We start from the raw sequence: 56,117 nt of genomic DNA, 5'->3' as shown, positions 1-56,117 counted from the left end.
TCTCGGCATGACGGCGCCGGGATTTCCCAACCTGTTCGTGCTGTACGGCCCCAATACCAACCTGGGCCACAACTCCATCATTTTCATGCTCGAGTGCCAGGCCCGCTATGTCCTGCGGTGCATCCAGGCCTGCCGCTCGGCGCGCTTCGCCTCCATGGAGGTGCGCCCGGAGGTGGTGACGCGCTTCAACCAGGCGTTGCAGGCGGCCATTGGCCAGACCGCGTGGGCGGGCTCGTGCAGCAGTTGGTACAAGTCGGCCAGCGGCAGGGTCATCAACAACTGGTCGAGCCATGCCACCGCCTATTGGTGGAAGACGCGCAAGCCGGACTGGGGGCACTTTATGCTGCGCCATGCCGGCGAGCGGCCCTAGCATTGCCCGGCCGCCGGCACCTGCCACATCGACGACATCGACGACATCGATTGCATTGACACCCACCGTTCGAGGAAGACTTCACATGCAGCGGCTGCAAGACAAAGTGGTCATGGTCACCGGCGCCGCGTCCGGCCTGGGCGCGGCGTTTGCGCGCGCGGCGGCGCAAGCCGGTGCGCGCGTGGTGCTCGCCGACATCGACGATGCCACCGGGACAATCCTGGCGCAAGCGCTGCGGGCGCAAGACGTGCAAGCGCATTACCAAACGCTGGATGTCACCAGCGAGGCGGACTGGGAAGCCGCCATGGGCGCGGTGCGCGAACGGCACGGCAAACTGGACGTATTGGTGAACAACGCTGGCATCGCGCTGCGCGGCTCGGTGGCGGATTGCACGCTGGCCGACTGGCAGCGCACGCTCGACGTCAACCTGACCGGCGTATTCCTGGGCTGCCGCGCCGCGCTGCCGCTGATGGGTGCGGGTGGCTCCATCGTCAATGTTTCCTCGGTCTACGGCCAGGTGGGCGGCGCGCAGGTTGCCGCCTACTGCGCGGCCAAGGGCGGCGTCACGCTGCTCACGCGCTCCGCCGCCCTGCACGGCGCCACGCTCAATCCGCCGGTGCGGGTCAACTCCATCCACCCCGGCTTCGTCGACACGCCGATGGTCCAGGGCGCGCTGGACCAGCGCGATGCCGGTGGCGGCACCGCACGCGCGCGCATCGAAGCCTTCACGCCCCTTGGCCGCCTGGCTACGCCAGAGGAAATCGTCGGCGTGTTCCTGCTGCTGGCCAGCGACGAGGGCCGCTACATCACGGGCTCGCAGTTCACGGTCGATGGCGGCATCACCGCCCAGTAAGCCTGTCCACCCAGCCCGCCAAAAGAAGCCAAGGGAGTTCGACATGCAACGTCTGGAAATCGCGTCGGTGCCTATCCGAACCAGCCTGATCGAGGCCGGCAGCGGACGGCCGACTCTTCTTGTGCACGGCACCAGTTCCAGCGCGGAAACCAACTGGGCAGCGCTGCTGCCCGGGCTCGCGCAGCGCAGGCGCTGCCTGGCGCCGGACCTTGCGGGCTCTGGTGAAACCCGTGACGACGGCGCGCCACTGACGCTCGATGCGCTGGTCGGACAGGTGCGCGACTGCATGGCGCTGGCGGGAGACCAGCCCGTGGACCTGGTCGGTTATTCGCTAGGCGGCGTGGTGGCCGCCACCGCGGCCGCGCTGATGCCGGAACGCGTGCGGCGCCTGGTCTTGTTTGGCGCCTGGGCGCGCACCGATAGCCGCATGCGCCTGCTGTTTACGCTGTGGCAGTCGCTGGCGCGGTCGGACCGCCATCAACTGGCGCGCATGGTCCTGCTCAATGGCGTATCGGAGCGTTTTATCGCGTGCATGGACGACGCCACCGTGGAGGGCATGCTGCGGCGCTTCGGCGCGAGCCTGGCGCCCGGCAGCGACCGCCAGGCCGGGCTCGACGCCATCATCGACATCACGCCGCTGTTGCCCCGCATCCGCGCCGCCACGCTCGTGATCGGCATGCGCCACGACCAGATGGTGCCGCCGGCGCATTGCCAAGCGCTCGCCGCGGCGATCAGTGGTGCCAGCTACGCGGAGATCGACAGCGGGCACCTGGTGATGCTGGAACAGCCCGAGCGCCTGCTCGCACTGATCGAGCAGCACCTGGATTCTGCGACCACCAGCACAAGCGAGCGCCAAGCCAACACGTTGAACCGATCTTAAGGCTGACCGATGAACACACTTGCGTCCTACCAGCCACGCAGCGCCTGGGCCATGGCCTCGATGCTGACCTGGCTTTCGCTGATCAACTTCCTCGACAAGATCGTGCTGGGCATGGTCGCCGTGCCGCTGATGGCAGACCTGAAGCTGCCGCCGGCCGAGTTCGGCCTGATCGCCAGCAGCTTCTTCTGGCTGTTCTCGCTATCCACCGTGCTGGTCGGCTTTCTGTCCAATCGCGTGGCTGCGCGCTGGCTGCTACTGGCGATGGGCTTGTCGTGGGCTGTGCTGCAGGTCCCGCTGGCGCTGGCGGGATCGGCCATGACCATCCTGGTGTGCCGCATGCTGCTTGGCGCAGCCGAAGGGCCAGCCTTCCCGATCTCCGTGCACGCGCTGTTCAAATGGTTTCCGGACCACAAGCGCAACCTGCCAGTGGCGATGATCAACCAGGGGGCCACCGTAGGCCTGCTGCTGGCAGGACTGCTGATCCCGCTGGTGACGATCCGATGGGGCTGGCGCGCCAATTTCATGATCCTGGCCGGCATCGGCATGGCGTGGAGCGCAATGTGGCTCTGCGTGGGACGCGAGGGACCGCTCACGCAGGCAAGCGCACCACGCGCCGGCACCGCGGCCACGCCCGTGCGCCTGCCCTATCGGCGCATCTTCCGCGACCCGACCGTGCTGGCCTGCCTGGCCATTGGCTTTTGCGCATACTGGGCGCTGGCGCTGGGGCTGACCTGGCTGCCCGCCTACCTGGAAAAAGGCCTGGGCTTCGACCCGGTCACCACCGGGCGCTGGTATGCGGCCATCGTGGCCTCGGCCATGCCCGTCACGCTGATCCTTAGCTGGCTGTCGCAGCGCATGCTGCGCGCAGGTGCATCGTCGCGGCTCGCGCGTGGCGCGCTGATCTCGGTGGCCGCGCTGGCAGGCGGCGGCGTGTACCTGGCGATCGCATCGATCACGCTGGCGCCGGTGCCCAAGACCTTGCTGATTGCCGTGGCGGCATGCCTGCCGCCCGTGGCATTCGCCCTGACGCCGGCCATGCTCGCGCAGATCGTGCCGGAGAGCCAGCGCGGCAGCGTGTTGTCGATCCACACGGCGCTGATCACGCTGGCCGGCATCCTGGCGCCGGCGGTGGTGGGGCAACTGGTGCAGCGCCATGGCATGAACGGCGGCTTTGATGCGGGCTTCACGATCAACGCCCTGCTGCTGCTGGCAAGTGGCGTGATTGGCTTATGCTGGATCAATCCCGAGCGTTCCGCAAAGGCGCTCGCGGCCTCGCCGCAAGATATAGCGGCCGCGCGTTCGCCGGCCTGAGCTGCGCTCTGGGATGGCCGCCACCTGGCCGCGACGGCCGTGGCGGCCGTCGCGGCCTGTCAGGCTTACGAGTAACGGCGGCTGATGGATTCCGCCACGCACACCGGGCGCTCGCTGCCCTCGCGCTCTACCGTGACTTCCCAGTTGGACTGGGCGCCGACCAGCGCGGGCGCGTTCGGCAGGGGCTCCAGGCGCTCCACCGAGAGCAGCTTCACGCGCGCGCGCAGGCGGCTGCCGACCGGCACCGGCGCGGTAAAGCGCACGCGGTTCAGGCCATAGTTGACGCCCATCTTGACGCCCGGCATATCGAGCGCGTTGTGCATGAACGCCGGCAGCAGCGACAACGTCAGGAAGCCATGCGCCACCGGGCCGCCGAACGGCGATTCGCGGCGGGCGCGCTCCACGTCCACGTGAATCCATTGGTGATCGCCAGTGGCTTCGGCGAACTGGTTGACCTGCTGCTGGGTGATCTCGATCCAGTCGCTGACGGCCACTTCCTGGCCTTGCAGGCTTTCCAGTTCTTCGAGCGAAGCGATGGTACGCATGGTGTCTCCTTGTTGTACGTGTTGTACGTGTTGCACGTGTTGCACGTGTTGCACGTGTTGTCTGTAGTGGCCGGGATGGCCGGGATGAGGCTTGAGAAACGTCAGGCGGGCCGCCGTCCGTACATGCCCATGCCTTTGACGGTGCAGACCAGTTCGCCGCGCTGGTTGGTGGCTTCCCACTGGGTGTGGACCACGCCGCGGTCCGGCTTGGACGAGGAAGCGCGCGCATCCAGCACCACCAGCGACACGCTCAGCGTATCGCCCGCATAGACCGGCTTGAGCCAGCGGATTTCATCCACGCCAGGCGAGCCCATGCTGGCGGCCTTGGAGGTCATGTTGTCCACCAGCAGGCGCATCATGATCGAGCAGGTCATCCAGCCGCTGGAGATCAGGTTCTTGTAGATGCTTTTTTGCGCGGCTTCCTTGTCGATGTGGAAGGGCTGGGGATCATACTGGCGGGCGAAGGTGAGGATCTCCTCCTCCGTCACCAGGTGGGACCCGAGGTCGCGCTTGCTGCCGACGGCGAAATCTTCGAAATACAGGGTGGACATGAACCGCTCCGTCAACGATGAATGCGAGATGCGAGATGCGAGGCGCGAGAATCGCGGCAGAAAATACGAGATCAATTCATAACAAAAAACCGCGCCTGGGACAACCGGCGCGGTTTTTTGATTCAACCTGGATCAGACCGTTTCCAGGAAGCCCGGCTGTGTCGCAAAGCGCGACAGGTGATGATCGACATCCCCGAAGGTGGTGTTGATCAGCGTCAGGCGCTTGAACATGTGCGCCGCCGGCAGTTCGTCGGTAACGCCCATGCCGCCGTGGATCTGCACGGCCTCCTGGCCGACCGAGCGAGCCGCCTGGCCCACGCGCGCCTTGGCCGCCGAGGCAAAGCGACGGCGTTCTTCCGGGCTGGCCTCGTCGAACTTGGCGGCGGCCAGCAACGTGATGGAACGCGATTGCTCGGCGTGGATGAACATCTCCACCATGCGGTGCTGCAGCGCCTGGAAACGCGCGATCGGCACGCCGAACTGCTGGCGGGTCTTGGCGTATTCCAGCGTGGCGGCGTTGAGCGTGTCCATCACGCCGACGGCCTCCGCGCACAGCAGCACGGCGGCGTAGTCGGCCACCTGCTCGATCAGCGCAAACGCCGCGCCTTCGGTGCCCAGCAGTTCGCCCTGTGCGTCCTTGAAGGTGATATCGGCGGCGCGCAGGTTGTCGATGGTGCGGTAGTCGGTAATGCTGACGCCGGCTGCCTTCGGGTCCACCAGGAACAGCGAGATGCCATTGGTGTCGGCATCGGCGCCGCTGGTGCGGGCCGAGACGACCAGCTTGCCGGCTTGCGCGCCGTGAATGGTCACGACCTTGCGGCCATTGAGCTTGCCGCCCTTGGCCGTCACGCGCACATCGTTGAGCGCATAGCGGGCATGCGGCTCGTTGAAGGCGGTGGCCAGCTTCAGCTCGCCGCCGGCAACCTGCTCCAGCAGCGCATCCTGGCCGCCGGCCAGCTTGAGCGCGTAGGCGGCAACCACGGTGGCGAAGTACGGCTCGACCACCAGGCCGCGGCCCAGCTCCTGCATCACCACCATCATGTCGATGGGCGTGCCCGAGAAGCCGCCCTGCGCTTCCGGCACCGGCAGCGCGGTCAGGCCGAGCTCGACCAGCGCGCCCCAGGCGGCATCGCTATGGCCAGCTTCGGCCTTGATGCCCTTCTTGCGGGTCTCGAAATCGTAGTCTTTGTCGATGAAGCGGTGGACGGCGTCAGCCAGTTGCTTCTGTTCGTCGCTGAGATTGAAGTTCATATCGCGTGTCTCCTCACAGCCCCAGGATCATCTGGCTGATGATGTTCTTCTGAATTTCGTTGGACCCGCCGTAGATGGAGGTCTTGCGATAGTTGAAGTAGTAAGCGGCCAGCGGCGCGGCGTCGTCGTAGCCAGTCACCGCGTGTTCGTGCTCGCATTCCAGGTAGGCGGTGTCGAACGGCTGGGCGTAGGGGCCGACGGCCTCCACCATCAGCTCGGTCAGCATCTGCTGGATCTCGGTGCCCTTGATCTTGAGCATCGATGCCTCGGGGCCGGGGCCCTTGCCAGCGCTCTCGCTCGACACCACGCGCAGGACGGTCAGCTCCAGCGCCATCAGCTCGATCTCCAGCGCGGCAACCTTGGCGCCGAACAGCGGGTCTTCCAGCAACGGGCGGCCGTTCTTCTGCTGTTGCTTGGCCACACGCTTGAGGAAGCCCAGCTCACGCTTGGAGTTGCCCACGCGGGCGATGCCGGTGCGCTCATGGCCGAGCAGGTACTTGGCGTAGGTCCAGCCGCGGTTTTCTTCGCCGACGCGGTTTTCCACCGGCACCTGGACGTTGTCGAAGAACACTTCGTTCACTTCATGCTCTTCGTCGAGCATGATGATCGGGCGCACGGTGATGCCCGGGGTCTTCATGTCGATCAGCAGGAAGGAGATGCCCTCTTGCTTCTTGGCTTCGAAATCGGTGCGGACCAGGCAGAAGATCATGTCGGCGTGCTGGCCGAGCGTGGTCCAGGTCTTCTGGCCGTTGACGATGTAGTGCTTGCCGTCCGAGGTCAGCTCGGCGCGGGTCTTCAGCGACGCCAGGTCGGAACCCGAGCCCGGCTCTGAGTAACCCTGGCACCACCAGTCGGTGCAATCCAGGATGCGCGGGAGGTAGTACGACTTCTGCTCCTCGCTGCCGTACTTCATGATCACGGGCGCGACCATGGCCACGCCAAAGGGCAGCACGCCGGGCGCGCCGACGCGGGCATTTTCCTCGTCCCAGATATGGCGCTGCGTGGCATTCCAGCCCGTGCCGCCATACTGCACCGGCCAGTGCGGCGCGGACCAGCCACGGCCCGCCAGCAGCTTGTGCCAGCGCACCAGGTCGTTGCGGTTGGGGCGGCGGTGGTTCAGAATCTTGCTGCTGATTTCCGCCGGCAGGTTGGCCTCCAGCCAGCCGCGCACTTCGGCGCGGAAGGCATCGTCGGACGCCGAATAGTTGAGATCCATGCCCGTCTCCAGTGATGCCGGTGTGAGACCGGCAGATTGTTCTAGCTAGCGCGTCATGCGCCGGCAAGAACACTGCCTTGGGCACAGGACGCTATTCAGTGAGCCGTCTGCTTGAGCGCATCGGGCACCACGAGCTGGAAAGTATCGATGCCTTCTTCGGCAAGGGCCTGCACTTCGTCCGGCGACGCCGTGCCGCGGATCCCGCGTTCCGGCGCTTCGTCGTAGTGCATGCGCCTGGCCTCTTCGGCAAAGCGTTCGCCCACATCCTCGGTCCGCGCCAGCACCTGCTTTACCGCCTTCAGGTAAAGCGACTGCAGTGTGGCCGGCGCCACAGGGGCCTTCGCCCCGGCCGGATTGCCCGCCGGCGCGGCGGCCGCTCCCGAGAGATTCAGGCGCGGCGCGCTGGGCAGCCGGGTGATGGCATGGTCTTCGCAGACCGGACATTGGACGAGATTTCGCGAAATCTGCGATTGCGCGTCGTCCTCCGAAGCAAACCAGCCCTCGAAACGATGGTCTTGCGCGCAGCGCAGGTCGAGCACCTTCATGATGTTTCCAGCCCGTCGAAAGCTATAGTATCCGCGAAACGGAATTTTGTGAACGGTCGTGCTAATTTTTTTGCAGCCATTATGCGCGCCCTTGGCGGGGAGCCTTGTGCAAACGGGGATGAGGTATGGCTGCGATCACACGGCTAAATGGGATTTTACGCTGTTGGGAGGTGGGATGCGTTAGGGCGTCTGGTCTCTTGCGGGCGCTATTGGTTGTTGGGGTCTGGCTTGGGGTTGGGGCGGTGTTGGCTTTTGCAGCCAAGGTGCCGTACGACATCGCCCTTTTGGGTTGGTCGCTGTTTATTTGAGCGGCGATGGTTTTTGGACCCAAGGGCCATACGACATCCCCCTGCGGGGGCTGCCGGTCACTTTTCTTTGACCGGCAAAGAAAACTAACGAAAAGAAAGCCGCCCTGCCGGGAGCAGAGCAATCAGGCTGTTTTGCCTCTGTGGTTGCGTCGTACGGCCCGGAGTGTTGGCTAGCCAATCCTACCGACCCAAAGGGCATCGTTTCTGCATGCCCCAATGGTCGCGTGGTGGTGCCCCTGATCGCTTTGCTCGGTGCGCGTTCGGGCATCTGCCGTTCGCGGTGCGTAGCGCCACGATCTTGCCTGCCTCGGTGGTTTCGTGGTTTTGTCTCTGGCGGCGGGCGCCCGGCCATTTGAGGCCCTGCCGTACCGGCGCGAGCGGCACCTTGCTACCGGCCCCCCCTGGTTTCGTGATGGGCACCGTGGCCCGTCCGCGAGGGCCGCGCTTGCACCTCACCGCGCTCGTCCTCCGAGACAAAACCACGAAACCAGTCACGCCCGATACGGCGCAGCACTTCGCCCCGCGAACGGCAGATGTGGGAACGGTCACCGCGCACGAGGTCAGGGGCCGCACCACGTAACCATTGGATCATGCAGAAACGATGCCCTTTGGGTCGGTAGGATTGGCTCGCCAACACTCCGGGCCGTACGACGCAACCACTGCCCCACATAAGCCTTATTGCTCTGCTCCCGGCAGGGCGGCTTTCTTTTCGTTAGTTTTCTTTGCCGGTCAAAGAAAAGTGACCGGCAGCCCCCGCAGGGGGATGTCGTATGGCCCTTGGGTCCAAAAACCAACGCCGCACAAAGAAAACCCAACCAAGGCAACAAGCGCCAACGGTTCTGCCCTTCCCCACACCCCCCTTTATCCCGGTAACACCTGCTCCCCCGCCCCCCAAACCCCCGACACCACCTTCTCCAGCCAAAACGCCCCAATAATCGTCTTCACATCGGTAATCCGCCCCGAGCGCACCCAATCGATCACCTGCCCCGCCGGCACGATGAACGTCTCGAGGAATTCGCCTTCATCGAGCTGCGCCGGCCCGGCGGTCAGATCCCGCGCCAGGAAGATATCGATAAACTCGGTGGAATAAGAAATGACGGGATGGATGCGCGTGAGGTAATCCCAACGCCGCGCGCTGTAGCCGGTTTCCTCCCGCAACTCGCGCTCGCCGCAGCGCTGCGCGCCTTCCTGGGGATCCAGCTTGCCGGCAGGAAACTCCAGCATCACTTCGCCAACCGGATAGCGGTACTGCCGCTCCAGCAGCACGGTGCCATCGTCGAACAGCGGGATCATCATCACCGCGCCCGGATGCAGCACGTATTCCCGCCCGGCATGCTTGCCGTCGGGCAGCTTGACGATATCTTGCTTGAGAGTGAGGAATTTGCCTGTGTGCAGCGTGGCGGACGCCACGCACACTTCCTTCAGGCCTTGATCGCCGCCAGCGGCGATCTCGCTAGCGTCCAGCGTGTCAATCTTGTCGCTCATGAAAGCTCCGGGTCCGGACGCGGCCGGCCCGGGCGCCTTCGCTACCCGGCTGTCAAGCCGCGCGATGTTTGACGAGGTACTGCCAGGTGAAGCCCGGGAAGGCGAACACCAGCATCATGCAAGCGGTAATGGCGTAGAACTGCCAGCCCTGCGGGAAGGCGTTGCCCAGCCCCGCCTCCACGGCGAAGCCGGCCAGGCCTGCCACCACATACCAGGTGATCAACTCAGCCAGCCTCATCCACAGCGGCTTCCTGGCGAAATGCAGCGGAATCAGCGCGAACAGCCGCTGGTTGATGAACGGCAGGTTGGCACAGACCAATGCCAGCAAGATGACAAACCAGCCCGCCGCAGATGAACTCATATCGCTACGCCGCCGTGGTGCATCAGGACGCCAGCGTGGCGCGGATCGCCTGGTAGCACAGGTTCATCAGCGCCGCGGGGAACAGGCCCAGGGCAATGATGACCGCGCCGTTCAGCGTCAGCATCGAACGCAGCCCGAAGCTGGACTCCAGCTTGCGCTCGTCGGCCGGTGCATCGAAGTACATCAGCTTGACGATGCGCAGGTAGTAGAACGCGCCGATCAGCGAGAACAGCACGGCCACCACGGCCAGCCAGGTCATGCCGCTCTTGACCACGGCTTCGAGCACCGCCAGCTTGGCGTAGAAGCCCATGGTCGGCGGGATGCCGGCCAGCGAGAACATCATCACCAGCATCAGCAGCGCGTACCAGGGGTTCTTGCGCGACAGGCCCTTGAGGTCGTCCAGGGTCTCGGCTTCGAAATCCTTGCCGGCGCGCAGCAGCACGATGCCGAAGGTGCCCAGCGTGGTCAGCACGTAGGTCACGGCATAGAACATCGACGAACCGTAGGCGCTGGCGGCGCCGTCGGCCTTGCCGTCGGCCACGCCGGACAGCAGGCCCAGCAGCAGGAAGCCCATGTGCGAGATGGTGGAGTAAGCCAGCATCCGCTTCAGGTTGGTCTGCACGATGGCGGTCAGGTTGCCGATGGCGAGAGACGCCACGGCCAGCACCATCAGCATGACTTGCCAGTCCACCGCCAGCGGCAGCAGGCCTTCCACCAGCAGGCGCAGCGCCATGGCGAACGCAGCCAGCTTGGGCGCGCCAGCGATCAGCAGCGTCACCGCGGTCGGCGAGCCCTGGTAGATGTCCGGGATCCACATGTGGAACGGTGCGGCGCCCATCTTGAACGCAATGCCGGCCACGATGAAGACCACGCCGAAGGCCAGCATGGTGGTGTTGACGCGGCCCGATTCCACCACGCGGAACACTTCCGCGAGGTTCAGCGAGCCGGTGGCGCCGTACAGCATGGACATGCCATACAGCAGGAAGCCCGAAGCCAGTGCGCCCAGCACGAAGTACTTGATGGCGGATTCGGAGGTCACGCGGTTGTCGCGGCGCAAGGCCACCAGCGCATAGGATGCCAGCGACAGCAGCTCCAGGCCCAGGTACAGGGTCAGGAAGTTGTTACCGGTGATCATCACGATCTGCCCGCCGAGCGTAAACAGCGCGAGCATGTAGAACTCGCCGCTGAACATGTCGCGGTCGGCCAGGTAGCTACGGGTGTAGACCAGCGTGACGAACAGCGCCGCGGAAGCGAAAGCCGACAGCAGGTTAGCCATCGGGTCCACGACCACCAGGTTGGCGAATGCGTAGTGGGTCTCGCCGGCGACGCCGTTGATGCCGAACCACACGGTCAGCACCAGCGTGGTCAGCAGCGACAGCGGATAGGCCACGCTGGTGCGGTTCTTGCCACGGGCAAGGTCGATCCAGTTGACCGCGGCGATCGCGATCGCCAGGAAAATGATTGGCGCCACAGGTGCCAATGTCGAGGACGGTTGCATGTTTGTTTCTCTCCCCGATTACAGCTTCGACTGCGCCACGTGCGACAGCAGGTTCACCACGGAAGCGTGCATCACATCGGTGAAGGGTTTCGGATACAGGCCCATATACAGGGTCATGATCGCCAGCAGGCCGAGCATCAGGAACTCGCGCTTGTTCAGGTCGACCAGCTCGGCTACGTGCTTGTGCACCACGTCGCCAAAGATCACGCGCTTGACCATCCACAGCGAATAGGCGGCGCCCAGGATCAGTGCCGTGGCTGCCAGCAGGCCGATCCAGAAGTTGAACTTGACCGCGCCCAGGATGACCATGAATTCACCGACGAAACCCGAGGTAGCCGGCAGGCCGCAGTTAGCCATGGCGAAGAACACCGACAGCGCCGCGAACTTCGGCATGGTGTTCACCACACCGCCGTAATCGGCGATCTGGCGCGAGTGCACCCGGTCATACAGCACGCCGATGCAAAGGAACATGGCGCCCGAGATAAAGCCGTGGGAGATCATCTGGATGATGCCGCCCTCGATGCCGATCTCGTTGAAGATGAAGAAGCCCAGCGTGACGAAGCCCATGTGGGCGATCGACGAGTACGCCACCAGCTTCTTCATGTCGGCCTGCACCAGCGCGACCAGGCCAATGTAGATCACCGCGATCAGCGAGATGGTGATGATGAAAGCGGCCATGCTATGGCTGGCGTCTGGCGCGATCGGCAACGAGAAACGCAGGAAACCGTAGGCGCCCAGCTTCAGCATGATGGCAGCCAGCACCACCGAGCCGCCGGTCGGCGCCTCGACGTGGGCGTCAGGCAGCCAGGTATGGACGGGCCACATCGGCACCTTGACCGCGAAGGCCAGGAAGAAGGCGACAAACAGCGCGATCTGCTCGTTCATCGACAGCTTGGCCTGGTGCCATTCGAGGATCTCGAAAGTACCGGTCTTGCTGTACAGGTACAGCAGCGCAACCAGCGTCAGCAGCGAGCCGAGCAGCGTGTACAGGAAGAACTTGAAAGCCGCGTACACACGGTTCGGGCCGCCCCAGACACCGATGATGATGTACATCGGGATCAGCGTGGCTTCGAAGAACACGTAGAACAGCATGCCGTTGAGCGCGCAAAACACGCCGACCATCAGGCCCGACAAAATCAGGAACGAGGCCATGTACTCGGCCACGCGCTCGGTGATCACTTCCCAGGCGGAGATCACCACGATCACAGTGATGAAGGCGGTCAGCACCACGAACCACATCGAGATGCCGTCGACACCCAGGTGGTAGTTGATGTTGAAGCGCTCGATCCAGTTCGACTTCTCGACGAACTGCATGGCCGCCGTGGAGCGGTCGAAGTGAAACACCAGCGGCAGCGTGACAATGAAGCTGACGATGGAGCCGAACAGCGACATCCAGCGCACGTAGCAGCGACTGCGGTCGGAACCCGAGGCTAGTATCAGCAGGCCAAAAAAGATCGGCAGCCAGATAGCGAAAGACAGAACCATTTTCTTGTTTTCCTTACTTGGTGCCCACTGTGGCGAACGAGGTGCCGAACACCGTCATCGTCAGCAGTACCAGCATGCCCAGGATCATGGCGAATGCGTAATGGTAGATATAGCCGGACTGCAGGTAGCGGCTCACCGAAGCGAACCAGCCGACCACACGCGCGGCACCGTTGACCACCAGGCCATCGATCAGCCCCTGGTCACCGCCCTTCCACAGGCCGGTGCCAAGCAGACGGGCCCCGCGGGCAAACACGGCCTGGTTGATCGCGTCCATGTAGTACTTGTTGTCTAGCAGCGTGTACAGGCCCGAAAAACGTTGCTTGATGGCAGCCGGGATGTCCGGGCGCTTCATGTAGAAGAACCAGGACAGCACCACGCCCGAGATGGCCAGCCACAGCACCGGCGTGGTCAGCGAATGCAGGCCCATCGCCACCCAGCCGTGGAAGGCTTCGGTCAGCTCCGCCATCGCGTGGTGGTTCTCGCCTACGTAGATCACGTTCTTGAAGGCCACGCCATTCTTGAAGAAGTCGCCGAACAGCATCGGGCCGATCGCGATCGCGCCGATCACCACCGACGGGATGGCCAGCAGCACCAGCGGCAGCGTGACGACCCACGGCGACTCGTGCGGCTTCTCGCCCGGGGCCAGGCCGTGATGATGGTCGGCCGTTGCCTCCTCATCGTCATGGTTGCCCGCGTGATGCGCGTGGTGGTCTTCCTTGCCGAAACGCTCTTCGCCGTGGAACACCAGGAAGTACATGCGGAAGGAGTAAAACGCCGTGACGAACACGCCGGCCAGCACCGCGAAGTAAGCAAAGCCCGAGCCCGGGATATGCGACTCGGCCACGGCCTCGATAATCGAGTCCTTGGAGTAGAAACCAGCAAAGAACGGCGTGCCGATCAGGGCCAGCGAGCCCACCAGCGAGGTGATCCACGTAATCGGCATGTACTTGCGCAGGCCACCCATGTTGCGGATGTCCTGATCGTGGTGCATGCCGATGATGACCGAGCCCGCGGCAAGGAACAGCAGTGCCTTGAAGAATGCGTGGGTCATCAGGTGGAACACGGCCACCGAGTATGCCGAGGCGCCCAGGGCGACGGTCATGTAGCCCAGCTGCGACAGCGTGGAGTAAGCCACCACGCGCTTGATGTCATTCTGGATGATGCCCAGGAAGCCCATGAACAGCGCGGTAATGGCACCGATCACCAGCACGAACGACAGCGCGGTGTCCGACAGCTCGAACAGCGGCGACATGCGCGCGACCATGAAGATGCCGGCCGTCACCATGGTGGCGGCGTGGATCAGCGCGGAGATCGGGGTCGGGCCTTCCATCGAGTCAGGCAGCCACACGTGCAGCGGGAACTGCGCCGACTTGCCCATGGCGCCGATGAACAGGCAGATGCAGGCGACCGTGATCATCAGCCAGTCGGTGCCCGGGAAGATCACCGTGGCGAGCTGGTCGCGCGCGGCGAAGACTTCGGTGTAGTTCATGCTGCCGCTGTAGGCCAGCAGCAGGCCGATGCCGAGGATGAAGCCGAAGTCACCCACGCGGTTGACCAGGAACGCCTTCAGGTTGGCGAAGATGGCCGTCGGGCGGGTGTACCAGAAGCCGATCAGCAGGTACGACACCAGGCCCACAGCTTCCCAGCCGAAGAACAGCTGCAGGAAGTTGTTGCTCATCACCAGCATCAGCATCGAGAAGGTGAACAGCGATATGTAGGCGAAGAAGCGGTTGTAGCCGGGATCTTCGCTCATGTAGCCGACGGTGTAGATGTGCACCATCAGCGAGACGAAGGTCACCACCACCATCATCATCGCGGTCAGCGAGTCGACCAGGAAGCCCACTTCCATCTTCAGGTCGCCGATCTTCATCCACTCGTACACGGTGGCGTTGAAGCTCGCGCCGTTCATGACGTCCATCAGCACGATGATCGACAGCAGGCAGGAAATCGCCACACCGAGAATCGTCACGGTGTGGGCCAGCGTGCGGCCGGCGCGCGTCTCCGAGGAGAACGTGCTGAAGAACTTGGTGCCGAACAGGCCGGCGATGGCTGCACCGGCGAGCGGTGCGAGCGGAATCGCCAGTAGCAGGTTGGGGTCGAGCGTGGTTGCCATAGGACGCTTAGTGGTGTGCGGTCGGAGAACGGTCTTGATTCATAACGTAGCGGCGCGGATCAACCCTTGAGGGTGTCCATGTCGTCCACGTTGATCGTGTCCAGGTTGCGGAACAGCACGACCAGGATTGCAAGGCCGATTGCCGATTCGGCCGCAGCCACCGTGAGGATAAAGAAAACGAAAACCTGTCCTGCCAGGTCGCCTAGATAGTGCGAGAAGGCGACGAAGTTCATATTGACCGCAAGCAGCATCAGCTCGATCGCCATCAGCAGCACGATCACGTTCTTGCGGTTCAGGAAAATACCAACGATGCTGATGGCGAACAGGATCGCACCGAGCACGAGGAAATGGGCGAGAGAGAGCACAGCGTTTCTCCGGGCTTTAGTTCTTGTTAGCGGCAGCCGCGGCATCCGGGCTGGCTTGGGTGCCGGCACGGGCTTCGCTGGGCATCGAGACCAGGCGCACGCGGTCCTGGCGGCGGGTACGCAACTGCTCGCCCACGTCTTGCGACTTGTTGTCCTTGCGGCGGCGCAGCGTCAGCGCGACAGCGGCAATGATCGCCACCAGCAGGATGATGCCCGCCACTTCAAAGGCGTAGATGTAGTCGGTGTAGATCAGCTTGCCGAGCGCTGCCGTGTTGGAGTAGTCCGGGCCCTGCGTCACGTTGTTCAGCGGCACCGTGGTGCCGATGAAGTTACGCACCAGCACGGTGGCCATCTCGCCGATGATCAGCGCACCGATCACCGAGGCCAGCGGCACGTAGGTCCAGAAGTCCCGTCGCAGGTGCTCGATGTCGATATCGATCATCATCACCACGAACAGGAACAGCACCATCACGGCGCCCACGTACACCAGCACCAGCAGGATGGCGAGGAATTCGGCCTTCAGCAGCATCCAGATCGCGGCTGCCGTAAAAAACGACAGCACGAGGAACAGTGCGGAGTGCACCGGGTTCTTCGCGGTGATGACTTTCAGTGCGGAGAGCACCAGCACCAGCGCAAAGACATAGAAGATGGTGGTCGTGAGTTCCATGGTCCTCGTCGAGCCTTCCGGCACAAGCCACCCCTGGTGGCCTGCCCTTGCGGCATCCTTTTCGTTAGCCCCACACGGGGCCCGATTCACAATGCATTGGCAACGCCCGCCAGGTTCGGCGGGCACGCCCTGTAATGCGCTTATCAGCGGTACTTGGCGTCCGCAGCCTTGGCCGCGGCGATCTGCGGCTCGTAGCGGTCGCCCACTGCCAGCAGCATGTCCTTGGTGAAGTACAGGTCGCCGCGCTTCTCGCCGTGGTACTCGAGGATATGCGTCTCGACGATGGCGTCGACCGGGCAGGCTTCTTCGCAGAAGCCGCAGAAAATGCACTTGGTCAGGTCGATGTCATAGCGCGTGGTGCGGCGGGTGCCGTCGGCGCGGGCATCGGACTCGATGGTGATGGCCACAGCCGGGCAAACCGCTTCGCACAGCTTGCAGGCGATGCAGCGCTCTTCCCCGTTGGGGTAGCGGCGCAGCGCGTGCAGGCCGCGAAAACGCGGCGACATCGGCGTTTTCTCTTCGGGGAACTGGACCGTGATCTTGCGGGCGAAGAGATAACGCCCGGTCAGAGCCATGCCCTTGAAGAGTTCCTTCAGGAGCAGGCTGTTGAAGAAGTCCTTGATGGCGAGCAGCATGACGATTGCTTCCTAATGATTCCGCAGGGCGCCGCCTGTTGTGGCTGCGCCCCTGCTTTGGCCGTTCAATGCCAGATATTCCAGGGCGACCGGATCCAGATCGCCACGATGACCAGCCAGCCCACCGTCAGCGGGATGAAGATCTTCCAGCCCAGGCGCATGATCTGGTCATAGCGGTAGCGCGGGAACGAAGCACGAATCCAGATAAACACCGACAGCAGCAAAAATACCTTGATCACCAGCCAGAAGAAGCCCGGGACCGCATTGGTGATGAAGCTCTCGAACGGCGGCGCCCAGCCTCCCAGGAACATCAACGCGGTCATCGTCGAGATGACGATCATGTTGATGTACTCAGCCAGGAAGAACAGCGCGAAGCCCATGCCCGAGTACTCGATCATGTGGCCGGCAACGATTTCCGACTCGCCTTCCACCACGTCGAACGGGTGGCGGTTGGTTTCGGCCACGCCGGAGATGAAGTACACGCCGAACATGGGCAGCAGCGGCAGCCAGTTCCACGACAGTACGTTGATCCCCATGTTGGCGAAATAGCCGGTGTTCTGCGAGTTGACGATGGCCGACAGGTTCAGGCTGCCAGACACCATCAGCACGGTCACCAGGGCAAAGCCCATGGCGATTTCATACGAGACCATCTGCGCCGCGGCGCGCATGGCGCCGATGAAGGCGTACTTGGAGTTGGAGGCCCAACCGGCCAGGATCACGCCGTAGACGCCAACCGAGCTGATCGCCATCACGTAGAGCAGGCCGGCGTTGACGTTGGCCATCACCACTTCGGCCTGGAACGGAATCACCGCCCAGATCGCCACGGCGGGCATCAGCACCATCAGCGGGGCAACCAGGTACATGCCCCGGCTGACCTGCGTGGGCATCATCACTTCCTTGAGCAGCAGCTTGAGCACGTCGGCGATCGGCTGCAGCAGGCCCAGCGGCCCGACCCGGTTCGGGCCGATACGCACGTGCATCCAGCCAATCAGCTTGCGCTCCCACAGGATCAGGTAGGCCACGCACAACAGCAGCGGCACCACAATGACCACGGCGCGAATCAGGATCCACAGCGGCGTCCATGCGCCGCCGAAGAGATTCTGTCCTTGCGAGGTAATCCAATCGATCATGTTTCTTTCTCGCTCTTCTTATGCCGTGGCCGCCGGCTCGGCCGCGCCCTTCGCGGTGGCGGCCAGGTCGATGGCTTTCTCTACAGTGACGGTGCCGAACGGTGCGCCCAGCGTGGTCGCGGCAACGGTGCCGGCGGACACGCGCACGGTGCCGGCAGGCAACGCGGCTTCAAGGGCGGCCGGCAGCACCACGCTGCCCTGCCCTTGCGTCACGCGCACCGGATCGCCAGCCTGCACACCCAGCGAGGCGAACAGGTCTGCCGACAGGCCGGCTTGCATGGCGCGGCGCGCGGCTGCGGACAGTTGCAGCGAATCGGCACGGCGCACGATCGGGTCGGCGTGGTAGATCGGCACATCGGCGATGCGTTCGATTCCACCGGCCGCCTGGGCGGTGACGCGGATGGCCGCGTCGGTGCCGTTGTTCAGTTGCGGTGCGACCGGCTTGGCCAGCACTTCGTCGCGCACGCTTTCGGCGGTCTCGAAGTCGAAGCCAGGCACGTCCAGCAGGTTGCCCAGCACGCGCAGCACCTTCCAGCCCGGACGCGAATCGCCCAGCGCGCGGACGACGCCGTTGAAGCTTTGCGGCAGGCCTTCGCAGTTCACGAACGTGCCCGCGGTTTCGGTGAACGGCGTCACCGGCAGGATCACGTCAGCATATTGCAGCGCGGCGTCCGAGCGGAACGCGGACAGCACCACCACGGTGCCGGCCTGGGCCAGCGCAGCCAGCGCCTGGGTCGGGTTGGCGGCATCGAACTCGGGTTCCGTGTTCAACAGCACGTAAGCACGGCGCGGCGTGTCAAACATGGCCTGCGCATTGGCGCCGCCATTTTGCGGCAGCGCGCCGGCGATATGGCCACCGACGGTGTTCGCGGCTTCGGTCAGGAAGCCCAGCGTGGCGCCGGTTTCCGTGGCGATCCACTGTGCCAGCGCATGCAGCGCGGCGAATTGCGGATGACGCACGGCCTCGTTGCCGAGGAACACGGCGCGGCGCTCGCCCGACAGCAGCGCATCGGCCACCAGCTTGGCCTTGTCGTCGCCATCGAAGCCATCGGTGCCCGCCGGAGCGGCCACGCCCTTGGCGGCGGCAACGGCACGGGCCACGCCGGCCAGGGCTGCGGTCCAGCCGGATGGCGCCACGTCAATGCGTGCGGCCAGCGGCATCAGCAGGTCCTCGGCGCTGGCGCCGAGGACGGCCACGCGGGCTCCCTTCTTGCCAGCCTGGCGCAGACGCGCGGCCAGCAGCGGATGATCCTTGCGCAGGGCGGAACCGATCACCAGCACGCGTTGCAGCGTGGAGACGTCGGCGATCGGCAGGCCGAGCCACGGCGCGCCCTTGATGGCGGCCGAGAAATCGGTCTGGCGCTGGCGGAAGTCGACGTTGTCGCTGCCCAGGCCACGCACCAGCTTGCCCAGCAGGTGGAGTTCTTCCAGCGTGCTGTGCGGGCTGGCCAGCGCGGCGATCTGGTCTGCGCCATGGTCACGCTTGATGCTCGCGAGGCCATTGGCCACGTATTCCAGCGCGGTCTGCCAGTCGGTTTCCATCCACTCGCCGCCCTGCTTGACGAGCGGCTTGGTGAGACGGTCGGGGCTGTTGAGGCCTTCGTACGAGAAGCGGTCCTTGTCGGACAGCCAGCATTCGTTGACGGCTTCGTTGTCCAGCGGCAGCACGCGCATGACGCGCTGGTTCTTGGTCTGCACCACCAGGTTCGCGCCCAGGCCATCATGCGGCGACACCGATTTGCGGCGTGCCAGTTCCCAGGTACGTGCCGAGTAGCGGAACGGCTTGCTGGTCAGCGCGCCGACCGGGCAGAGGTCGATCATGTTGCCGGACAGTTCCGAATCCACGGTCTGGCCAACGAAGGTCGTGATCTCGGAGTGCTCGCCACGGCCCAGCATGCCCAGCTCCATCACGCCGGCCACTTCCTGGCCAAAGCGCACGCAGCGGGTGCAGTGGATGCAGCGGCTCATCTCTTCCATGGAGATCAGCGGGCCCACGTTCTTGTGGAATACGACGCGCTTTTCTTCCTTATAGCGCGACTCCGATGCGCCGTAGCCCACGGCCAGATCCTGCAGCTGGCACTCGCCGCCCTGATCGCAGATCGGGCAATCCAGCGGGTGGTTGATCAGCAGGAATTCCATCACCGACTTCTGGGCCTTGACTGCCTTCTCCGAATTGGTGAAGACCTTCATGCCAGGGGTGACCGGCGTGGCGCAGGCGGGCAGCGCCTTGGGCGCTTTCTCAACCTCAACCAGGCACATGCGGCAGTTCGCCGCGATGGACAATTTACGGTGGTAGCAGAAGTGCGGGATGTAGGTGCCCAGCTGGCGGGCGGCTTCCATCACCAGGCTGCCTTCAGCAACCTCAACCTTCTTGCCGTCGATCTCGAGTTCAACCATGTTCTGCCACGCTTAAGAGTAGGCCGGAACCATGCACTGCTTGTGTTCGACGTGATATTCGAACTCTTTCCAGTAGTGCTTGAGCATGCCGCGGACCGGCATCGCTGCCGCATCACCAAGCGCGCAGATAGTGCGGCCCATGATGTTTTCAGCGACGTTATTGAGCAGGTCCAGATCTTCCTGGCGCCCTTCTCCGTGTTCGATACGATTCACCATGCGATAGAGCCAGCCGGTGCCTTCACGGCACGGCGTGCACTGGCCGCACGATTCTTCAAAGTAGAAATACGACAGACGCAGCAGCGAGCGAACCATGCAGCGCGTCTCGTCCATCACGATCACCGCGCCCGAGCCCAGCATCGAGCCGGCCTTGGCGATCGAGTCATAGTCCATGTCGGACGCCATCATCATGTCGCCCGGCACCACCGGGGCGGACGAGCCGCCCGGGATCACTGCCTTGATGCGCTTGCCGCCGCGCATGCCGCCGGCGAGTTCCAGCAGGGTCGCGAACGGCGTGCCCAGCGGGATCTCGTAGTTGCCGGGGCGCTCGACGTCGCCGGAGATCGAGAAGATCTTGGAGCCGCCGTTGTTCGGCTTGCCCATCTTCAGGTAGTTTTCCGGCCCGATCGACAACAGGAACGGCACCGCGGCAAACGTTTCCGTGTTGTTGATGGTGGTCGGCTTGCCGTACAGGCCGAAGCTGGCCGGGAACGGCGGCTTGAAGCGCGGCTGGCCTTTCTTGCCTTCCAGCGATTCGAGCAGCGCGGTTTCCTCGCCACAGATGTAAGCGCCGTAGCCGTGGTGGGCGTGCAGCTGGAAGTCGAAGCCCGAGCCCAGGATGTTGTCACCCAGGAAACCGGCGGCACGTGCCTCTTCGAGGGCTTGCTCGAAAATCTTGTACTCGTTCCAGATCTCGCCGTGGATGTAGTTGTAGCCCACGGTGATGCCCATCGCGTACGCACCGATGGCCATGCCTTCGATCAGCGCATGCGGGTTGTAGCGGATGATGTCGCGGTCCTTGAAGGTACCGGGCTCGCCCTCGTCGGTGTTGCAGACCAGGTATTTCTGGCCGGGGAACTGACGCGGCATGAAGCTCCACTTCAGGCCGGTGGGAAAGCCCGCGCCGCCACGGCCGCGCAGGCCGGAGGCCTTGACGTCCGCGATCACCTGCTCGGGCGTGATCTTCTCGGTCAGGATGCGCTTGAGCTGCTGGTAGCCACCGCGCTTGACGTAGTCGTCGAGGTGCCAGTTGCTGCCATCGAGGCCAGCCAGGATCAGCGGCTTGATATGGCGGTCGTGCAGAGAGGTCATGTTACTTATCTCCCTTGGCTGCAGTGCTGCCGGCGGCCTTGAGCTCGTCGACGAGCGCGTCCAGCTTGGCGTCGCTCATATGGCTGCACATGCGGGTATTGTTGACGATCATCACCGGTGCGTCGCCGCAGGCACCCATGCACTCGCCTTCCTTGAGGGTGAAGGTGCCGCACGGGGTGGTTTCGTTGTAGCCGATCCCCAGCTTTTGCTTGAGGTAGTCGCCGGCACGTTCGCCGCCGGAGAGTGCGCACGGCAGGTTGGTGCAGACGGTCAGCTTGTACTTGCCGACCGGCTTGGTGTCGTACATGTTGTAGAAGGTTGCAACCTCCTCGACCCATACCGGCGGCATGTCGAGGTAGCTGGCAACAAACTGCATGACTTCCGGGGAGACCCAGCCCACTTCGCCCTGCGCCACGGCCAACGCCGCCATCACGGCCGACTGCTTCTGGTCAGCCGGATACTTGGCGATCGCGCGATCGATTTCCTTGAGAGCTTCTGCTGATAGCATGGTCGTTGCTGTAATACGCCGTGTCATTTGCGGATCTGCGCCGCCACATGGCGCGCATCCCGCAGGTTTGCAGCCGTCGCTGCCGTTGCAGCCCGCATGTCAAAGGCATGCCGGGCTCACCGCGGGTTTCCCGTGACCGGACACGATCTTCTGTGGGTCCGTGCCAGGGGCGCCCGGATCGTCGTCCGGGGCCGGCGGCTCTTGTTAGCTCGTCAACGGTCGATTTCGCCGAAGACGATGTCTTGCGTACCGATGATCGTTACCGCATCCGCAATCATGTGGCCCTTGGCCATTTCATCCAGTGCGGCCAGATGGGCAAAGCCAGGGGCACGGATCTTCAGGCGATACGGCTTGTTCGCACCGTCGGAGATGGCATAGATGCCGAACTCGCCCTTCGGGTGCTCCACTGCCGCATAAGTCTCGCCTTCGGGCACGTGAATGCCTTCGGTGAAGAGCTTGAAGTGGTGGATCAGCTCTTCCATGTTCGACTTCATGTCCACGCGCGACGGCGGCGCAACCTTATGGTTGTCGCTCATCACCGGGCCCGGATTGCGGCGCAGCCAGTCGATGCACTGCTTGATGATGTTGTTGGACTGGCGCATTTCTTCCACGCGCACCAGGTAGCGGGAGTAGCAATCGCCGCCCACGCCCACCGGCACCTGGAAGTCCATGCGGTCATACACTTCGTAGGGCTGCTTCTTGCGCAGGTCCCACTCGATGCCGGAGCCGCGCAGCATCGGGCCGGTAAAGCCCATCTGCAGTGCACGTTCGGGGCTCACCACGCCGATGCCGACCAGGCGTTGCTTCCAGATCCGGTTGTCCGTCAGCAGCGTTTCGTATTCGTCGACGTACTTCGGGAAGCGGTTGGTGAAGTCCTCGATGAAGTCCAGCAACGAGCCCGAACGCGCTTCGTTCATGGCCTTGATGGCGCGCTCGTTGTGGATCTTCGACGCCTTGTATTGCGGCATCGTGTCCGGCAGGTCGCGGTACACGCCGCCCGGACGGTAGTAGGCCGCGTGCATGCGCGCGCCCGACACCGCCTCGTACATGTCGAACATGTCTTCGCGTTCGCGGAAGGCGTACAGGAACACCGCCATCGCGCCCACGTCGAGCGCGTGCGAGCCGATCCACATCAGGTGGTTCAGCAAGCGCGTGATTTCGTCGAACATCACGCGGATGTACTGCGCGCGGATTGGCACCTCGAGACCCAGCATCTTCTCGATGGCCATCACGTAGGCATGCTCGTTGACCATCATCGACACGTAGTCGAGGCGGTCCATGTACGGCACGCTCTGGATCCAGGTCTTCTGCTCGGCCAGCTTTTCGGTGGCACGGTGCAGCAGGCCGATATGGGGGTCGGCGCGCTGGATGACTTCGCCGTCCAGCTCCAGCACAAGGCGCAGCACGCCGTGTGCCGCAGGGTGCTGCGGGCCGAAGTTAAGGGTGTAATTCTTGATGTCTGCCATTGCGCGTTCTCAGTGCTGCAAGCCGCCGTAATTCTCTTCGCGGATCACGCGGGGCGTGACCTCGCGCGGCTCGATCGTGACGGGCTGATAGATCACCCGCTTTTGCTCGGGGTCGTAGCGCATCTCGACATAGCCCGAGACCGGGAAATCCTTGCGGAACGGGTGGCCGACGAAACCGTAGTCGGTCAGCAGGCGGCGCAGGTCGTTGTGGCCTTCGAACACGATGCCGTAGAAGTCGAACGCTTCGCGCTCGAACCAGTTCGCCGAGTTCCAGACGTCGGTCAGCGAGGGCACCACGGGCACGTCGTCGTCCGGCGCGAACACGCGTACGCGCAGGCGCCAGTTATGCTTGATCGAGATCAGGTGCGTCACGGCCGCGAAACGGGGACCGTCCCAGGCGCCGTCGCCATAGGTGGAATAGTCGACGCCGCACACATCGAGCAGCTGCTCAAAATGCAGTGAGGGATCGTCGCGCAGCATCAGCGCGCTTTCCAGGTAGTCATCGGCCTTGACGATAAGGGTAATCTCGCCTAGCGCCTCCACCAGTTTCTGGATACGCTTGCCCAGTACCTTTTCGAGCGCGGCCTTCAGAGTATCGAGGTTCGACATGTCAGCCCTTGCGCGCGATGGTGTTGGTGCGACGGATCTTGTTCTGCAGCTGGATGATGCCGTAGATCAGCGCTTCCGCCGTCGGGGGGCAGCCAGGCACGTAGATATCCACCGGCACGATCCGATCGCAACCACGCACCACTGAATACGAGTAGTGATAGTAGCCACCGCCATTCGCGCAGGAACCCATCGAGATCACCCAACGCGGCTCTGCCATCTGGTCATAGACCTTGCGCAGTGCGGGGGCCATCTTGTTGCACAGCGTGCCGGCCACGATCATCACGTCCGACTGGCGCGGCGACGGGCGGAAAATCACGCCGAAGCGGTCCATGTCGTAGCGCGCGGCGCCAGCATGCATCATTTCCACAGCGCAGCACGCCAGGCCAAAGGTCATCGGCCAGAGCGACCCGGTGCGGGTCCAGTTGATCAGCTTGTCAGCGGTAGTCGTGACGAAGCCTTCATTGAGAACGCCTTCGATTGCCATATCACATCACTCCCAATCGAGCGCGCCCTTTTTCCAGATGTAGACGAAGCCCACGATGAATTCCAGCAGAAACACGCCCATGGCGAAGAAACCCGGCCAGCCGATATCCCGCAGGGCTACACCCCAGGGAAACAGGAAGGCGGTCTCGAGATCGAACAGGATAAAAAGAATAGCGATGAGGTAGTAGCGCACGTCGAACTTCATGCGCGCGTCCTCGAACGCTTCGAAGCCGCACTCGTACGGAGAGAGCTTCGCGGGATCAGGTTTGTTTGGACCGAGAATTCGGCCGATCGACATCAGTGCAATGCCGAGCACGACACCGAAGATGATGAAGATGAGGACGGGGAAGTAGGCTTCGAGATTCAAGGTACGGCCAGCCTTATCTGGAATGTTGTCAACAGCACCAGCGGTAAGCGGCGTCCTGTTGCCCACCCCAAGCGCCATTCCGTAGAAATTACGACGCCGCCTTGCGGACTGGCCGGGGCATACATCCGGGATGGTCTCCGAATGTATGCCCCGATCAAGTTGTTTGGTGCCGACGGCGAGACTCGAACTCGCACAGCTTTCGCCACTACCCCCTCAAGATAGCGTGTCTACCAATTTCACCACGTCGGCTGGGGGAGAAACAATATTGCCTCGCGCCGGGCTTTTCAGGGCCCTGGGTTTTTACACCCTTCGGAACTCTGGCTGGGATACTACTTTATCCTGGCTGGAGCCCCGTCGCTGGGGGATCGTTTCAAGCCTTGTATTCTAACCTAGGATTCTTGTTTTGTTCAATGCACAACAGCAAAAATCTTCAAGAATAAGTCACAAGGCTCGTTGATTATTTCGGTACAGCAGGCGCAGAAGGATTCGAGGCCGCGGCAGCCGATGCAGCAGCAGGCGCCGAAGCCCCCGCCACCGCCGGTGCCACCGCGGGCGCGGAGCCCATCACGCCCAGCGAAGCTGCCGGCCGGTAGTTGCCCATCAGCGTCAGGCTCAGCGTGCAGATGAAGAACAGCGTCGCCAGCACGGCGGTGGTACGCGACAGGAAGTTGGCCGAGCCGGTGGCGCCGAACAGGCTGCCCGAGGCCCCCGAGCCGAACGCCGCACCGACATCGGCGCCCTTGCCGTGCTGTAGCAGCACCAGGCCAATCACGCCAAGCGCGGACAGTACCTGCGCCACTACCAACAAAGTTTTGAAAATTGCCATTTGGTTCGATTCGCTTGCCTGATCAGACCCTATGAGCGGCCGGCATTCAGGCGTTGCCGATCGCGAGGAAATCGTCCGACTTCAGCGAGGCGCCTCCGATAAGGCCCCCGTCGATGTCGGGCATGGAAAATAGTTCTGCCGCATTGTCCGGCTTCACGCTGCCGCCGTACAACATGGCCATGCGAGCGGCCACGCCTGCGTCGCGCGCCGCCACCTGGGCGCGCAGGAAAGCGTGCACGGCCTGAGCCTGCTCGCTGCTTGCGGTCTTGCCCGTGCCGATCGCCCACACCGGCTCATAGGCCAGCACGATGCGGCCGAGCTGCTCAAGCGACAGGGTCTCGAGCACGGCGCCGAGCTGACGGCCTACCACGGCCTCGGTCTCGCCTGCCTCGCGCTGCGCCAGACTCTCGCCCACACACACCACTGGCACAATGCCGAACTCCAGCGCGCGCACCGCCTTGGCCGCTACCGCGGCATCCGTCTCGCCATGGTAGCTGCGCCGCTCCGAATGCCCCACCAGGGCATACGAAACACCGAACTCAGCCAGCATGGAGGCCGCGACTTCGCCCGTGAAGGCACCGCGCGCCTCGGCGGACACGTCCTGCGCGCCCCAGGCCACCGCGGACCCGGCCAGCAACGCCTGGCACTGCGCAAGATACGGGAACGGCGCGCATACTGCCAGGCGCGCGCTTGCGGGCGCTGCCTTGATCGCTTCCAGCAAGGTCACATTGGCAGCCAGGCTGCCGTGCATCTTCCAGTTGCCGATAACGAGCTTTTGTCTCACAGGGCGCCCCTCTCAATCAAACCGGCTATTGTAGCGCGGGCCAGGGCCCTACGCCACAGAAGGGCCCCGAAATCGGCCTGGGGCGCGAGGCGCCGGCCGCACCCGGCCGCATTCGGCCATCAGCCCGCTACCAGCAGCATTACCAGGTCAGGACGATCTTGCCGATGTGCTCGCTGGACTCCATCAGCCGATGCGCATCGGCGGCCTGGGCGGCCGGGAAGGTCTGGTGGATCACCGGCTTGATCTTGCCCGCGGCCAGCAGCGGCCACACGTGCTGGTGCAACGCCTGCGCGATCTCGCCCTTGAACGCCACCGGGCGGGGACGCAGCGTGGAGCCCGTCACGGTGATACGGCGGCGCAGGATATCGCCCAGCGGGATCTCGGCCTTGGCGCCGCCCAGCAGCGCGATGATCACAATGCGGCCATCGTCCGCGACGCAGGACAGCTCGCGCGCCAGATACGGGCCGGCCACCATGTCGAGGATGACATCTGCGCCACGGCCACCGGTCAGGGCCTTAACTTCGGCGACAAAGTCCTCGGTCTTGTAGTTGATGGCACGGTCGGCGCCCAGCTCCTCGCAGGCACGGCACTTGTCGGCGCTGCCGGCGGTGACGAAGACTTTGTGGCCCAGGGCCTTGGCGATCTGGATGGCGGTCGTGCCGATGCCGCTCGAGCCGCCCTGGATCAGCAGGGTCTCGTCCTTGCCCAGCGGGCCGCGGCCCAGGTAGCCGCGATCGAATACGTTGCTCCACACGGTGAAGAACGTCTCCGGCAATGCGGCCGCCTCGACATCCGACAGGCCCGCCGGCACCGGCAGGCATTGCGCCGCGGGGGCCACGCACAACTCGGCGTAACCGCCGCCCTGCACCAGCGCGCACACGCGATCGCCCAGCTTCAGGCCGAAGCGGTTGTCGGAGTGCGCCAGGTCACCGCCGGCCACCACGCCGGCCACTTCCAGCCCCGGCAGGTCGGACGCGCCGGGTGGCACCGGGTAGTTGCCGGTACGCTGGAATACGTCGGGACGGTTGATGCCGGCCGCGGCCACGCGGATCAGGATCTCGCCGGCCTTGGGCACCGGGTCTGGGCGTTGCGCCAGTTGCAGGACTTCGGGGGCGCCGTACTCGCGGATTTCGATGGCTTGCATTGCTGCTCCTTGCGGTTAGGGACCTCGCGCATGCGGCGGGCTCGCGCACGCAGGGCGGGGGAATCAATCTGGGCACCCGCCATGCAGCGGGCCGAACAGCCGGGCCGCATGGGGTGGGACTGGCGGGAGTGTAAACAAAAAAGCGGCTGGACATCGCCAGCCGCTTTTTCTGCTACGGGTACCGTCGTTCTACCGGCACCGTAAAACGCTTACTGCTGCTGCTGATCAGCCGAAGGCGTCGTCGGCGCTGCCGGAGCAGCCGGAGCAGCCGGAGCAGCCGGTGCCTCGCTGGTGTTGGCGATCGGGCTGATGCTGCCGCCCTCTTCGGCCAGCGCGGCCTTCAGGGACAGGCGCAGGCGGCCCTTCTCGTCAGCCTGGATCAGCTTGACGCGCACGTGTTGGCCTTCCTTGAGCCAGTCCTTGATGTCCTTGACGCGTTCGTTGACGATCTCGGAGATATGCAGCAGGCCATCCTTGCCCGGCAGGATGTTGACGATGGCGCCAAAGTCCAACAGCTTGAGCACGGTGCCGGCGTAGATCTTGCCTACTTCGGCTTCCGCGGTGATGCCTTCGATGCGGCGCTTGGCTTCGGCCATGCCTTCGGTCGAGGTCGAGGCGATGGTGATGGTGCCGTCTTCCTGGATGTCGATGGTGGTGCCGGTTTCCTTCGTCAGGGCCTGGATGGTCGAGCCGCCCTTGCCGATCACTTCGCGGATCTTGTCCGGATGAATCTTCATGGTGATCATGCGCGGTGCGTGCTCCGACAGCTCGGTGCGCGCATGGCCCATCGCGTCCTGCATCTTGCCCAGGATATGCAGGCGGCCTTCCTTGGCTTGCGCCAGCGCGACCTGCATGATTTCCTTGGTGATGCCCTGGACCTTGATGTCCATCTGCAGCGCGGTGATGCCGGTGTCGGTACCCGCGACCTTGAAGTCCATGTCGCCGAGGTGGTCCTCGTCGCCCAGGATGTCGGTCAGCACGGCGAACTTGTTGCCTTCCAGGATCAGGCCCATGGCCACGCCGGCCACGTGCGCCTTGATCGGAACGCCTGCGTCCATCAGTGCCAGGCAGCCACCGCACACCGATGCCATCGACGACGAGCCGTTGGATTCGGTGATTTCGGACACCAGGCGGATGGTGTAGGCGAATTCGTCATCCTTCGGCAGGACCGGGATCAGCGCGCGCTTGGCCAGGCGGCCGTGACCGATTTCGCGGCGCTTGGGGCTGCCCACGCGGCCGGTTTCGCCGGTGGCGAACGGAGGCATGTTGTAGTGGAGCATGAAGCGGTCGCGGTATTCGCCGGCGAGCGCGTCGATGATCTGCTCATCGCCCTTGGTGCCCAGCGTGGCAACCACCAGCGCCTGGGTTTCGCCACGGGTGAAGATGGCCGAGCCGTGAGCGCGCGGCAGCACCGACGAGCGGATCTCGATCGGGCGCACGGTGCGGGTGTCGCGGCCATCGATGCGCGGCTCGCCCGACAGCACCTGGCTGCGCACGATCTTGGCTTCGATGTCGAACAGCACGTTGCCCACTTCGACCTTGTCGGCTTCCACGCCGGCTTCGGCCAGCTTGGCCGCAACAGTGGCGTAGACTTCCTTGAGCTTTTGGCTGCGAGCCGACTTCTGGCGCAGCTGGTAGACGTCCTGCAGCAGCGGCAGGGCGATCTCGCCGACCTTGGCGATCAGCGCTTCGTTCTTCGGTGCCGCGGTCCAGTCCCACTCCGGCTTGCCGCCGTCGCGCACCAGGTCATGGATGGCATTGATGGCCGTCTGCATCTGCTCGTGGCCGTAGACCACGGCGCCCAGCATCACCTCTTCCGACAGTTGGCGGGCTTCCGATTCCACCATCAGTACGGCGCGCTCGGTACCGGCAACCACCAGGTCCAGTTCCGAAGCGGCGATCTGCGAACGGGTCGGGTTCAGCAGGTACTGGCCGTCCTTGTAGCCAACGCGCGCTGCGCCGACCGGGCCGCTGAACGGAATGCCCGACACTGCCAGGGCAGCCGAGGCGCCGATCAGGGCGGGGATGTCAGCCGGGACTTCCGGATTCAGCGACAGCACGTGGATGACCACTTGCACTTCGTTGTAGAAGCCTTCCGGGAACAGCGGGCGCAGCGGGCGGTCGATCAGGCGCGAGGTCAGCGTCTCGTTTTCCGACGGACGGCCTTCACGCTTGAAGAAGCCACCGGGGATCTTGCCGGCAGCGTAGGTCTTCTCGATGTAGTCGACGGTCAGCGGGAAGAAATCCTGGCCGGCCTTGGGCGACTTGGCAGCGACAACGGTGGCGAGCACCACGGTGTCCTCAATGTCGACGATCACGGCACCGCCAGCCTGGCGGGCAACCTCGCCGGTTTCCAGGCGCACCTTGTGCTGGCCCCACTGGAATTCCTTGACGATCTTGTTGAACATGGTCATGAGCGTTCCTTTTGTTCGTGCTTGCACGCTTGTGCAACGCCCGCGTTAGCAGCCGCGGGCGAACTGCCGGATCAGCGTCGGCCTCAGTCACAGGGAAGTGCTATGCCATTCCAGCGCGATACCTGATAGCTGGTAGCTGGTACGTGGCATCTGCCTGGGCAGATACCGCGCTGGAATGACACAAAGCCCCGCTTCCTTGCCCGACTCCGGTATGGATTAACAGTAAAAAAGCTAAAAAAAGCTAAAGAACACAGTAACTTACTCCGTTGCACGTCTTGGCGCAACGTGTGCCAGCCCCCGGGGCCATGGCACCATCAAGTAGAGCAAAAATCACTTGCAGCAATGCTGGACACCGACAGGACAGCGACCGAACAAGGGCCGGACGTGCGGCATTTCATCCGCAAAAACAAAATGCCTGCATCAGCGAGGCTGACGCAGGCATTAGTGGCTCACGCGAAGGCGTGCAGTGCATCCATTCGTGCTGCCATCCGGACGATCCTGGCTGCTTACTTACGCAGGCCGAGCTTCTCGATCAGCGAACGATAACGGTCGGCATCGTTGGCCTTGAGGTAGTCCAGCAGGCGACGACGACGGCTCACCATGCGCAGCAGACCGCGGCGGCTGTGGTGATCCTTCATGTTGGCCTTGAAGTGGGGGGTCAGTTCGTTGATGCGGGTGGTCAGCAAAGCGACCTGGACTTCGGGGCTACCCGTGTCGTTGGCGGCACGTGCGAACTGCTTGATGACTTCGGTTTTGCTGCTGATTTGGGCTTCTGCCATGGTGATTTCCTTTTCACTTGCGAACGCTACAGCACGAAATGTGCCGCATGCGTCGTGCCTTGTGCGTGTCCTACATACAGGCAACTGTCTCGCCGGACCGGTTTTTGACAACCGGCTGGCTATGACAGCGGGCGATTATAACGGAAAACGGGCTAGCGATGGCGTTTGCGGCAACGCAGGCCTGGAACCGCTAGAACCGTTCCATCTTGCAGGTCGTGGGCAACATGGTCTGCGCCGACTTTAGCTTCCTCACCGTGCGAAAGCCATATCCCGACCCCTCATTGTCAAAGCGCACATCGCCACCCTGCTTCTCCATCACCGACACGTAGAGCGGCTGCAGCACCTGGTGGTCGTCGGCGCGGATCGTCGCATCATGGAAGTCGTTGACGTAGCGCATGCCCTCCAGCGCACGCGCCACCTTGACGGCGTCGGTCGAACCCGCCTGCTCGATGGCCCGGGCGAGCATCTCCACCATCATCTGCATGCGCAGGTGAACGTAGTCGTCCTTGGGCTCAGGGTAACGGGCACGGAACGCCTGGTAGAACGCGTCGGAAGCCGTGCCGCCCACGTTGGGGTGCCACTCCGCCACCGCAAGCACGCGCCCTACCCCGGCGTCTCCCATGGCCGCCGGCGCGCCCAGCCCGTTGCCGTAGAAGGTGTAGAACTTGGCATTCAGCCCGCCCTCGCGCGCGGCCTTGATCATCAGGGTGAGGTCGTTGCCCCAGTTGCCCGTGATCACCGCATCCGCGCCGCTGGCCTTGATCTTGGCGATATACGGGGCGAAGTCCTTGATCTTGCCGATCGGGTGGAACTCATCGCCCACGATGCGCAGCTCGGGCCGTTTGGCCGCCAGCATCTCCCGTGCCGAACGCGACACCTGATGCCCGAAACTGTAGTCCTGGTCGATCAGGTAGACGCGCCGCACGCCGGCATCGGCACGAATGACTTCGGTCAGGGCCTGCATGCGCATGTCGGCGCTGGCATCGAAGCGGAAGTGCCAGAAGCTGCACCCCTCATTAGTCAGTGTGGGATCGACCGCCGAGTAATTCAGGAAGAGCACGCGGGCATCGGGCTGCCGGCTGTTATGGCGGTTGATCGCGCTGACCAGCGCGCCAGCCACCGCTGAGCTGTTGCCTTGCAGGACAAAGGGAATCCGCTTGTCCACCAGCCCGCGCAACTGGATCAGGCTCTCGTCGACATTGCCCTTGCTATCGAAGGTAACCAGCTCGAGGGGCCGCGCGCCTTCCGCGGTCTTGACGCCACCGCGCACATTGACGCGGTCGATGGCGATCCGCAGGTTGCGCACCACCGCGTCGCCCGCGTTGGCAAAGGGGCCGGACAACCCTTCGATCATGCCGAGACGGATCGGCTCCTGCGCGCCGGCGCTCGCCGCCACCGCCAGCAAACAGCCCGCCAGCCATCGTTTAGCCCACATCGAGTGATCTCCCGCCAAAGCGCTGCATGGTAAGCCAGTGGCCCAGCCTAGGCAAATCGGATCGCATTCGCGGCAAAACGGGAATTTGGGCGAGGATGGCGGCGCTTACCCTCAAACAGCCGGCACGTGCCACATGAGGCGCACACAACTTTTGCGCGCCGCTACACTCTTAGTCCATATCATCACGAATTTTAATAAGAGGACTGCCATGAACGCCTCATCGTCGCGCCGTGCCGCCCAGTGGCTCGTGCTAGCAGCAGCGGCAGCCGTCCTGCCGGCCTGCTCGGTGCTGCAACCGGTCAAAGCCGGCCAGGACATGGTGGGCGCGCCAGAAGCCGCCGTACAAGCCCAGTTCGGCATGCCAACCGATACCTACCAGCTAGCCGACGGCACACAGCGCTGGATCTACTCCAAGCAACCCTTCGGGCAACAATCCTACGCAGCAGACTTCGACAGCAGCGGCCATCTGACCATGTTCCGGCAGATGTTGCAGACCAACGAACTCTACAAGGCGAAAGTCGATGTGTGGACCAAGCTGGACGTGGAGCAACACTTTGGCAAGCCGCGCGAGCCCAGGCAGTATTACCCGCTGATGAAGCGCGAAGTGTGGTCCTACCGCTTCAAGCATGAGGACAACTGGCCGTCGATGTTCAATTTCTATTTCGACGACGGCGGCGTGCTGCGCCAGACCCAGATCACGCCAGACCCGCTCGCGGATGGGCCCGGCCGACGCCGCTGAGAGCGGGAAAATGCAAAAAGCCCGCCATCATCCTCATGGGAATGCGGCGGGCCGATTCAAGCCCCGCGGCCGGGTAGGCCGCGGGCTTACCGGTCAGATCGGGATCAGATCTGCGGGTTGATCTTCTGCACGGCCTTGTCGTGCAGTTTATTCAGCGCGGCCAGGTAGGCCTTGGCCGAGGCGGCCACGATATCGGGATCGGTGCCCACGCCGTTGACGATGCGCCCGCCCTTGGACAACCGCACCGTGACTTCGCCCTGTGCCTGCGTGCCGGCAGTGATGGCATTGACCGAATACAGCACCAGCTCGGCGCCGCTGGCGACCTTGCCTTCGATGGCGTGGAGCGTGGCATCGACCGGGCCATTGCCCTCGCCTTCGCCCGTCACCTCATTGCCGTCCATATTGAACACCACGCGCGCATGCGGGCGCTCGCCGGTCTCGGAGTGCTGCGACAGCGAGATAAAGCGGAAGTGCTCGTTGACGTCGTGCGCCTCGTCGGAAACGATGGCCATGATGTCTTCGTCGAAGATCTCGGACTTCTGGTCGGCCAGTTCCTTGAAGCGGGTGAACGCGGCATTGACCTCACCCTCGCTCTCCAGCTCGATGCCGAGTTCCTGCAGGCGTTGCTTGAAGGCGTTGCGGCCCGAGAGCTTGCCCAGCACGATCTTGTTGGCGGTCCAGCCCACGTCTTCCGCGCGCATGATCTCGTAGGTATCGCGCGCCTTCAGCACGCCATCCTGGTGGATGCCCGAAGCATGTGCGAAGGCGTTGGCGCCCACCACGGCCTTGTTGGGCTGCACCACGAAGCCGGTGATCTGCGACACCAGCTTGGAAGCCGGCACGATCTGCGTGGTATCCACGCCGACGTCCATGTCGAAGTAGTCGCGGCGCGTCTTGACCGCCATCACGACTTCTTCCAGGCTGGTATTGCCGGCACGCTCACCGAGGCCGTTGATGGTGCACTCGACCTGGCGCGCACCGCCGAGCTTGACCGCCGCCAGCGAATTGGCCACGGCCATGCCGAGGTCGTTGTGGCAGTGCACGGACCAGATGGCCTTGTCGGAATTGGGGATGCGTTCGCGCACCGAGCGAATCAGGCCCGCGTAGCCTTCCGGCACGGCATAGCCCACCGTGTCCGGCAGGTTGATGGTGGTAGCGCCTTCCTTGATCACGCCTTCCAGCACGCGGCACAGGAAATCCATGTCCGAGCGGCTGCCATCTTCGGGCGAGAATTCGATATCGTCGGTGAACTGGCGCGCAAAGCGCACCGCCTGGATGGCTTGCTCGAAAACCTGGTCCGGCGTCATGCGCAGCTTCTTTTCCATATGCAGCGCCGAGGTGGCGATGAAGGTATGGATGCGGAAGGAGTTGGCCGGCTTGAGCGCCTCCGCGGCGCGGGCGATATCGCGATCGTTGGCGCGGGCCAGCGAGCAGATGGTCGAATCCTTGACGACCTGGGCGATGGAGCGGATCGCTTCGAAGTCGCCGTTGGAGCTGGCGGCAAAGCCCGCTTCGATCACGTCGACCTTCAGGCGCTCCAGCTGGCGCGCGATGCGGATCTTTTCCTCGCGGGTCATGGAGGCGCCGGGCGACTGTTCGCCGTCGCGCAAGGTGGTGTCGAAAATAATGAGTTTGTCGGACATGGTTGGGGCTCCTGGGCTGACTTTTGTATTTGGCGAATCGAGTGGATGCCTCGGCATTCGCCGTTCGTTTTGCTGTACTGCTGTGTTCGTGCTGAATGCAAAACGCCCCGGCGTGCAGTGATGCAGGCCGGGGCGTTTATAAATCCTGTGTGACTTTACGCGAGGGGCTTGGCTTCCCTCAGCGCGAACGCGTCCCGACCTGACGGCCTAGTAGGCCACCTAGAATGGTGCGGGCGAGTAGGGCTTGGCGCGAAATCATGTGAGCGACTATAGCCGAGAAGCCGGGTGTGTGCAATATGGATGCCTCAATCAGGCCAGCATCAGGCCGATAGCCGAAAAACGGGCCAGGGGGCGCCATGCCCCCTGGACGGAGGGCGTCAGGCCTTGGGCGGGATGCGCAGCTTCTGGCCGGGGTAGATCTTGTCCGGATTCGTCAACATCGGCTCGTTGGCCTCGAAAATCGCGGTGTACAGCGCGCCGTTGCCGTAGGCCGCCTGGGAGATCGCCCACAGGGTGTCGCCCTTGACCACGGTGTGCCAGGTCGATTCGGTGGAGTCGACATTGACCGACATCTTGTCGTCGACCTTGTCCACACCTTGCACATTGCCGCAGCACAGGATGATCTTCTCGCGGGTGGCCTGGTCCGGCGCCACGCCGAACACCGTCACCAGCCCCTGCGAGCCGTCCACCTGCACCATCAGCCCGGTGGCGTCGAGGTTCATCTGCTTGATGTAGCCTTCGATGGCATCGCCGGCGGCGCGGTTGGCCGCATCGGCATCGGCATCCGCCGCCGGCGCATCGGCCGGAGCCGCCGCGGGCGCGGCTTGCGCTGCGCTGCCGCCAAACAGTTTCTCTCCTGCTTCCTTGATGAAGTCGAGCATGCCCATGAGAACCTCCAGTGATAAGTGGACAACAAGGGGGACTACAGTACAACCGAGGCTACAGTGAACCACGGCAAACGCCGCGGCAATGCGACAGCCTGGAAAACAAATGTAAAAAAAGGCGCCGTAGCGCCTTTTTACCAACCTGCGATCAGGAACGATCGTTCCCGCCGTCCCGCACCTTGCGGATTTCGGCCGGCTTGCCGTGCAGCGCATGCCAGCCCCACAGCAGGTAGCCGGAGATGGCGTAGGCCACGAACAGGCCGAACAACGCCACCGGCGGATCCGTCGAGACCACCACGAACAAGACCAGCACCAGCACCATCATGCCGAAGGGCACGCGATAGCGCACGTCGAGCGCCTTGCCGCTATAGAACGGCGCATTGGAGACCATCGACAGCCCGGCGTACAGCGTGATGCCGAACGCCACCCACGGCATCCACAGGTCCTTGACCGGCAGCTTGTTGTCGATCACCAGCCAGACAAAGCCGGCCACCAGCGCCGCCGCCGCCGGGCTGGGCAGCCCCTGGAAGAAGCGCTTGTCGACCACGCCGATGTTGGCATTGAAGCGCGCCAGGCGCAGCGCGGCGCAGGTGCAATAGACAAAGGCGGCAATCCAGCCCCACTTGCCCAGGTCGTGCAGGATCCACTCATACATCACCAGCGCCGGCGCCACACCGAACGAGGTCATGTCCGACAACGAATCGTATTGCTCGCCAAACGCGCTCTGCGTATTGGTGATGCGTGCGACGCGCCCATCCATGCCGTCCAGCACCATCGCGGCGAAGATGGCGATGGCCGCGCTGTCAAAGCGCATGTTCATGGCCTGCACGATGGCAAAGAAGCCGGCGAACAGCGCCGCGGTGGTGAACGCGTTGGGCAGCAGGTAAATGCCGCGACGGCGCGGGCGCACGTACTCGATGTCGTGATCGTCCCCGGCCTCGTCGTCGAAATTGTCGGACTCGTTGCCACGCAGCTGGTTGTGGCGGAAAGGACGCAAGTTGGTCACGTTGCTATTGGTAACGCGCTTATTGCGTCGGTTGAAAGCACCCATGCCTGTTCTCCAGTGGGTCTGATCTGTTCCGGCGTCGCCGGATTAATCCAGCTCAGCCAGGATGGTCGACGAGGCCGACACCTTCTCGCCGATGGTCACGCGCGGGCGCGCATCCACCGGCAGGTAGACGTCGACGCGCGAGCCAAAGCGGATGAAGCCATAGCGCTGGCCGCGCGACAGCGTCTCGCCGACGCGGGTATAGCAGAGGATGCGGCGGGCCACCAGGCCGGCCACCTGTACCAAGGTCACCACCTTGCCGTCTGCGGCACGGCGGATGACCACGGCGTTGCGTTCGTTCTCGAGCGAAGCCTTGTCGAGGTCGGCGTTGACGAACTTGCCGGGGAAATACTCGACCTTCTCGACCTTGCCGTCCACGGACACCCGGTTGGAGTGTACGTTGAACACGTTCATGAAGACGCTGATCTTCAGCGCCTCGCGGCCCGCGTACGGGTCCATGGTCTTCTCGACCACCACGATGCGGCCATCGGCGGGCGCCAGGACGGCGTTCGGCTGGGTGGGAATGGACCGCGGCGGATCACGGAAAAACTGCAGCACGAACAGTGTAATGATCCACAGCGGCAAGGCCCACCAGAAGCCGGCGCTGACCTGCACCAGCAGCGAGATGACAAAGGCGCCAGCCAGGAACGGCCAGCCTTCACGGGCAATCAGCGGATGAGGATAGTTCATGCAATGCTTACTTGGTGGATAAAGTCTGACAAGGATAACAAAAAGCCGTTCAGTCCCCGCCTGAATAACCCCTCGATAGGGGGAAATGTGCGGATGACTGAACGGCTGCGGCCCGGGCCGTCAGTAGCGGCGGGCCGTCGGGCTGTAGTACAGCTTAGTTCTTCGACTGGTCGACCAGCTTGTTCTTTGCGATCCAGGGCATCATCGCGCGCAGCTTGGCACCCACTTCTTCGATCTGGTGCTCAGCGGTCAGGCGGCGGCGCGAGATCAGGGTCGGGGCGCCGGCCTTGTTCTCGAGCAGGAAGCTCTTGGCGTACTCGCCGGTCTGGATGTCGGTCAGGCATTGCTTCATGGCCTTCTTGGTCTCCTCGGTCACGACGCGCGGGCCGGTGACGTATTCGCCGTATTCGGCGTTGTTGGAGATCGAGTAGTTCATGTTGGCGATGCCGCCTTCATAGATCAGGTCGACGATCAGCTTGAGTTCGTGCAGGCATTCGAAGTAAGCCATTTCCGGCGCGTAGCCGGCTTCCACCAGCGTTTCGAAGCCAGCCTTGATCAGCTCGACGGTACCGCCGCACAGCACGGCTTGCTCGCCGAACAGGTCGGTTTCGGTTTCTTCGCGGAAGTTGGTTTCGATGATGCCGGCGCGGCCGCCGCCGTTGGCGGTAGCGTACGACAGGGCGATGTCACGGGCGGCGCCGGACTTGTCCTGGTGCACGGCGATCAGGTGGGGCACGCCGCCGCCTTGGGCGTAGGTCGAGCGCACGGTGTGGCCCGGCGCCTTCGGGGCGATCATGATGACGTCGAGGTCGGCGCGCGGGATCACGGCACCGTAGTGCACGTTGAAGCCGTGGGCGAAGGCCAGTGCGGCGCCTTGCTTGATGTTGTCGTGCACTTCGTTCTTGTACACGTCGGCGATCTGCTCGTCCGGCAGCAGGATCATGACCACGTCGGCGTCCTTGACGGCGTCAGCCACTTCCTTGACCTGCAGGCCGGCATTGACTGCCTTGTTCCACGATGCGCCGCTCTTGCGCAGGCCAACGGTGACCTTGACGCCGGAGTCGTTCAGGTTCTGCGCGTGGGCGTGGCCTTGCGAGCCGTAGCCGATGATGGTGACGTTCTTGCCCTTGATCAGGGAGAGGTCGGCGTCCTTGTCGTAAAACACTTTCATGATGGTTCCTTCAGTCTTTCGTTTTCGTGTGTCGGGTTGGCGGCCACCGCCCGGCTAATGCCGGCACCGGCGCCGCCCTTGGATACTGCAATCAGGCTCAGACCTTCAGGATGCGCTCGCCGCGGCCAATGCCCGAGCCGCCGGTACGGACGGTCTCGAGGATGGCGGCGCGGTCGATGGCGTCCAGGAAGGCATCCAGCTTGCCGCCGTTGCCGGTCAGCTCGATGGTGTAGGTCTTCTCGGTGACGTCGATGATGCGGCCGCGGAAGATGTCGGCGGTGCGCTTCATTTCCTCGCGCTCCTTGCCGACCGCGCGCACCTTGACCAGCATCAGCTCGCGCTCGATGTGCGCGCCCTCGGTCAGGTCCACCACCTTGACCACTTCCACCAGGCGGTTCAGGTGCTTGGTGATCTGCTCGATGATGTCGTCCGAACCGCTGGTGACGATCGTCATGCGCGACAGCGAGGCGTCTTCGGTGGGGGCCACCGTCAGCGTCTCGATGTTGTAGCCGCGCGCCGAGAACAGGCCCACCACGCGCGACAGCGCGCCCGGTTCATTTTCCAGCAGGACCGAAATGATATGTCGCATTACAGGTCCTCCGCGCCGAGCAGCATCTCGGAGATGCCCTTGCCGGCCTGGACCATCGGCCACACGTTTTCAGTCGGGTCGGTCTGGAAATCGAGGAACACGGTACGGTCTTTCAGGCGGAAGGCTTCGCGCAGGGCGGGCTCGACGTCAGCCGTCTTTTCGATGCGCATGCCGATATGGCCATAGGCCTCGGCCAGCTTGACGAAGTCGGGCAGCGCGTCCATGTAGGAATGCGAGTAGCGGTTGTCGTACTCGATTTCCTGCCACTGGCGCACCATGCCGAGGTAGCGGTTGTTGAGCGCGCAGATCTTCACCGGGGTGTCGTACTGCAGGCAGGTCGACAGTTCCTGGATGTTCATCTGGATCGAGCCTTCGCCGGTGATGGTCACCACTTCCTTCTCGGGGAAGGCTTTCTTGATGCCCATCGCGTACGGCAGGCCCACGCCCATCGTGCCCAGGCCACCGGAATTGATCCAGCGGCGCGGTTCGTTGAACTTGTAGAACTGCGCGGCCCACATCTGGTGCTGGCCCACGTCCGAGCAGACGAAGGCATCGCCGTGCGTCAGTTCCCAGATCTTTTCCACCACGTACTGCGGCTTGATGATCTCGGAGTTGCGGTCGTACTTGAGGCAGTCCACCGAACGCCATTGCTCGATCTGTTCCCACCACTTGGCCAGGGCCTCGCGCTTGGGCTTGACGTCGCTGGCCTGCAGCTGGGAGATCAGCTCCTGCAGCACATCCTTGACGTGGCCCACGATGGGAATGTCGACCTTGACCCGCTTCGAGATGGAAGACGGATCGATGTCGATATGGATGATCTTGCGCGGCTGCGAGGTGAAGTGCGCCGGATTGCCGATCACGCGATCGTCGAAACGCGCCCCGATGGCGATCAGCACGTCGCAGTTCTGCATGGCCATGTTGGCTTCATACGTGCCGTGCATGCCGAGCATGCCGACGAACTGCTTGCTGGTGCCGGGGAACGAGCCGAGGCCCATCAGCGTGTTGGTGACCGGATGGCCGGTCAGCGCGGCAAGCTGGCGCAGCTCTTCGCTGGCATTGGCCAGCACCACACCGCCACCTGCATAGATGAACGGCCGTTCGGCGCCCTGCAACAGCGCGAGCGCCTTGCGGATCTGGCCCGAATGGCCCTTGTTCACCGGGTTGTACGAGCGCATGTCGATCGACTTGGGATACTCGTACTTGCAGGAATTGCGCGAGACGTCCTTGGGAATATCGACGACAACGGGGCCGGGACGGCCGGTTGCGGCAATATAGAACGCCTTCTTGATGGTCGCGGCGAGATCGCGGACGTCCTTGACCAGGAAGTTGTGCTTGACGATGGGGCGGGTGATGCCGACCGTGTCGCATTCCTGGAAAGCGTCCTGGCCGATAGCGTGCGTCGGCACGTTACCGGTGATGATCACCATCGGGATCGAGTCCAGGTAGGCCGTGGCAATGCCCGTCACCGCATTGGTGACGCCGGGACCGGAGGTCACCAGGGCGCAGCCCACCTTGCCGGTCGCACGCGCATAGCCGTCTGCGGCATGAACCGCGGCCTGCTCGTGGCGCACCAGGATGTGCTCGATCTTCTTTTGCTTGTAAAACTCGTCGTAGATATACAGCACTGCGCCGCCAGGGTAGCCCCAGACGTACTCGACGCCTTCTTCGGCAAGTGCGTGAACGAGAATCTCCGCCCCGATCATTTCGGGTGCGGCGGATGAATTGCTGTCTGCGTGGAATTCCGCGCTGGGCATGTTCATTTTAGTCCTTTGCAATTTTCGGCAAAAAATTGTTCGGATGCTCTCTGCCGGGCTTGTGGCACGGGTTCAAGCGGTGCGCGTCTGCATGATAGACCGCCTCATAAGCGGCCGAATGAGACAACCACTGATGTCGTGTGAACCCGCGACGATACTGGATTGATTCGGGCTTGTCTACGGGCTTTTTTGCGCGAGGGGGCATCCCGCCATCCTTCAGACTCCCCCGCCACGCGCTGAGCCTGAATGACCACAAAAGAGAACAAGGATGGTCACCGGGGGGGTTATTTGCTAGCATCCCACCATTTTGGACGTGCAAGAAGCCCTACCCTGCACTTCCACCGGCCAAGGCCCCACCGTCTGTACCCCGCCTGCATGGCAACCGATCAGGAACTATCCGACTTTCTCGCCAGCGTCGAGCGGCGCGCCTTCAAACAGGCCGTGTTTGCGGTGCGCGACGACGAAGCCGCCCTGGACATCGTCCAGGACGCGATGATCAAGCTCGCCGAAAAATACGGCGACAAGAGCGCCGCAGAGCTCGCACCGCTGTTCCAGCGCATACTGCAGAACACAATTCACGACTGGTTCCGCCGCCAGAAAGTACGCAATACCTGGGTCACCCTGTTTTCCAACCTGCGCGACGATCGCGAAGGCGAGGATAATGACCTGCTCGACACTTTCGAGGCCGAAATCGGCTCCGAATCTGCGGAAAGCAGCGCCGACAAGGTGGAACGCGCCCAGACCATGCACATCATCGAACAGGAGATCCAGCGCCTGCCGACACGTCAACGCGAAGCCTTCCTGATGCGTTACTGGGAGGATATGGACGTCGCGGAAACGGCTGCCGTCATGGGATGCTCCGAAGGCAGCGTCAAGACGCACTGTTCCCGTGCCACGCACACACTGGCGCAGGCATTGCGAGCGCGGGGGGTCCGACTATGAGCACCAGAAACGAAAAAGAAATCAACGAACGCCGCCTGGCACACGATATCCGCACGGCACTCGATGCCTCTGCGAATGCGTTGCCGGACAATGTGACCGATCGGCTTGCCGCCGCGCGGCGGATTGCGCTGTCTCGCAAGAAAGCGCATGCCGCCGTCGCCGTGCCGCAGCTGGCCTCGGCTGGGATGCCCACGCTCTCTTTCGACGAGGACGACTCGGCACTCCACCGCGCAGGTTCCTGGCTGCGCCGCCTTGGGCTGGTATGGACGCTGGTGGCGCTGGCCGCCGGGCTGGCGGGCATCTACCACTGGCAGCAGCAAAAGCGCGTCGATGAGCTGGCGGATGTGGACGCAGCGATGCTGCTCGACGACCTCCCACCGACGGCATACGCGGATCAGGGCTTCCACGTGTTCCTCAAGCGCGGTCAGTAGGCATGGCCGGCGCTGACATCATCCCCGACGCACCGCGCCGGCGGCTGGCGGCCTTGCTGCTGGCCGGCCTGGCCGCCGCCGTCACGATCTGGTCCCTGGTTCCGGCCACTTGCCAGGCTCAGGGCGGCCACCCCGGTGGTGCACCCGCGGCCAGCATCGCCAATGCGCACCCGAACTGGAACGAGCTCAATGCCGTCCAGCAGCGCGTGCTCGCGCCGCTGGCAGGCGAGTGGAACAATTTCCCCGAGCTCAACCGGCGCAAATGGCTGCAGATCGCGGAACGATACGAGAAATTCTCGCCCGCGGAACAGGCGCGGCTTCAGACCCGCATGACCGAATGGGTCAAGATGACGCCTCAGCAGCGTCGCCTGGCGCGCGAAAACTACCAGATCACGCGTTCGCTGCCCGCCCAGAAGAAGGCCGAGGCCTGGAACAAGTACCAGCAACTGCCGGAAGAGCAAAAAAAGAACCTGGCGGCTGCCGAGAAAGTGCCGCGCCGCCCCGGCGCGGTCAGCGCCCTGCCCTCCGGCAAGCGCCTGCCAGCCGAGACCACGCGGCAGCTGCACCTGGAAAAGAAGGCACCCGCCGGCGCCACATCGGCCGCCGCGCGCGCCCGCCCGCCCGCTGCCGGCACGCCGGCGGCGGAGTCCCAAGCTGCCCTGCCAGGCACCGCTGCCGGCGCACCGGTGCCGACCGTGGACACGCCGCGCGAAGCGGCCACCGAGGCCACGGCCAGCAGCACCAGCGCTACCGCCACGCCCGACGAGCCGGTGCGCCGCTGAACCGCTACGCGGTTGTGCGGCCGGCTTGCACCCGCGCCCTCCCACGCAAGCTACCCGCCCCACCCGCGCTTTGGCATAATGCCGCTTGCGCCGGCCCGGCCGTGCTCGCTTGCAGCCTCGCTGCCCGGCCCTCGCTGCCCGGCCTTGCCCTCCTCCGGCCTGACGGCCCTACCGCCCTATCGCCATACCCGCCATGCCCGCCGTGACCACGCCCAAACCCAACGCCAAGCCGGCCGCATCGGGCGCGCCGGCCAGTCCCTCGCGCCCGGCCGATGCACCGACGATCCGCCGCCGCATCGCCTGCATGCTGTACGAAGGCGTATTGCTGTTCGGCGTGCTAAGCGCCTCGACGGGGGTCTATCTGCTGGCGCGCCCGGCGTTGCAACAGCTCGGGCTGGACGGCCCGTTCACGATGCAGTGCTGGAGCTTCCTGGTGCTGGGCTGCTACTTCGTCTGGTTCTGGCAGCGCAACGGACAGACGCTCGCCATGCAGACCTGGCGCATGCGGGTTGAGACGGCCGCGGGCGTGCCCCCGCGCTGGCCGCAGGCCGCGCTGCGCTACCTGCTGGCATGGCTCTGGCTGCCGCCTTCAGCGGCGCTCGGGCACGTGCTCGGCCTGGTCAAGGGCCCGTTCGTCGGCGTGCTGTGCGCTGGCCTGCTGGCTTGGGTCATGCTGGCCCTGCTCGACCCCAGGCGGCAGTTCCTGCATGACCGCCTGGCCCGCACCCGCCTGGCCGACCTGCGCCCGCCCATGCCATGAACCTGTCGGCTGCCGCCTTGCGCCGCATCGCGGTGGCATTGCAGGCCGCCGTGGCACTAGGCTGCGCTGCCGAACTCAACGCCCTGCATGGGTGGCCCCTCGCCATCGGCCTGCTAGCCGGCATTGGCGTGGTGCTGGCGATCTTTGGGCTGTCTGTTGCCAGCGCCTTTGTCTTTACCCTGTTCGGCCTGGGCGAGCCCGAGGCGACGCGCCCCCCCATCCCACCCGCCCTGCAGGCCTTGCGGCCAGCCCGGTTGACGCCATGGCAGGCGCTGGGCTGCTACCTGCGCGAATACGCCGCCGTGTTCCGGATGTTCAACTGGCTGCAGCCCTTCTGCTCGCACCGCCGCTTGCGCCCGGCCAAAGCCCCGGGCTCGTGCCCGCCGCTGCTGCTGGTGCACGGCTATGGCTGCAACCACGCCGTCTGGCTCGACATGCAGCCCGCCCTGGCGGCGGCCGGCTACCACTGCGAGGCGATCGATCTGGACCCGGTGTTTGGCGACATCGACCAATACGCCCTCGAAGTGCGCGCCGCCATCGCGCGTATCGCCGCCACCACCGGCCAGCCGCCGCTGCTGCTCTGCCATAGCATGGGCGGCCTGGCCGCGCGCGCCGCGCTGGCGGGCCGCGGCAAGCCGCCTCCCTGCCGCGGCATCGTCACGCTGGGCACACCGCATCACGGCTGCGTGCTGGCCCGCTACGGCAGGGGCTTCAATTCCCGCCAGATGCGCTGCGCCAGCGCCTGGCTGCGCGCGCTGGCAGCGCGCGAAACGTCACGCCAGCGCGCTGCCCTGGTGTCGATCTTCAGTTGGCATGATTCGATTGCCGGGCCGCTGGGGACCTCCTGGATGGAGGGCGCGCATCATGTGGCGCTCAGCGGCGTCGGGCATGTCAGCCTGCTGCGGCATCCGGTGGCCACGCAGGCTGTATTGCGGGCGCTGGCGCAGTTGTCAGCGGTGGCGCCAGCGGCCTGATGAGACGACGGCGGCAGCAACTGGAAGCCCCCGCCAGCCGCGCAAGCCACGCAATAGCCACGCAATAACCACCTCCCCCACAACAGTCATATGACGTTCATGTTTCCTTAACAGCTTCGTCACGCGCCACTGGCCCAATGCAGCCATCGTCGCTACCGAGGCCGCCATGGTTCAAGCTCTTCGTTCTGCCCGCGGACATCTGGCCAAGGCCACGCAACTGCTGCGCAGCCGCACCGCCGAGTCGCAATCCCTGCCGCGGCCCATGTCATTGCCTGCCGCGCTGGCCGCCTTCATGCCACCGGCCAGCGACTTGCAGCAACGGCCTCCCGGGCGTTGCGCCACCTCTCCGGCCAGCGTCCCGCCCCCTGAAGCCACCACCCAGCCCCCGCATCCGTCCCATCCCACCCGCCACTACCGCGCCATCTGGCTGTCCGACATCCACCTCGGCACGGCCGGCTGCCAGGCCGACTACCTGCTCGACTTCCTCAAGCACAATGAATCGGACCAGCTCTACCTGGTTGGCGACATCATCGATGGCTGGCAGTTGCGCCGCGGCTGGTACTGGCCGCAGAGCCACAACGATGTGGTGCAGAAGCTGCTGCGCAAGGCGCGCAAGGGCACCGAGGTAATCTACGTGCCGGGCAACCACGATGAGGTGGCGCGCCAGTTCGACGGCCTCGCGTTCGGCGATATCACGGTGCGCGAAGATGCCGTCCACGTCACCGCCGCGGGCAAGCGCCTGTGGGTGGTGCACGGCGACCTGTTCGACGGCGTGGTGCAGCACGCGCGCTGGCTGGCTTACCTGGGCGACTCGCTCTACACCCTGATCCTGGCCATCAACCGGCACTTCAACCGCATCCGCGCGCGCCTGGGCTTTCCCTACTGGTCGCTGTCGCAATACCTGAAGCACCAGGTCAAGAACGCGGTCAACTACATCAATTCGTTCGAGCAGGCGATGGTGGATGAGGCGCGCCGGCGCGGCTGCGATGGCGTGATCTGCGGCCATATCCACAAGGCCGAGATCCGCGAGGTCGACGGCCAGCTCTACTGCAACGACGGCGACTGGGTGGAGAGCCTCTCCGCCTTGGTGGAGACGCAGGACGGCGAATTGCAGATCGTCTACTGGACCACCCTGCTCGATGCGCCGGCCACGGCCGGGCGCCGCGCCGTCGCCACAGCCTGACGAGACTTGAGCGCGGCACCCGCCCCACACGCCGCCATCCGTACAACGGTATGGCCGTGGCCTCGCCGAGGCCGGCCACCCACGCGGCCTGGCCGCAAGGAGCAGCTATGAAGATCCTGATCGTCACCGATGCCTGGGAGCCGCAGGTCAACGGCGTGGTGCGCACGCTCAAGTCCACCCGCCGCGAGCTGATCGCAATGGGGCACACGGTGGAGCTGATCACGCCGCAGGAATTCACCACCATTCCCTGCCCGACCTATCCGGAGATCGCGCTGTCCCTGTTCGCCGGCGCCAAGGTCCGCGCGCGCATCCGCGCCTTCGCGCCGGACGCGCTGCATATCGCCACGGAAGGCCCGCTCGGGCTGGCTGCGCGCCGCTATGCAATCCGCGAGCAGTTGCCGTTTACCACCGCCTACCACACGCGCTTTCCGGAGTACGTGCAGGCGCGCTTCGGCATTCCGCTTGCCTGGACCTACCGCTTCCTGCGCTGGTTCCACGGCCCGGCGCGCGCCGTGATGGCGCCGACACCGGTGGTGCTGCAAGACCTGCATCAGTTTGGCATCACCCACGGCGTGCTGTGGACCCGCGGCGTCGACCTCGATGTCTTCACCACCCAGCAGGCTAACGTGCTCAACACAGCGCACCCGATCTTTCTCTACGTAGGGCGTGTCGCCGTGGAAAAAAACGTGGAGGCCTTCCTCGCGCTGGACCTGCCCGGCTCCAAGTGGGTGGTGGGCGACGGCCCGGCGCTGGCGTCGCTGCGCGCGCGCTATCCGGCGGCCAACTACCTGGGCGTACTGACCCAGCCGGAGCTGGCCAAGGTGTATGCTTCGGCCGACGTCTTCGTATTCCCCAGCCGCACCGATACGTTCGGGCTGGTGCTGCTCGAAGCCCTGGCCAGCGGGCTGCCGGTGGCGGCCTATCCGGTAACCGGGCCAATCGATGTGCTCGGCCACAGCGACGCCGGGGTGATGCACGAAGATTTGCGTGAAGCTTGCCTGGAAGCGCTGCGCATTGACCGCGCCACCGCTCGCGCCCATGCCGAACGGTTCTCGTGGCGCGCCGCCTCCGAGCAGTTCCTGACTCACCTGCAGCCGCTGCCGGCCGTACGCGCGACCCCCAACGGCACGAACGGCACCACTGCCCGCCCCTTCTCCGAACATGCCGACTCCGCATCGCCCACCGTCCGAACCGCACCGCCCGCCGGCGCCACAGACCGTCACGTCAGCCCCGGCACCGCACCCGGACTCGCCGAACAGCGACTACACGATTGAGCAAAACCCCCACAAGGGCAACCGCGGCCTGGCGCGGGCCTGGCATGCCGGCATCAACTCGGTGTCCGGCCTGCGCTACGCGGTGCTGGAAGAAAGCGCGTTTCGCCAGGAGCTGACGCTGGTGGTGATCCTCACGCCCTGCGCGTTGCTGCTGCCGGTCGGCATTGTCGAGCGCATCCTGCTGCTGGGCACCCTGCTGCTGGTGCTGATCGTGGAATTGCTCAACTCCAGCGTGGAAGCCGCGGTCGACCGGATCTCGCTGGAGCGGCACAGCCTGTCCAAGCGCGCCAAGGACTTCGGCAGCGCAGCGGTCATGCTGGCGCTGGTGCTATGCGGCGGCACCTGGCTGGCCATTGCCGGGCCGATCGCGATGGACTGGCTGCGCGCGCTGGCGGCCTGACAGGCTAGCGGCGCAAGCACGGCGCAGGCCCGGCACGGCGGCGCGCGGACGGGGCTAAAGGCGCTTGCGGCATTGCGGCAAACGGCGATTGCTTATAATCGCCTTCAACTTACCGAATTGCCGCTCGCCCGGTCGCCTATGGAACCCAAACAGCAAGCCGGTCCCCGCCGCACCCGGGACCGCATCCTGGACGTCTCGCTCCGCCTGTTCAACGAGGTGGGCGAGCCCAACGTCACCACCACCACCATTGCGGAAGCCATGGAGATCAGCCCCGGCAATCTCTACTATCATTTCCGCAACAAGGACGACATCATCAGCTCCATCTTCGTGCTGTTCGAGCAGGAGATGGAGCGCCGCTTGAAGTTGCCCGACGATCACAAGGCCACGCTGGACGAAAGCTGGGGCTACCTGCAGTACATGGCGGAGTTCCTGTGGAACTACCGCTTCCTGTACCGCGACATCAACGACCTGCTGGCGCGCAACCGCATGCTTGAGACCAATTTCAAGCGCATCGTCGAGCAGAAGAAGCGCTTTGCGATGGAGATCTGCCGGCAGTTCCAGGAAGACGGCGAGATGGAGGCCACGCCCGAGCAGGTCGAGGCCATCTGCACCAATATCGTGGTGATCGCCACCTACTGGCTGTCGTTCCAGTTCGTGCAGCATCCGCGCCAGTACAACGACCCCGAGCTGATCCGCGGCTACCTGCACGGCGCCAGCTACCATATCTTCTCGATCCTGGCCCCTTACCTGCGCGGCAAGGCCCGCCAGGCGTTCGACAAGCAAGCCCAGGAATACGCCGCCGCCAAGGCGGCGCAAACAGAAAAGGAAAAAAAGTGAAGTCCGTTTGCATCTATTGCGGCTCCAGCCCCGGCAATCGCCCCGAGTACGCCGCCGCGGCGCGTGCCATGGGCAAGACCCTGGCCGAGCGCGGCCTTGCGCTGGTGTACGGCGGGGGCAAGGTCGGGCTGATGGGCACCGTGGCCGACGCCGTGCTGGCCAACGGCGGCACCGCCATCGGCATCATTCCCGATGCGCTGATGCAAAAGGAAGTCGGCCATCGCGGCCTGACCGAGCTGCACGTGGTGCGCAACATGCACGAGCGCAAGCAGATGATGGCCGATCGCGCCGATGCATTCATCGCCATGCCGGGCGGCGTCGGCACCTTCGAGGAACTGTTCGAGACCTTCACCTGGCTGCAGCTGGGCTATCACGCCAAGCCGGTGGGACTGCTCAATGTGGAAGGCTTCTACGACAGCATGCTGGGCTTCATGCAGCACGCCGTGGACGAAGGCTTCCTGAAGCAGGTCCACAACGACCTGCTGCATGTGGCGCCTACGCCCGAAGGCATCCTCGACAAGCTCGCCAACGCGCCGCGCTTGCTGGTGGACAAGTGGCAGGAGAAGCGCGAGCAGACCTGATGGTGCTCCACGCGCCCCGAGGCCCGAGGCCCGGATGCCGAGGGCCAGCCACATCGGCTTGCGCCCCAGCCCCGCCACCACACCGCCACCACCCCGCGATAGCGGCTGCGCTACGCGGGGCCCGCTCAGAACGACGAGCCGGGTTCCCGCAGGAAGGCGCTCTCCTGCACCGTATCCCTGCGCCCCAGCATGGCGTTGCGATGCGGGAAGCGCCCGAAACGCTCGATCACCGCGCGGTGCTTGAGCGCCCAGTCCACCACGTCCACCTTGCCCTGGCTTTGGTCGCGCAGCGCCGTCATCAACTGCACGGCCGTGTCCTGGTCGGCAAGCGCTTCGGAATGCTCGAACGGCATGTAGCAGAACATGCGGTGGAATGCCGTGGGCAGCAGACGATCAGCGCCGCTCGCCACCATCTGCCGGGCTGTTGCCAGCGCCTGCGCATCGGAGGCGAAGCTGCGCGGGTCGTCGCGAAAGACGTTGCGCGGCACCTGGTCGAGCAGCACGATGCGTGCGCAAGCGGATTCGGGGCTTTGCGCCCAGCCCGCATTCGCGCCCGCGTGCGTGGCTTCCCACAGTGGCAGGAAGGCAGCATGGACCGTGGCGTCGAAGTCAGCGGACTTGGTGAACCATACCGAGCGTGTTGTGTTCCATGCCGGCGAGCCAGGCGCGCCGAACCAGAAATCGAGCACGCGCCGGGCGTCGGCAGGCAGGTCCGTGGCGGGGTTGGGATGCGTGTCAGCCATGGTGTCGGGATCCGTGGCAGGTCGGGTGGCCTTGGCCATCAACGCGGCACATTGCGCATCCAGTCGGCGGTGCCGAAAAAGGCCTGCATCAGGCGCAGCTGCAGGTCTTCGGGCAGGCCGACGTCCTGCATGGCCAGCGCCATGCAGCGCATCCACTGGTCGCGCTCGCTGGTGCCGATCTCGAACGGCATGTGGCGCGCGCGCAGGCGCGGGTGGCCAAAGCGCTCGATGAAGTGGTTGGGGCCGCCCAGCCAGCCGCACAGGAACCAGAACAGCTTGTCGCGCGAGCCGTCGAGCGAGGCGGGATGCAGCGCGCGCAGCCCCTTGAACTCGTCCTCCAGATCCATCAGGTCGTAAAAACGGTCGACCAGTTCGCGCACGCGCGCCTCGCCGCCGATCAACTCATAGGCGGTGACTTCGGGGGCGGCATCGGATGCCGTGGATGCCGCATCTTCAGGCTTGGAATCGGTACTCATAAACACTCAGGGATGGTTCGGGCTTCAGTGGTTCAGGCTTCAGGTATCACGCATCACGCAGCGTAGCCAGCGCGGGCTGCCGCAGCACCTCGCGCAAACCCAGCCAGCCGCCCGCGAAAGCGCACAGCATGCCAGAAAGCACACCGGCCGGCACGATCCAGCCATTGAAGCGGTAGGGGAAATCGAACACGAACTGAGACAAGCCCCAGCCCACCGCGATCGCGCCCAGGCTGGCCAGCAGGCCCGCCAGCCCGCCCACCACCAGGAATTCCGCGTACTGGGTCTGCCGCACCAGCGCGGCGGATGCGCCCAGCGCCTTGAGCAGCCCGGCATCGCGCTTGCGCTCGTCGCGCGCGCCGGACAGCGCCGCATAGAGCACGGTGACGCCGGCTGCGAGCGTGAACACGAACAGGAACTCGACGGCGGCGATGACCTGGTCGAGCACGTCCTGGATCTGGCGCAGGATCATGTCGGTGTTGACCACCGTGATGTTCGGGAAGGCCGCCACCATGCGGTTGCCCAGCGCGGCTTGCGCGGGCGGCAGGTGGAAGGCGGTGATATAGGTCTGTGGCAAGCCTTGCATGGCAGAGGGCGGCAGGATGACGAAGAAATTGACCCGCATCGAGCCCCAGTCCAGCTTGCGCAGCGAGGTGACCGGCGCCTCCACCGACTGCCCCGCCACATCGAAGCGCAAGGTGTCCCCGAGCCGGATCCCCAGCGTCTTGGCGATGCCCTCCTCCACCGAGGCCCCGGCCCCGCCCTTCCCGGCGCCGAGCCAGTTGCCCGCCACCACGCGGTTGCCGGCCGGCAGCGCGTCGGTATAGGACAGGTTGAACTCGCGCTCGACCAGGTTGCGGGCGCGGCCATCGGCAAAGCGCTCGGCGCGTACCTGCTGGCCGGCGATATGCGTCAGGCGGCCGCGCACCATCGGGTACAGCAGGTCGGCGATGCCGGCGTGCTGCAGCATGCCGGCAAGCGGCGCGCGCTGGTCCGGCTGGATATTGATGACGAAGCGGTTGGGCGCGTCCGCCGGCGTGGCGTTGCGCCAGGAGGCGATCAGGTCGTTGCGGGTCATGCCGAGCAGCAGCAGCGCCATCAGGCCCACCGCCAGCGCCACCGTCTGCAGCACCGTCACGCCGCGGCGGCGCTCCAGCACCGCCAGCGCAAAGCGCCAGCCCACGCTGCCGCGCGCCAGGCGCCGGCCACGCATCAGCCGCGACAGCAGGCTCAGCAGGCCCAGGGCCAGCAGCGCGAACACGACGCCGGCGGCGACAAAGCCGCCCGCGGTGGTCAGCCCCAGCTTGAGATCACGCGCGGCCACCAGCAGCAGCGCCACGAAGGCGCCCAGGCCGAGCCCGTAGGCGATCCAGGTCGAGACCGGCGGCGCGCCGACGTCACGCCGCAGCACGCGCAGCGGCGGCACCCGGGTCAGCGCCAGCAGCGGCGGCAAGGCAAAGCCCGCCAGCAGGACGACACCCGCCAGCACACCAACCACGGCCGGCAGGACGGAAGGCTGCGGCAGCGTCACAGTCAGCAGGTTACCCAGCGAGAGCAGCAGGCCATAGTGCGCCAGGTAGCCGAGCGCCACGCCGGCCACGGCGCCGCCCACGCCCAGCAGCAGGAACTCCAGCCCGAAAGCCAGCAGGATCTCGCGGCGCGACAGGCCCATGCACTTGTAGACCGCGCAGGCATCGGTGTGGCGCTGCATATAGCGGCGCGCCGACATGGCGATGGCCACCGCGGCAATCATCGACGACAGCACCGCCACCAGCGACAGGAAACGCTCGGCGCGGTCCAGCGTGGCGCGCATCTGCGGCTGGCCGGATTCCAGCGACTCGACCCGGGTGTTGCGCAGCGCGCGCTTGTCGATCTCGGCCTCAGCCCACTTCTGGTAGGCCTGCGCGGCGGCATCGGGGCCGGCCACCAGCAGGCGGTAGGAGACCCGGCTGCCCCAGCCCACCAGCCCCGTGGCGGCCAGGTCAGACAGCGGCAACATCACGCGCGGCGCGAAATTCATGAAACCAGCGCCGCGATCCAGTTCCTGCGTGAGGATGCGGTCGATGCGAAAGGCGCGGCTGCCCAGCTGGATGGTGTCGCCCATGGCAACGCCGAGCGAGTCCAGCAAGGCCTCGTCCACCCAGACGGTGCCCTCGGCGGGAATGCCGGTGGCGGCGGCTTCCGGCGCCCCGGGCCCGGCCGCCACCTTGAGCTGCCCGCGCAGCGGATAGCCGGGGGCGACCGCCTTGAGCGCAGCCAGTTGCGAAGGGGCATCGGCCTGAGCCCCGCTAGCCGCCCCTTGCCCTTGCGTCGTGGCGGCCTTGCCCGGCACGCGCGCGCTCGCCATGCTCGGAAAGGTGACCGTCTGCGTGGTAGCCAGGCCCGCTTGCGCGGCGTGGCTGGCGAAGACGGCATCGAACGGCTGGTCGGACACGATCACCACATCGGAGGCGATCATCTGGCGCGCGTCGCGCTCCAGCCCCAGGCGCATGCGGTCGGCCAGAAAGCCCACGCTGCTGAGCGCCGCCACGGCCAGCACCAGCGCGAACAGCAACAGGCTCAGCTCGCCGGCGCGCCAATCGCGCCGCGCCATGCGCAACGCCTGGCGCCAGGGCGAGAAGCGCGTCGGGCGGGCGCCGCACGATGCCGCGACGGTAGTGGTTGCCGCGCTGGCTGCGGCTGCGGTGGCGGCTGCGGGAACGTGCTGGGAGGCGGGTTCTGAAGACATTGATCTCTTATCTCTAATCTCTAATCTCTTGTCCGTGCACATGCATGGTGGCGGCCAGCCGGGCCAGCCGCAGGCCAGGATTGGCGCGACGACAGGACACCAGCGGGAGGATCCCGGCGCGCATCCGCCGGACCAGGGCCAGATTATGGCCGGATTGGGCAAAACGAGGGTCGAACCCCCCACTCAGCGCCGGGGCTGACGCCCCGCCGGCGAGGCCGCCGGAGCACGCTTGGCCAACGCGTCGCGCAAATGGCGCAAGCCGCGCCACAGCTTGGGCAGCAGCCACGCCGCCACCAGCAGCAGCACGGCCAGCACCACCAGGAACACCACGGGCAGGAAAAAAGCCAGCAGCAGCCCGCTGCTGGCGGCAACGTCCTCGCTCAGTGAGGCAGCCCAATTCGAAAACGGTTCCGGCGAGACGTTGATCAGGGCGCGGGTGCCGGCCTTGGCGGCATGGGCGGTGCCGGCCAGCGTGCCCCCGACCAGCCCGGCGGCGACCATCCATTGCGGATCGAGCTGCCCGAAGGCGGCGGCGGCCAGGATCGCCCCGGCGGGAATGCGGATAAAGGTCTGGATGCTGTCCCAGAAGGAATCGAAGCCCGGCACCTTGTCGGCCACGAACTCGGCCAGGGCCAGCACCGCGGCCAGCGCGATCACCCACCACGATTCCAGCGCCTGCAGGCCGGGCGGCAGGTGCAGCCAGCCCAGGCGGCCCAGTGCGCCAGCCGTGAACACGGCGAGGTAAAGGCGGAATCCGCTGGTCCAGGACAAGCCCGCGGCCAACGCGGCCGTTTCTAGCATGGCGCTCCTTGCTGGGTCTGTCTGGCGGGCATGCAGCCCCGCCTATGCAACCAGTGTAATACGCGCGCGCTCAAACAGCCGGGTTCCCCCCTCCCCGGTGGACGGCGTCAGCCGCCTTCCTTGCCGTCGGGGCCGTACCAGGGAAGTGCCTCCTGCGGCGTCAGGATGCCATCAGGCTCGGCCATGGCGTAGCCGGGAAGCGCCTCGACGCGGCGCCGGAAGGCCGGGTCGGCCAAATGCGAAAGCAAGCCATGCGCCCAGGGCGTGATCTGGTCGTTCTTGCGCAGCGCCAGGTAGTAGGCCTCGCGGGTCAGCGGTACAAAGGCCAGCCCATGGGCCTCGGCATTCATGCGCAGGCCGAAGCCCACCTCGGCATGGCCGTCATGCACCGCTTGCGCCACCTTCTCGTTGCTGAACTCGGGGGTTTCGTAGCCAACGATCTGGTCCGGGAAGAGCCCCTCGGTGGCCAGCAACTGGTCGAACAGCATGCGCGTGCCAGAACTGCGCTGGCGGTTGACGAAGCGGGCGCGGGTACGGGCCAGGTCGCGCAGGTCGTGGATCTCGCCCGCGAGCTCGCGCGCGACGATCAGGCCCTGCTCGCGCCAGGCCAGCCGGATCAAGCGCACGGAGGCCGGACGCAGCCATTTGCGCAGCGTCACGTGGGCCACGGAGCCAGCCTTCTGGATCGGCGAGACGTAGAAGCCAGCCAGCTCGGACTGCCGCTCCTGCAGGCAGATCAGGCCCTCCACGCTGCCGCAGAACACGGTATCGAGCTGCAGGCCGCCCGGCGCGTCGTGCAACGCCCCCGCCAGGACCTCCATGGCCGGATCATGGCTGCCGGAGAAGCGGATGCGGGTCTGCGGCTGCGCCGCGTCGTCCAGGTCCGCCAGGAAATCGACCATGGCCTTCTGCACGACCGGGTCGATCGAATCGCGCAAGCGCCCCTCCGCACGCAGCAAGCGCTCACCGAACAGCGTCAGTGACGCCCCCCGGCCGCGCTCCATGTCGAGCATGCTGCGCCCAAGCATCTCCTCCCAAGACCGCATCACGCCCCAGGCGTGCCGGTACGACAACCCGATCTCGCGCGCCGCGCGATGCAGGGAGCCCGTCTCGCGCACGGCCTTGAGCAGCTGGAACACCTTGCCGTTGGAGCGAGGATTGTCGTCCGCGGCGACAACCGGGAACAGGTCAAAGCGAAATGTCATATGAAACGCTTTTCATATTTACTTTAGAGATGTGGTTCACCGAGAATGCAAGACGCTGATTTCCACGTATTTTTCTGCATTCTCACCGATCTCATGAGTTTGTGGCAATTGTGTTTCTGAAAACATAAAACAAGGAGAATCCATGCGAGCGGTCAGCAAGCAAGGCCTTTTACGCCATATTTCGAACCGCGCCGCGTGCGCTATCGGACTGGTTTGCCTGGTTGGCGTGGCCGGCGCCACCACCGCCACCAGCGCCATCGCCGGCGAACTCAAGCTGGCCACGACCACCAGCACGGAGAACTCCGGCCTGCTGAAATTCCTGCTGCCCAGGTTCGAGCAAAAAAGCGGCGTCACCGTCAAAGTGATCGCCGTAGGCTCGGGCAAGGCGATGAAGATGGGCGAGATGGGCGACGTCGATGTGCTGCTGGTGCACGCCCGCAAGATGGAAGACGAATTCATGGCGGCGGGCTACGGCGTCAACCGCCGGGACGTCATGTACAACGATTTCATCGTGGTTGGCCCGGTCAGCGACCCGGCCAGACTGAAAGGTGGCAAGGACGTGCTGGCCGGCTTCAGGAAAATCGCCGCCGGCGGCACCAAATTCATCTCGCGCGGGGACAACTCCGGGACCGACGTGATGGAGAAGGACTACTGGAAGCAGGCGGGGATCGAGCCCAAGGGGCAGCCGTGGTACGTGAATGCCGGGCTAGGGATGGGCGAGGTGCTGACCATGGCAGCGCAGATGCCGGGATATACGTTGTCTGATCGGGCCACTTATGGCGCGTATCGCGCCAAGACCGGATTGGCGATCCTGCTGGAGGGCGATCCCAGGATGTTCAATCCGTATGGCGTGATGGCGGTGAATCCGGCCAAGCATCCTGGTACCAATTACGTGGATGCGATGAAGTTGGTGGAGTGGATGACTTCTAAGGATGGGCAGGACACCATTGCTGCTTACAAGGTGGAGGGGGAGCAGTTGTTTTTTCCTAGTTATAGGGGGAAGTGAAAGGGGGGTGCGCAAGGGCAGGCAGAACCGATGGCTCTTGCTGCCTTGGCTGGGTTTTCTTTGAGCGGCGTTGGTTTTTGGACCCAAGAGCCATACGACATCCCCCTGCGGGGGCTGCCGGTCACTCTTCTTTGCGTCGGCAAAGAAGACTAACGAGAAGAAAGCCGACCCTGCCGGGGGCAGAGCAATAAGGCTGTTCGGCCCCGGTGGTTGCGTCGTACGACCCGGAGTGTTGGCTAGCGGATCCTACCGGCTCGAAGGTCATCAAACTTGCATGACCCATGGGTTACGTCGTGCAGCCCCTGACCTCGTGTGCGGTGCCCGTTCCCACATCTGCCGTTCGCGGTGCGAAGTGCTGCGCCGTTTCGGGTGTGGCTGGTTTCGTGGTTT

At 64.6% G+C, this 56,117-nt stretch carries 55 protein-coding genes and 1 tRNA gene (1 of these 56 only partly in view); 16 read left to right on the top strand and 40 right to left on the bottom strand.

Annotation, left to right across the window (positions count from 1 at the left end):
• The 4 genes from AC1Q7Q_RS01460 to AC1Q7Q_RS01445 all read left to right on the top strand — a co-directional run.
• A protein-coding gene (locus tag AC1Q7Q_RS01460; RefSeq protein ID WP_492376153.1) for a flavin-containing monooxygenase crosses the window boundary here: on the top strand, nt 1–370 show its end. The gene continues 1,118 nt to the left of window position 1, outside the view; only the last 370 of its 1,488 coding nucleotides appear in the window; its start codon lies off the left edge, out of view; the stop codon is at nt 368–370.
• Nucleotides 371–455: 85 nt separating this feature from the next.
• Nucleotides 456–1,223: an SDR family oxidoreductase gene (locus AC1Q7Q_RS01455; protein WP_492376152.1), complete on the top strand. Its 768-nt coding sequence runs from the start codon at nt 456–458 to the stop codon at nt 1,221–1,223.
• A 43-nt stretch (nt 1,224–1,266) separates the two neighbouring features.
• Nucleotides 1,267–2,103, top strand: a complete 837-nt coding sequence (locus AC1Q7Q_RS01450) for an alpha/beta fold hydrolase (protein ID WP_492376151.1) — start codon at nt 1,267–1,269, stop codon at nt 2,101–2,103.
• A 9-nt stretch (nt 2,104–2,112) separates the two neighbouring features.
• Entirely contained in the window at nt 2,113–3,414 is a 1,302-nt protein-coding gene (locus tag AC1Q7Q_RS01445) for an MFS transporter (protein ID WP_492376150.1), read from the top strand.
• Between the two features lie 65 nt (nt 3,415–3,479).
• Here AC1Q7Q_RS01445 and AC1Q7Q_RS01440 read toward each other — a convergent pair whose 3' ends face one another.
• The 28 genes from AC1Q7Q_RS01440 to AC1Q7Q_RS01305 all read right to left on the bottom strand — a co-directional run bounded on the left by AC1Q7Q_RS01440 (nt 3,480) and on the right by AC1Q7Q_RS01305 (nt 32,089).
• Complete coding sequence (locus AC1Q7Q_RS01440) at nt 3,480–3,959, bottom strand: MaoC family dehydratase (protein ID WP_150983766.1); 480 nt, start codon at nt 3,957–3,959, stop codon at nt 3,480–3,482.
• A gap of 101 nt (nt 3,960–4,060) precedes the next feature.
• Nucleotides 4,061–4,510, bottom strand: coding sequence for a MaoC family dehydratase (locus tag AC1Q7Q_RS01435; RefSeq protein ID WP_043344764.1), 450 nt, complete (start codon nt 4,508–4,510; stop codon nt 4,061–4,063).
• Nucleotides 4,511–4,642: 132 nt separating this feature from the next.
• A complete protein-coding gene (locus AC1Q7Q_RS01430) occupies nt 4,643–5,761 on the bottom strand; it encodes an acyl-CoA dehydrogenase family protein (protein WP_150983763.1) in 1,119 nt (372 codons plus the stop codon).
• A gap of 13 nt (nt 5,762–5,774) precedes the next feature.
• A complete protein-coding gene (locus AC1Q7Q_RS01425) occupies nt 5,775–6,977 on the bottom strand; it encodes an acyl-CoA dehydrogenase family protein (protein ID WP_492376149.1) in 1,203 nt (400 codons plus the stop codon).
• 95 nt (nt 6,978–7,072) lie between these two features.
• Nucleotides 7,073–7,522: a DUF1178 family protein gene (locus AC1Q7Q_RS01420; protein WP_492376148.1), complete on the bottom strand. Its 450-nt coding sequence runs from the start codon at nt 7,520–7,522 to the stop codon at nt 7,073–7,075.
• Between the two features lie 1,169 nt (nt 7,523–8,691).
• Nucleotides 8,692–9,315: an NUDIX domain-containing protein gene (locus AC1Q7Q_RS01415; protein ID WP_150983757.1), complete on the bottom strand. Its 624-nt coding sequence runs from the start codon at nt 9,313–9,315 to the stop codon at nt 8,692–8,694.
• A gap of 52 nt (nt 9,316–9,367) precedes the next feature.
• Nucleotides 9,368–9,676, bottom strand: coding sequence for a DUF2818 family protein (locus AC1Q7Q_RS01410; RefSeq protein ID WP_492375498.1), 309 nt, complete (start codon nt 9,674–9,676; stop codon nt 9,368–9,370).
• A gap of 22 nt (nt 9,677–9,698) precedes the next feature.
• Nucleotides 9,699–11,174 (bottom strand): NADH-quinone oxidoreductase subunit NuoN, encoded by a 1,476-nt coding sequence (gene nuoN, locus AC1Q7Q_RS01405; RefSeq protein WP_492375499.1) that lies wholly within the window; start codon nt 11,172–11,174, stop codon nt 9,699–9,701.
• A gap of 18 nt (nt 11,175–11,192) precedes the next feature.
• Nucleotides 11,193–12,659 carry an NADH-quinone oxidoreductase subunit M gene (locus tag AC1Q7Q_RS01400; protein WP_492375500.1) on the bottom strand — a complete coding sequence of 489 codons (1,467 nt, stop codon included), beginning with the start codon at nt 12,657–12,659 and terminating at the stop codon, nt 11,193–11,195.
• A gap of 13 nt (nt 12,660–12,672) precedes the next feature.
• Complete coding sequence (gene nuoL, locus AC1Q7Q_RS01395) at nt 12,673–14,772, bottom strand: NADH-quinone oxidoreductase subunit L (protein ID WP_492375501.1); 2,100 nt, start codon at nt 14,770–14,772, stop codon at nt 12,673–12,675.
• A 59-nt stretch (nt 14,773–14,831) separates the two neighbouring features.
• Nucleotides 14,832–15,137 carry an NADH-quinone oxidoreductase subunit NuoK gene (nuoK, locus tag AC1Q7Q_RS01390; protein WP_006156828.1) on the bottom strand — a complete coding sequence of 102 codons (306 nt, stop codon included), beginning with the start codon at nt 15,135–15,137 and terminating at the stop codon, nt 14,832–14,834.
• A 16-nt stretch (nt 15,138–15,153) separates the two neighbouring features.
• On the bottom strand, nt 15,154–15,804 hold the full coding sequence (locus tag AC1Q7Q_RS01385; RefSeq protein WP_492375502.1) for an NADH-quinone oxidoreductase subunit J: 651 nt from the start codon (nt 15,802–15,804) through the stop codon (nt 15,154–15,156).
• 143 nt (nt 15,805–15,947) lie between these two features.
• Nucleotides 15,948–16,439 (bottom strand): NADH-quinone oxidoreductase subunit NuoI, encoded by a 492-nt coding sequence (nuoI, locus tag AC1Q7Q_RS01380; RefSeq protein ID WP_267606001.1) that lies wholly within the window; start codon nt 16,437–16,439, stop codon nt 15,948–15,950.
• A 65-nt stretch (nt 16,440–16,504) separates the two neighbouring features.
• On the bottom strand, nt 16,505–17,569 hold the full coding sequence (gene nuoH, locus AC1Q7Q_RS01375; RefSeq protein ID WP_043344744.1) for an NADH-quinone oxidoreductase subunit NuoH: 1,065 nt from the start codon (nt 17,567–17,569) through the stop codon (nt 16,505–16,507).
• 18 nt (nt 17,570–17,587) lie between these two features.
• The gene (gene nuoG, locus AC1Q7Q_RS01370; RefSeq protein ID WP_492375503.1) at nt 17,588–19,966 is read right to left on the bottom strand and encodes an NADH-quinone oxidoreductase subunit NuoG; all 2,379 of its coding nucleotides are present in this window, start codon (nt 19,964–19,966) and stop codon (nt 17,588–17,590) included.
• Between the two features lie 12 nt (nt 19,967–19,978).
• Nucleotides 19,979–21,274, bottom strand: a complete 1,296-nt coding sequence (gene nuoF, locus AC1Q7Q_RS01365; protein ID WP_043344740.1) for an NADH-quinone oxidoreductase subunit NuoF — start codon at nt 21,272–21,274, stop codon at nt 19,979–19,981.
• Nucleotide 21,275: 1 nt separating this feature from the next.
• The gene (gene nuoE, locus AC1Q7Q_RS01360; protein ID WP_006156834.1) at nt 21,276–21,782 is read right to left on the bottom strand and encodes an NADH-quinone oxidoreductase subunit NuoE; all 507 of its coding nucleotides are present in this window, start codon (nt 21,780–21,782) and stop codon (nt 21,276–21,278) included.
• A gap of 212 nt (nt 21,783–21,994) precedes the next feature.
• Entirely contained in the window at nt 21,995–23,248 is a 1,254-nt protein-coding gene (locus tag AC1Q7Q_RS01355) for an NADH-quinone oxidoreductase subunit D (protein WP_006156835.1), read from the bottom strand.
• A 9-nt stretch (nt 23,249–23,257) separates the two neighbouring features.
• Nucleotides 23,258–23,857, bottom strand: coding sequence for an NADH-quinone oxidoreductase subunit C (locus AC1Q7Q_RS01350; RefSeq protein WP_174426495.1), 600 nt, complete (start codon nt 23,855–23,857; stop codon nt 23,258–23,260).
• A gap of 1 nt (nt 23,858) precedes the next feature.
• Entirely contained in the window at nt 23,859–24,341 is a 483-nt protein-coding gene (locus AC1Q7Q_RS01345; RefSeq protein ID WP_006156837.1) for a NuoB/complex I 20 kDa subunit family protein, read from the bottom strand.
• 6 nt (nt 24,342–24,347) lie between these two features.
• Nucleotides 24,348–24,707, bottom strand: coding sequence for an NADH-quinone oxidoreductase subunit A (locus AC1Q7Q_RS01340; RefSeq protein ID WP_006156838.1), 360 nt, complete (start codon nt 24,705–24,707; stop codon nt 24,348–24,350).
• 164 nt (nt 24,708–24,871) lie between these two features.
• Nucleotides 24,872–24,956, bottom strand: a tRNA-Leu gene (locus AC1Q7Q_RS01335).
• 208 nt (nt 24,957–25,164) lie between these two features.
• Nucleotides 25,165–25,533: a preprotein translocase subunit SecG gene (gene secG, locus AC1Q7Q_RS01330; protein ID WP_150983745.1), complete on the bottom strand. Its 369-nt coding sequence runs from the start codon at nt 25,531–25,533 to the stop codon at nt 25,165–25,167.
• Between the two features lie 46 nt (nt 25,534–25,579).
• Nucleotides 25,580–26,317 (bottom strand): triose-phosphate isomerase, encoded by a 738-nt coding sequence (tpiA, locus tag AC1Q7Q_RS01325; protein WP_492375504.1) that lies wholly within the window; start codon nt 26,315–26,317, stop codon nt 25,580–25,582.
• 139 nt (nt 26,318–26,456) lie between these two features.
• Complete coding sequence (locus tag AC1Q7Q_RS01320) at nt 26,457–27,461, bottom strand: NAD(P)H-quinone oxidoreductase (protein ID WP_492375505.1); 1,005 nt, start codon at nt 27,459–27,461, stop codon at nt 26,457–26,459.
• 209 nt (nt 27,462–27,670) lie between these two features.
• The gene (gene pnp, locus AC1Q7Q_RS01315; protein WP_043344729.1) at nt 27,671–29,875 is read right to left on the bottom strand and encodes a polyribonucleotide nucleotidyltransferase; all 2,205 of its coding nucleotides are present in this window, start codon (nt 29,873–29,875) and stop codon (nt 27,671–27,673) included.
• Between the two features lie 506 nt (nt 29,876–30,381).
• Nucleotides 30,382–30,654 (bottom strand): 30S ribosomal protein S15, encoded by a 273-nt coding sequence (rpsO, locus tag AC1Q7Q_RS01310; protein WP_006156843.1) that lies wholly within the window; start codon nt 30,652–30,654, stop codon nt 30,382–30,384.
• 190 nt (nt 30,655–30,844) lie between these two features.
• On the bottom strand, nt 30,845–32,089 hold the full coding sequence (locus AC1Q7Q_RS01305) for a branched-chain amino acid ABC transporter substrate-binding protein (RefSeq protein ID WP_492375506.1): 1,245 nt from the start codon (nt 32,087–32,089) through the stop codon (nt 30,845–30,847).
• Nucleotides 32,090–32,297: 208 nt separating this feature from the next.
• Between AC1Q7Q_RS01305 and AC1Q7Q_RS01300 the strand changes: the two genes are divergently transcribed.
• On the top strand, nt 32,298–32,828 hold the full coding sequence (locus tag AC1Q7Q_RS01300) for a hypothetical protein (RefSeq protein ID WP_492375507.1): 531 nt from the start codon (nt 32,298–32,300) through the stop codon (nt 32,826–32,828).
• A gap of 104 nt (nt 32,829–32,932) precedes the next feature.
• Here AC1Q7Q_RS01300 and AC1Q7Q_RS01295 read toward each other — a convergent pair whose 3' ends face one another.
• From AC1Q7Q_RS01295 to AC1Q7Q_RS01265, 7 genes are all read right to left on the bottom strand, one after another.
• The gene (locus AC1Q7Q_RS01295; RefSeq protein WP_150983739.1) at nt 32,933–34,471 is read right to left on the bottom strand and encodes a 2-isopropylmalate synthase; all 1,539 of its coding nucleotides are present in this window, start codon (nt 34,469–34,471) and stop codon (nt 32,933–32,935) included.
• Nucleotides 34,472–34,848: 377 nt separating this feature from the next.
• Nucleotides 34,849–35,358, bottom strand: coding sequence for a peptidoglycan-binding protein LysM (lysM, locus tag AC1Q7Q_RS01290; protein WP_492375508.1), 510 nt, complete (start codon nt 35,356–35,358; stop codon nt 34,849–34,851).
• A gap of 145 nt (nt 35,359–35,503) precedes the next feature.
• A complete protein-coding gene (pssA, locus tag AC1Q7Q_RS01285) occupies nt 35,504–36,406 on the bottom strand; it encodes a CDP-diacylglycerol--serine O-phosphatidyltransferase (RefSeq protein ID WP_492375509.1) in 903 nt (300 codons plus the stop codon).
• Nucleotides 36,407–36,448: 42 nt separating this feature from the next.
• Nucleotides 36,449–37,093: a phosphatidylserine decarboxylase gene (locus AC1Q7Q_RS01280; RefSeq protein ID WP_174426505.1), complete on the bottom strand. Its 645-nt coding sequence runs from the start codon at nt 37,091–37,093 to the stop codon at nt 36,449–36,451.
• Between the two features lie 154 nt (nt 37,094–37,247).
• Nucleotides 37,248–38,264: a ketol-acid reductoisomerase gene (gene ilvC / locus AC1Q7Q_RS01275; RefSeq protein WP_043344720.1), complete on the bottom strand. Its 1,017-nt coding sequence runs from the start codon at nt 38,262–38,264 to the stop codon at nt 37,248–37,250.
• A gap of 97 nt (nt 38,265–38,361) precedes the next feature.
• Entirely contained in the window at nt 38,362–38,853 is a 492-nt protein-coding gene (gene ilvN / locus AC1Q7Q_RS01270) for an acetolactate synthase small subunit (RefSeq protein WP_006156850.1), read from the bottom strand.
• On the bottom strand, nt 38,853–40,613 hold the full coding sequence (locus AC1Q7Q_RS01265; protein ID WP_043344716.1) for an acetolactate synthase 3 catalytic subunit: 1,761 nt from the start codon (nt 40,611–40,613) through the stop codon (nt 38,853–38,855). Before AC1Q7Q_RS01265 ends, ilvN begins: the two co-directional genes overlap by 1 nt.
• A 369-nt stretch (nt 40,614–40,982) precedes the next feature.
• On the opposite strand from AC1Q7Q_RS01265, the gene AC1Q7Q_RS01260 reads away from it, so the two are divergent.
• The 10 genes from AC1Q7Q_RS01260 (at nt 40,983) to AC1Q7Q_RS01215 (ending at nt 48,771) form a co-directional block, all read left to right on the top strand.
• A complete protein-coding gene (locus tag AC1Q7Q_RS01260) occupies nt 40,983–41,549 on the top strand; it encodes an RNA polymerase sigma factor (protein WP_006156852.1) in 567 nt (188 codons plus the stop codon).
• Nucleotides 41,546–41,980 carry a DUF3619 family protein gene (locus tag AC1Q7Q_RS01255; RefSeq protein ID WP_441640624.1) on the top strand — a complete coding sequence of 145 codons (435 nt, stop codon included), beginning with the start codon at nt 41,546–41,548 and terminating at the stop codon, nt 41,978–41,980. The genes AC1Q7Q_RS01260 and AC1Q7Q_RS01255 overlap by 4 nt, the downstream gene beginning before the upstream one ends.
• A gap of 2 nt (nt 41,981–41,982) precedes the next feature.
• Nucleotides 41,983–42,762 (top strand): DUF3106 domain-containing protein, encoded by a 780-nt coding sequence (locus AC1Q7Q_RS01250; protein WP_492375510.1) that lies wholly within the window; start codon nt 41,983–41,985, stop codon nt 42,760–42,762.
• 193 nt (nt 42,763–42,955) lie between these two features.
• On the top strand, nt 42,956–43,522 hold the full coding sequence (locus tag AC1Q7Q_RS01245) for an RDD family protein (protein WP_492376852.1): 567 nt from the start codon (nt 42,956–42,958) through the stop codon (nt 43,520–43,522).
• Nucleotides 43,519–44,496: an esterase/lipase family protein gene (locus tag AC1Q7Q_RS01240; RefSeq protein ID WP_492387120.1), complete on the top strand. Its 978-nt coding sequence runs from the start codon at nt 43,519–43,521 to the stop codon at nt 44,494–44,496. Before AC1Q7Q_RS01245 ends, AC1Q7Q_RS01240 begins: the two co-directional genes overlap by 4 nt.
• Nucleotides 44,497–44,662: 166 nt before the next feature.
• Entirely contained in the window at nt 44,663–45,679 is a 1,017-nt protein-coding gene (locus tag AC1Q7Q_RS01235) for a metallophosphoesterase (RefSeq protein WP_492387119.1), read from the top strand.
• Nucleotides 45,680–45,786: 107 nt separating this feature from the next.
• The gene (locus AC1Q7Q_RS01230; RefSeq protein WP_492376649.1) at nt 45,787–46,953 is read left to right on the top strand and encodes a glycosyltransferase family 4 protein; all 1,167 of its coding nucleotides are present in this window, start codon (nt 45,787–45,789) and stop codon (nt 46,951–46,953) included.
• Entirely contained in the window at nt 46,841–47,353 is a 513-nt protein-coding gene (locus AC1Q7Q_RS01225; protein ID WP_492376648.1) for a diacylglycerol kinase, read from the top strand. Before AC1Q7Q_RS01230 ends, AC1Q7Q_RS01225 begins: the two co-directional genes overlap by 113 nt.
• 138 nt (nt 47,354–47,491) lie before the next feature.
• On the top strand, nt 47,492–48,190 hold the full coding sequence (locus AC1Q7Q_RS01220; RefSeq protein ID WP_492376647.1) for a TetR/AcrR family transcriptional regulator: 699 nt from the start codon (nt 47,492–47,494) through the stop codon (nt 48,188–48,190).
• Nucleotides 48,187–48,771, top strand: coding sequence for an LOG family protein (locus AC1Q7Q_RS01215; protein ID WP_150983726.1), 585 nt, complete (start codon nt 48,187–48,189; stop codon nt 48,769–48,771). Before AC1Q7Q_RS01220 ends, AC1Q7Q_RS01215 begins: the two co-directional genes overlap by 4 nt.
• A gap of 125 nt (nt 48,772–48,896) precedes the next feature.
• Here AC1Q7Q_RS01215 and AC1Q7Q_RS01210 read toward each other — a convergent pair whose 3' ends face one another.
• The 5 genes from AC1Q7Q_RS01210 to AC1Q7Q_RS01190 all read right to left on the bottom strand — a co-directional run bounded on the left by AC1Q7Q_RS01210 (nt 48,897) and on the right by AC1Q7Q_RS01190 (nt 54,721).
• Nucleotides 48,897–49,514: a DUF924 family protein gene (locus AC1Q7Q_RS01210; RefSeq protein WP_492376646.1), complete on the bottom strand. Its 618-nt coding sequence runs from the start codon at nt 49,512–49,514 to the stop codon at nt 48,897–48,899.
• A 38-nt stretch (nt 49,515–49,552) separates the two neighbouring features.
• Nucleotides 49,553–49,990 (bottom strand): group II truncated hemoglobin, encoded by a 438-nt coding sequence (locus tag AC1Q7Q_RS01205; protein ID WP_492376645.1) that lies wholly within the window; start codon nt 49,988–49,990, stop codon nt 49,553–49,555.
• 46 nt (nt 49,991–50,036) lie between these two features.
• Nucleotides 50,037–52,715 carry an ABC transporter permease gene (locus tag AC1Q7Q_RS01200; protein ID WP_492376644.1) on the bottom strand — a complete coding sequence of 893 codons (2,679 nt, stop codon included), beginning with the start codon at nt 52,713–52,715 and terminating at the stop codon, nt 50,037–50,039.
• Nucleotides 52,716–52,898: 183 nt separating this feature from the next.
• Nucleotides 52,899–53,516: a DUF4126 domain-containing protein gene (locus AC1Q7Q_RS01195; protein WP_174426515.1), complete on the bottom strand. Its 618-nt coding sequence runs from the start codon at nt 53,514–53,516 to the stop codon at nt 52,899–52,901.
• A gap of 107 nt (nt 53,517–53,623) precedes the next feature.
• Nucleotides 53,624–54,721 (bottom strand): substrate-binding domain-containing protein, encoded by a 1,098-nt coding sequence (locus AC1Q7Q_RS01190; RefSeq protein ID WP_492376643.1) that lies wholly within the window; start codon nt 54,719–54,721, stop codon nt 53,624–53,626.
• A 142-nt stretch (nt 54,722–54,863) separates the two neighbouring features.
• On the opposite strand from AC1Q7Q_RS01190, the gene AC1Q7Q_RS01185 reads away from it, so the two are divergent.
• Nucleotides 54,864–55,727, top strand: coding sequence for an ABC transporter substrate-binding protein (locus tag AC1Q7Q_RS01185; RefSeq protein ID WP_492376642.1), 864 nt, complete (start codon nt 54,864–54,866; stop codon nt 55,725–55,727).
• Nucleotides 55,728–56,117: the final 390 nt, after the last annotated feature.

The sequence above is a fragment of the Cupriavidus sp. GW823-FHT07A04 genome, from assembly GCF_058794615.1.
Note: the sequence above shows the minus strand (reverse complement) of the source record. Positions and strands in the feature narration are given on the sequence as shown.

Coding starts and splice junctions, on each gene's coding strand:
- AC1Q7Q_RS01260 (WP_006156852.1), top strand. CDS start 40,983: ATGGCAACCGATCAGGAACTATCCGACTTTCTCGCCAGCGTCGAGCGG.
- AC1Q7Q_RS01255 (WP_441640624.1), top strand. CDS start 41,546: ATGAGCACCAGAAACGAAAAAGAAATCAACGAACGCCGCCTGGCACAC.
- AC1Q7Q_RS01345 (WP_006156837.1), bottom strand. CDS start 24,341: ATGGCAATCGAAGGCGTTCTCAATGAAGGCTTCGTCACGACTACCGCT.
- AC1Q7Q_RS01415 (WP_150983757.1), bottom strand. CDS start 9,315: ATGAGCGACAAGATTGACACGCTGGACGCTAGCGAGATCGCCGCTGGC.
- AC1Q7Q_RS01265 (WP_043344716.1), bottom strand. CDS start 40,613: ATGAACATGCCCAGCGCGGAATTCCACGCAGACAGCAATTCATCCGCC.
- AC1Q7Q_RS01445 (WP_492376150.1), top strand. CDS start 2,113: ATGAACACACTTGCGTCCTACCAGCCACGCAGCGCCTGGGCCATGGCC.
- AC1Q7Q_RS01280 (WP_174426505.1), bottom strand. CDS start 37,093: ATGAACTATCCTCATCCGCTGATTGCCCGTGAAGGCTGGCCGTTCCTG.
- AC1Q7Q_RS01250 (WP_492375510.1), top strand. CDS start 41,983: ATGGCCGGCGCTGACATCATCCCCGACGCACCGCGCCGGCGGCTGGCG.
- AC1Q7Q_RS01190 (WP_492376643.1), bottom strand. CDS start 54,721: ATGACATTTCGCTTTGACCTGTTCCCGGTTGTCGCCGCGGACGACAAT.
- AC1Q7Q_RS01430 (WP_150983763.1), bottom strand. CDS start 5,761: ATGAACTTCAATCTCAGCGACGAACAGAAGCAACTGGCTGACGCCGTC.
- AC1Q7Q_RS01425 (WP_492376149.1), bottom strand. CDS start 6,977: ATGGATCTCAACTATTCGGCGTCCGACGATGCCTTCCGCGCCGAAGTG.
- pnp (WP_043344729.1), bottom strand. CDS start 29,875: ATGACCATGTTCAACAAGATCGTCAAGGAATTCCAGTGGGGCCAGCAC.
- AC1Q7Q_RS01185 (WP_492376642.1), top strand. CDS start 54,864: ATGCGAGCGGTCAGCAAGCAAGGCCTTTTACGCCATATTTCGAACCGC.
- nuoL (WP_492375501.1), bottom strand. CDS start 14,772: ATGGCAACCACGCTCGACCCCAACCTGCTACTGGCGATTCCGCTCGCA.
- AC1Q7Q_RS01435 (WP_043344764.1), bottom strand. CDS start 4,510: ATGTCCACCCTGTATTTCGAAGATTTCGCCGTCGGCAGCAAGCGCGAC.
- AC1Q7Q_RS01350 (WP_174426495.1), bottom strand. CDS start 23,857: ATGTCGAACCTCGATACTCTGAAGGCCGCGCTCGAAAAGGTACTGGGC.
- AC1Q7Q_RS01230 (WP_492376649.1), top strand. CDS start 45,787: ATGAAGATCCTGATCGTCACCGATGCCTGGGAGCCGCAGGTCAACGGC.
- AC1Q7Q_RS01225 (WP_492376648.1), top strand. CDS start 46,841: ATGCCGACTCCGCATCGCCCACCGTCCGAACCGCACCGCCCGCCGGCG.
- pssA (WP_492375509.1), bottom strand. CDS start 36,406: ATGGGTGCTTTCAACCGACGCAATAAGCGCGTTACCAATAGCAACGTG.
- AC1Q7Q_RS01195 (WP_174426515.1), bottom strand. CDS start 53,516: ATGCTAGAAACGGCCGCGTTGGCCGCGGGCTTGTCCTGGACCAGCGGA.
- AC1Q7Q_RS01400 (WP_492375500.1), bottom strand. CDS start 12,659: ATGGTTCTGTCTTTCGCTATCTGGCTGCCGATCTTTTTTGGCCTGCTG.
- AC1Q7Q_RS01200 (WP_492376644.1), bottom strand. CDS start 52,715: ATGTCTTCAGAACCCGCCTCCCAGCACGTTCCCGCAGCCGCCACCGCA.
- AC1Q7Q_RS01410 (WP_492375498.1), bottom strand. CDS start 9,676: ATGAGTTCATCTGCGGCGGGCTGGTTTGTCATCTTGCTGGCATTGGTC.
- nuoI (WP_267606001.1), bottom strand. CDS start 16,439: ATGCTGCTCGCCATCAAGGACTTCTTCAACAGCCTGCTCCTGAAGGAA.
- nuoG (WP_492375503.1), bottom strand. CDS start 19,966: ATGGTTGAACTCGAGATCGACGGCAAGAAGGTTGAGGTTGCTGAAGGC.
- AC1Q7Q_RS01300 (WP_492375507.1), top strand. CDS start 32,298: ATGAACGCCTCATCGTCGCGCCGTGCCGCCCAGTGGCTCGTGCTAGCA.
- AC1Q7Q_RS01240 (WP_492387120.1), top strand. CDS start 43,519: ATGAACCTGTCGGCTGCCGCCTTGCGCCGCATCGCGGTGGCATTGCAG.
- AC1Q7Q_RS01205 (WP_492376645.1), bottom strand. CDS start 49,990: ATGAGTACCGATTCCAAGCCTGAAGATGCGGCATCCACGGCATCCGAT.
- AC1Q7Q_RS01295 (WP_150983739.1), bottom strand. CDS start 34,471: ATGTCCGACAAACTCATTATTTTCGACACCACCTTGCGCGACGGCGAA.
- nuoN (WP_492375499.1), bottom strand. CDS start 11,174: ATGCAACCGTCCTCGACATTGGCACCTGTGGCGCCAATCATTTTCCTG.
- ilvN (WP_006156850.1), bottom strand. CDS start 38,853: ATGCGACATATCATTTCGGTCCTGCTGGAAAATGAACCGGGCGCGCTG.
- AC1Q7Q_RS01450 (WP_492376151.1), top strand. CDS start 1,267: ATGCAACGTCTGGAAATCGCGTCGGTGCCTATCCGAACCAGCCTGATC.
- AC1Q7Q_RS01420 (WP_492376148.1), bottom strand. CDS start 7,522: ATGAAGGTGCTCGACCTGCGCTGCGCGCAAGACCATCGTTTCGAGGGC.
- AC1Q7Q_RS01305 (WP_492375506.1), bottom strand. CDS start 32,089: ATGTGGGCTAAACGATGGCTGGCGGGCTGTTTGCTGGCGGTGGCGGCG.
- AC1Q7Q_RS01320 (WP_492375505.1), bottom strand. CDS start 27,461: ATGCAAGCCATCGAAATCCGCGAGTACGGCGCCCCCGAAGTCCTGCAA.
- AC1Q7Q_RS01455 (WP_492376152.1), top strand. CDS start 456: ATGCAGCGGCTGCAAGACAAAGTGGTCATGGTCACCGGCGCCGCGTCC.
- AC1Q7Q_RS01235 (WP_492387119.1), top strand. CDS start 44,663: ATGGTTCAAGCTCTTCGTTCTGCCCGCGGACATCTGGCCAAGGCCACG.
- nuoF (WP_043344740.1), bottom strand. CDS start 21,274: ATGACCTCTCTGCACGACCGCCATATCAAGCCGCTGATCCTGGCTGGC.
- lysM (WP_492375508.1), bottom strand. CDS start 35,358: ATGGGCATGCTCGACTTCATCAAGGAAGCAGGAGAGAAACTGTTTGGC.
- AC1Q7Q_RS01210 (WP_492376646.1), bottom strand. CDS start 49,514: ATGGCTGACACGCATCCCAACCCCGCCACGGACCTGCCTGCCGACGCC.
- AC1Q7Q_RS01440 (WP_150983766.1), bottom strand. CDS start 3,959: ATGCGTACCATCGCTTCGCTCGAAGAACTGGAAAGCCTGCAAGGCCAG.
- AC1Q7Q_RS01220 (WP_492376647.1), top strand. CDS start 47,492: ATGGAACCCAAACAGCAAGCCGGTCCCCGCCGCACCCGGGACCGCATC.
- ilvC (WP_043344720.1), bottom strand. CDS start 38,264: ATGAAAGTGTTTTACGACAAGGACGCCGACCTCTCCCTGATCAAGGGC.
- AC1Q7Q_RS01385 (WP_492375502.1), bottom strand. CDS start 15,804: ATGGAACTCACGACCACCATCTTCTATGTCTTTGCGCTGGTGCTGGTG.
- rpsO (WP_006156843.1), bottom strand. CDS start 30,654: ATGGCAGAAGCCCAAATCAGCAGCAAAACCGAAGTCATCAAGCAGTTC.
- secG (WP_150983745.1), bottom strand. CDS start 25,533: ATGGCAATTTTCAAAACTTTGTTGGTAGTGGCGCAGGTACTGTCCGCG.
- nuoH (WP_043344744.1), bottom strand. CDS start 17,569: ATGATCGATTGGATTACCTCGCAAGGACAGAATCTCTTCGGCGGCGCA.
- AC1Q7Q_RS01355 (WP_006156835.1), bottom strand. CDS start 23,248: ATGGCAGACATCAAGAATTACACCCTTAACTTCGGCCCGCAGCACCCT.
- nuoE (WP_006156834.1), bottom strand. CDS start 21,782: ATGCTATCAGCAGAAGCTCTCAAGGAAATCGATCGCGCGATCGCCAAG.
- AC1Q7Q_RS01245 (WP_492376852.1), top strand. CDS start 42,956: ATGCCCGCCGTGACCACGCCCAAACCCAACGCCAAGCCGGCCGCATCG.